This is a genomic window from Nanoarchaeota archaeon, assembly GCA_018897155.1.
GTDB lineage: Archaea > EX4484-52 > EX4484-52 > EX4484-52 > LFW-46 > LFW-46.
In genome coordinates, this window is sequence record JAHILE010000059.1 from 1 (window position 1) to 43,606 (window position 43,606).

At 41.1% G+C, this 43,606-nt stretch carries 42 protein-coding genes and 1 pseudogene; 11 read left to right on the forward strand and 32 right to left on the reverse strand.

From position 1 onward, the window contains the following. Positions 1–74 precede the first annotated feature (74 nt). Positions 75–1,112 carry an LAGLIDADG family homing endonuclease gene (locus KKB09_07710; GenBank protein ID MBU4301073.1) on the reverse strand — a complete coding sequence of 346 codons (1,038 nt, stop codon included), beginning with the start codon at positions 1,110–1,112 and terminating at the stop codon, positions 75–77. A gap of 91 nt (positions 1,113–1,203) precedes the next feature. Further along, positions 1,204–2,121: a hypothetical protein gene (locus tag KKB09_07715; protein ID MBU4301074.1), complete on the reverse strand. Its 918-nt coding sequence runs from the start codon at positions 2,119–2,121 to the stop codon at positions 1,204–1,206. Positions 2,122–2,154: 33 nt separating this feature from the next. On the opposite strand from KKB09_07715, the gene KKB09_07720 reads away from it, so the two are divergent. Next, positions 2,155–2,919 (forward strand): hypothetical protein, encoded by a 765-nt coding sequence (locus KKB09_07720; GenBank protein MBU4301075.1) that lies wholly within the window; start codon positions 2,155–2,157, stop codon positions 2,917–2,919. Here KKB09_07720 and KKB09_07725 read toward each other — a convergent pair. Further along, positions 2,916–3,485, reverse strand: coding sequence for a threonylcarbamoyl-AMP synthase (locus KKB09_07725; protein MBU4301076.1), 570 nt, complete (start codon positions 3,483–3,485; stop codon positions 2,916–2,918). The genes KKB09_07720 and KKB09_07725 overlap by 4 nt on opposite strands. 309 nt (positions 3,486–3,794) lie before the next feature. On the opposite strand from KKB09_07725, the gene KKB09_07730 reads away from it, so the two are divergent. Next, a complete protein-coding gene (locus KKB09_07730) occupies positions 3,795–4,409 on the forward strand; it encodes an SDR family oxidoreductase (protein ID MBU4301077.1) in 615 nt (204 codons plus the stop codon). Positions 4,410–4,520: 111 nt separating this feature from the next. Here KKB09_07730 and KKB09_07735 read toward each other — a convergent pair whose 3' ends face one another. The 10 genes and pseudogenes from KKB09_07735 to KKB09_07780 form a co-directional block, all read right to left on the reverse strand. Continuing rightward, on the reverse strand, positions 4,521–5,321 hold the full coding sequence (locus KKB09_07735; GenBank protein ID MBU4301078.1) for an NAD(P)H-dependent oxidoreductase: 801 nt from the start codon (positions 5,319–5,321) through the stop codon (positions 4,521–4,523). Between the two features lie 12 nt (positions 5,322–5,333). After that, a pseudogene (locus tag KKB09_07740) lies at positions 5,334–5,587 on the reverse strand (DUF2769 domain-containing protein). 215 nt (positions 5,588–5,802) lie between these two features. After that, positions 5,803–6,642, reverse strand: coding sequence for a Bro-N domain-containing protein (locus tag KKB09_07745; GenBank protein ID MBU4301079.1), 840 nt, complete (start codon positions 6,640–6,642; stop codon positions 5,803–5,805). 156 nt (positions 6,643–6,798) lie between these two features. After that, on the reverse strand, positions 6,799–6,987 hold the full coding sequence (locus tag KKB09_07750) for a hypothetical protein (protein ID MBU4301080.1): 189 nt from the start codon (positions 6,985–6,987) through the stop codon (positions 6,799–6,801). Between the two features lie 110 nt (positions 6,988–7,097). Next, positions 7,098–7,595, reverse strand: a complete 498-nt coding sequence (locus tag KKB09_07755; protein MBU4301081.1) for a DUF4411 family protein — start codon at positions 7,593–7,595, stop codon at positions 7,098–7,100. Continuing rightward, positions 7,592–8,752 carry an ImmA/IrrE family metallo-endopeptidase gene (locus KKB09_07760; GenBank protein ID MBU4301082.1) on the reverse strand — a complete coding sequence of 387 codons (1,161 nt, stop codon included), beginning with the start codon at positions 8,750–8,752 and terminating at the stop codon, positions 7,592–7,594. The genes KKB09_07755 and KKB09_07760 overlap by 4 nt, the downstream gene beginning before the upstream one ends. 201 nt (positions 8,753–8,953) lie before the next feature. Next, on the reverse strand, positions 8,954–10,252 hold the full coding sequence (locus KKB09_07765; GenBank protein MBU4301083.1) for a serine protease: 1,299 nt from the start codon (positions 10,250–10,252) through the stop codon (positions 8,954–8,956). 58 nt (positions 10,253–10,310) lie between these two features. After that, on the reverse strand, positions 10,311–11,420 hold the full coding sequence (locus tag KKB09_07770; GenBank protein MBU4301084.1) for a DNA topoisomerase IV subunit A: 1,110 nt from the start codon (positions 11,418–11,420) through the stop codon (positions 10,311–10,313). Positions 11,421–11,545: 125 nt separating this feature from the next. Continuing rightward, positions 11,546–13,204 (reverse strand): DNA topoisomerase VI subunit B, encoded by a 1,659-nt coding sequence (locus tag KKB09_07775; protein MBU4301085.1) that lies wholly within the window; start codon positions 13,202–13,204, stop codon positions 11,546–11,548. A 249-nt stretch (positions 13,205–13,453) separates the two neighbouring features. Next, positions 13,454–13,981 carry a KH domain-containing protein gene (locus KKB09_07780; GenBank protein MBU4301086.1) on the reverse strand — a complete coding sequence of 176 codons (528 nt, stop codon included), beginning with the start codon at positions 13,979–13,981 and terminating at the stop codon, positions 13,454–13,456. A 90-nt stretch (positions 13,982–14,071) separates the two neighbouring features. Here KKB09_07780 and KKB09_07785 point away from each other — a divergent pair, with 90 nt between their 5' ends. Both KKB09_07785 and KKB09_07790 read left to right on the forward strand, forming a co-directional pair. After that, a complete protein-coding gene (locus KKB09_07785) occupies positions 14,072–14,461 on the forward strand; it encodes a hypothetical protein (protein ID MBU4301087.1) in 390 nt (129 codons plus the stop codon). Positions 14,462–14,479: 18 nt separating this feature from the next. Then, the gene (locus KKB09_07790) at positions 14,480–14,680 is read left to right on the forward strand and encodes a PHP domain-containing protein (GenBank protein MBU4301088.1); all 201 of its coding nucleotides are present in this window, start codon (positions 14,480–14,482) and stop codon (positions 14,678–14,680) included. A 144-nt stretch (positions 14,681–14,824) separates the two neighbouring features. Here the strand turns inward: KKB09_07790 and KKB09_07795 are convergent, their stop codons facing one another. From KKB09_07795 to KKB09_07810, 4 genes are all read right to left on the reverse strand, one after another. Then, positions 14,825–15,241, reverse strand: a complete 417-nt coding sequence (locus KKB09_07795) for a 50S ribosomal protein L37ae (GenBank protein MBU4301089.1) — start codon at positions 15,239–15,241, stop codon at positions 14,825–14,827. Positions 15,242–15,264: 23 nt separating this feature from the next. Next, on the reverse strand, positions 15,265–15,789 hold the full coding sequence (locus KKB09_07800; protein ID MBU4301090.1) for a 50S ribosomal protein L16: 525 nt from the start codon (positions 15,787–15,789) through the stop codon (positions 15,265–15,267). 142 nt (positions 15,790–15,931) lie between these two features. After that, the gene (locus tag KKB09_07805) at positions 15,932–16,372 is read right to left on the reverse strand and encodes an NUDIX domain-containing protein (GenBank protein MBU4301091.1); all 441 of its coding nucleotides are present in this window, start codon (positions 16,370–16,372) and stop codon (positions 15,932–15,934) included. After that, positions 16,372–18,156 (reverse strand): hypothetical protein, encoded by a 1,785-nt coding sequence (locus KKB09_07810; protein ID MBU4301092.1) that lies wholly within the window; start codon positions 18,154–18,156, stop codon positions 16,372–16,374. The genes KKB09_07805 and KKB09_07810 overlap by 1 nt, the downstream gene beginning before the upstream one ends. A gap of 63 nt (positions 18,157–18,219) precedes the next feature. On the opposite strand from KKB09_07810, the gene KKB09_07815 reads away from it, so the two are divergent. After that, on the forward strand, positions 18,220–18,456 hold the full coding sequence (locus tag KKB09_07815) for a hypothetical protein (protein MBU4301093.1): 237 nt from the start codon (positions 18,220–18,222) through the stop codon (positions 18,454–18,456). A 24-nt stretch (positions 18,457–18,480) separates the two neighbouring features. Here KKB09_07815 and KKB09_07820 read toward each other — a convergent pair whose 3' ends face one another. From KKB09_07820 to KKB09_07830, 3 genes are all read right to left on the reverse strand, one after another. Then, the gene (locus tag KKB09_07820; protein ID MBU4301094.1) at positions 18,481–19,665 is read right to left on the reverse strand and encodes a tRNA (guanine(10)-N(2))-dimethyltransferase; all 1,185 of its coding nucleotides are present in this window, start codon (positions 19,663–19,665) and stop codon (positions 18,481–18,483) included. 67 nt (positions 19,666–19,732) lie between these two features. Beyond that, a complete protein-coding gene (locus tag KKB09_07825) occupies positions 19,733–20,584 on the reverse strand; it encodes a Bro-N domain-containing protein (GenBank protein ID MBU4301095.1) in 852 nt (283 codons plus the stop codon). Between the two features lie 111 nt (positions 20,585–20,695). Beyond that, positions 20,696–21,559, reverse strand: a complete 864-nt coding sequence (locus tag KKB09_07830) for a class I SAM-dependent methyltransferase (GenBank protein MBU4301096.1) — start codon at positions 21,557–21,559, stop codon at positions 20,696–20,698. Between the two features lie 165 nt (positions 21,560–21,724). Between KKB09_07830 and KKB09_07835 the strand changes: the two genes are divergently transcribed. Beyond that, complete coding sequence (locus tag KKB09_07835; protein MBU4301097.1) at positions 21,725–22,495, forward strand: DUF1749 domain-containing protein; 771 nt, start codon at positions 21,725–21,727, stop codon at positions 22,493–22,495. 38 nt (positions 22,496–22,533) lie between these two features. On the opposite strand, the gene KKB09_07840 is transcribed toward KKB09_07835, so the two are convergent. The 8 genes from KKB09_07840 to KKB09_07875 all read right to left on the reverse strand — a co-directional run bounded on the left by KKB09_07840 (position 22,534) and on the right by KKB09_07875 (position 34,709). Further along, the gene (locus tag KKB09_07840) at positions 22,534–24,954 is read right to left on the reverse strand and encodes an SMC family ATPase (GenBank protein MBU4301098.1); all 2,421 of its coding nucleotides are present in this window, start codon (positions 24,952–24,954) and stop codon (positions 22,534–22,536) included. A 13-nt stretch (positions 24,955–24,967) separates the two neighbouring features. Then, on the reverse strand, positions 24,968–26,290 hold the full coding sequence (locus KKB09_07845; GenBank protein ID MBU4301099.1) for a DNA repair exonuclease: 1,323 nt from the start codon (positions 26,288–26,290) through the stop codon (positions 24,968–24,970). A gap of 82 nt (positions 26,291–26,372) precedes the next feature. After that, a complete protein-coding gene (locus KKB09_07850) occupies positions 26,373–26,930 on the reverse strand; it encodes a hypothetical protein (GenBank protein ID MBU4301100.1) in 558 nt (185 codons plus the stop codon). 47 nt (positions 26,931–26,977) lie between these two features. Beyond that, positions 26,978–27,568, reverse strand: coding sequence for a hypothetical protein (locus KKB09_07855; GenBank protein ID MBU4301101.1), 591 nt, complete (start codon positions 27,566–27,568; stop codon positions 26,978–26,980). Between the two features lie 40 nt (positions 27,569–27,608). Then, entirely contained in the window at positions 27,609–29,153 is a 1,545-nt protein-coding gene (locus KKB09_07860; protein MBU4301102.1) for an ATP-binding protein, read from the reverse strand. 70 nt (positions 29,154–29,223) lie between these two features. Next, on the reverse strand, positions 29,224–30,081 hold the full coding sequence (locus tag KKB09_07865) for a Bro-N domain-containing protein (protein ID MBU4301103.1): 858 nt from the start codon (positions 30,079–30,081) through the stop codon (positions 29,224–29,226). Continuing rightward, positions 30,078–33,287, reverse strand: a complete 3,210-nt coding sequence (locus tag KKB09_07870) for an N-6 DNA methylase (protein ID MBU4301104.1) — start codon at positions 33,285–33,287, stop codon at positions 30,078–30,080. The genes KKB09_07865 and KKB09_07870 overlap by 4 nt, the downstream gene beginning before the upstream one ends. 309 nt (positions 33,288–33,596) lie before the next feature. Further along, positions 33,597–34,709, reverse strand: a complete 1,113-nt coding sequence (locus KKB09_07875) for a hypothetical protein (protein MBU4301105.1) — start codon at positions 34,707–34,709, stop codon at positions 33,597–33,599. A gap of 132 nt (positions 34,710–34,841) precedes the next feature. On the opposite strand from KKB09_07875, the gene KKB09_07880 reads away from it, so the two are divergent. Both KKB09_07880 and KKB09_07885 read left to right on the forward strand, forming a co-directional pair. Continuing rightward, positions 34,842–35,021, forward strand: coding sequence for a hypothetical protein (locus KKB09_07880; GenBank protein ID MBU4301106.1), 180 nt, complete (start codon positions 34,842–34,844; stop codon positions 35,019–35,021). 9 nt (positions 35,022–35,030) lie between these two features. Beyond that, positions 35,031–35,864, forward strand: a complete 834-nt coding sequence (locus tag KKB09_07885) for a UbiA family prenyltransferase (GenBank protein ID MBU4301107.1) — start codon at positions 35,031–35,033, stop codon at positions 35,862–35,864. Between the two features lie 24 nt (positions 35,865–35,888). Here the strand turns inward: KKB09_07885 and KKB09_07890 are convergent, their stop codons facing one another. From KKB09_07890 to KKB09_07900, 3 genes are all read right to left on the reverse strand, one after another. Then, entirely contained in the window at positions 35,889–36,296 is a 408-nt protein-coding gene (locus tag KKB09_07890; GenBank protein ID MBU4301108.1) for a DUF523 domain-containing protein, read from the reverse strand. 62 nt (positions 36,297–36,358) lie between these two features. Next, positions 36,359–36,835, reverse strand: coding sequence for a hypothetical protein (locus KKB09_07895; protein MBU4301109.1), 477 nt, complete (start codon positions 36,833–36,835; stop codon positions 36,359–36,361). Positions 36,836–36,840: 5 nt separating this feature from the next. Next, positions 36,841–38,550 (reverse strand): glutamate--tRNA ligase, encoded by a 1,710-nt coding sequence (locus KKB09_07900; protein ID MBU4301110.1) that lies wholly within the window; start codon positions 38,548–38,550, stop codon positions 36,841–36,843. Positions 38,551–38,601: 51 nt separating this feature from the next. Between KKB09_07900 and KKB09_07905 the strand changes: the two genes are divergently transcribed. After that, complete coding sequence (locus KKB09_07905) at positions 38,602–39,186, forward strand: site-2 protease family protein (protein ID MBU4301111.1); 585 nt, start codon at positions 38,602–38,604, stop codon at positions 39,184–39,186. Positions 39,187–39,207: 21 nt separating this feature from the next. On the opposite strand, the gene KKB09_07910 is transcribed toward KKB09_07905, so the two are convergent. Further along, a complete protein-coding gene (locus KKB09_07910) occupies positions 39,208–41,649 on the reverse strand; it encodes a beta-propeller domain-containing protein (protein ID MBU4301112.1) in 2,442 nt (813 codons plus the stop codon). A 120-nt stretch (positions 41,650–41,769) separates the two neighbouring features. Between KKB09_07910 and KKB09_07915 the strand changes: the two genes are divergently transcribed. Both KKB09_07915 and KKB09_07920 read left to right on the forward strand, forming a co-directional pair. Continuing rightward, on the forward strand, positions 41,770–42,333 hold the full coding sequence (locus KKB09_07915; GenBank protein MBU4301113.1) for a winged helix-turn-helix domain-containing protein: 564 nt from the start codon (positions 41,770–41,772) through the stop codon (positions 42,331–42,333). A 5-nt stretch (positions 42,334–42,338) separates the two neighbouring features. Further along, entirely contained in the window at positions 42,339–43,469 is a 1,131-nt protein-coding gene (locus KKB09_07920) for a glycosyltransferase family 4 protein (GenBank protein MBU4301114.1), read from the forward strand. Positions 43,470–43,606: the final 137 nt, after the last annotated feature.

Sequence of the window (43,606 nt, forward strand, 5' to 3'; positions counted from 1 at the left end):
AAGAATTCGTTTTTTTATACAGTTTTTCATAGGTTATCATGTTATCTCCCCTGAGATAACATGGTTTTTGGAGTTTATGTGGTTAATTGCGCAAGAGGTTTATTATTAATTAATTTCAAAAGAGACCCTTTCTCATTCACCGAGATTCTATAAAAATCATTGTTTTGCTTGCCCATAATTGCTTTACTTTCCAAACGGAACTTTGTTCGTATTCCTAAAAAATTCAACCTATCAAAAATTTGCTTCAAAATATTCTTGTCGTAAGTCCCTAATCGGAATCTAGCTCGATTTTGGTAAACTCCAAAATTGCCTTCGGCATCTGCATACCCGCCCAAAAATGCAAAAAAGCAGTTAGTGTCATTCAAAATCCATTCTTCAATATGATCTTGTTTAGGTAATAAAAAGGAAAATGACTTATCCAAGTTACAGTAATTTTGATAAACGCCATTCTTATAGTCAATCTTGTAATGACCGTGCACACCATAAATATTTTTAATAAGTTCACATTGCTCTTTCTTTGTTGTACCTGATTTGATGAATATTGTCGAATTATCATTTACCGCTCTAACATTTAAATCACCCAATCGAAAGCCAATCATATACGCCTTTACTTCATCAGTTCCTTGAAATTTCTTTTTTGGATAACTGATATGCGACTCTGATAAAGATCTTGTTTTAATCCCAAATTTTTTCAAAAAGTTAAAAATAGTGACTGGATCACAATCAAATTTCTTAGCGATTTTGGAGCAGGGCAGATTTTTTTCAACATATAATTTTGACAGCTCATGCTTATCAATTATTATTTTCTTTTTAGGCCGCGTATCTATGCCCACGTCCTTTAATTTATAATAAACACTACAAGAACTAATTCCCAGAATTTCGGCAGTCTTTTGAGCAGATAATTGTCGGTTAATATACAACTCTTCCAATTTCGATTTCGGAATTGTAATTTTCTCTTTTGGCTTCCTTAAAAGGATACCATATTCCTTTAATCTTCTTTTTATAACGCCTGAATCACAATTAAATATTTTTGCAATCCTATGTGTAGAGTACATTTTCTTCAAATACAAAGGTTCTAGAATATTTTTAGAAATATTGATTTTTTTAGTCATTAGATAAGTTAGATAATAAAATTATTTAAATACGTGTCCTAATTTTAAAACAATAAATATACTCTATCGGTGTTTTAAGATATTTTTCAAATCATCTTACCAAAGATATGGTTCTATACATCTCTTTTAATTTCTTTTCATCAAAGCCAATAAGCGGCTCAAGCGCGAAAACGCCTGTTTTTTTGTCAAAACGGCTTGTTTTTCGCGCAAGTGTCTCTGCAAGAGTGTCCGGAATAACGAGTGCGCGTGCCTTGTTTTTCCGCGCTTCCTTAAATGCCGATTTTTCGGATTTTATGAGCGCATACCTTATAATCGGGTCGTATTTTGAGAGCAATGCGACAGCGTCTTTTTCTTTCTTTGACAAACGCGATTTTACAAAAATTGCAAAAACTTTGCACCCTCGCTTCATCATTAAAAATGCGGAAACAATGCTTTTTTCGTAATCTTTCGAAAACAGCACTGCAACTTTCCCTTCAACTCCAAGCGGCAGGCCGCCAAGAGATGGCACAGTTTCTGAGAACAAATAAGTCTTATTATCACGGATTTCAACAGAAATTGTCTTGTCAGGCCTTGTAAGGTCGACTTTGTTACCGAACTTTCTGACAACATCTGCGCCGAGTTCGCGCTCAAGCTCCTGGCTGCCGAATGCATGGGTTCCAGTACGTTTCACGCGCATTGCAAATGTGTCTTTTGGCGAGAGAATTGCCGAAGCAATCTTTTGCACATGCAGAGTCATCTTTTTGCGGTCCGTTTCGATCTCCTCGACTTCTGAGAAAGACACAAGGCCGAATGTTCTTGAAAGAATTGCCGCGGCTTTTTTCACGTCCTTTTCTGGAACTTCAAAAAAAATACGGTCATGCGACTTTATTGCTTTGAATAGAATTTTTTGCGCTGAAAAGGCCTCAGAAATATTGGTAATAAGACGGTCTGTGAACCTGCGCCTCACTTCAAAAGACTTCAGCCAAAGCTCGCCGAAACGAAGCAAAAGCAATTTACTTCCAGAACCCATAGAATATATTAAACCGGAAAGCTAATATATTGTATGAAACGCAGAAAGTCATCTCGTTCCGCTATTGCTTCACTCGAAGCTTTTGAGGGTTCCCTAACCTCAAAATCATCTCGTTCCGCTATTGCTTCACTCGAAGCTTTTGAGGGTTCCCTAACCTCAAAATCATCTCGTTCCGTTTCGCTGCACTCGAAGCTTTTTTTCGGGCGCCGAAAAAAAGCGCAATGGTTTATTGTCGGTGCATTCCTGATTATAACCATGATCTCTGCGGTTATAATGGGAAAAAATGCAGTAAACTTAAGCGATGATTTAGACCCGCTACAAAGGCAAATATACAAAAACATAAAGGCGGACATAGACATTGCGCTCAATTCTGTATTATATGAAGAAAGGACTTCGGAAAACCTCCAAATGCGGCTGAAAGACTATTCAAATTTCATACGCGATTTTGGGAAAATACATACAATAAATATATCTACCTATTTGATTGTCGGCCTTCCTTCCGGAAACGACATTAATGTAACGGTTATCAATTTCCAAAAAACTGCAATGCAGCCAATAGAAATAACAATAAACGGAACGACAAAAAATATTTCGATGCTTCTAGACGGCACTGCAGAAACGGTTACATTCACATCCGTTCCGGATTATTTCACAGTAAGCTACACAATTGCAACGCCGGGCGAATCACTGCCTGAAAGCGAATCGATAAACATGACAAAAAGAGTATTTTCTGCGGTAAAATTGCGCGTGGAGTCCAGAGACAAAAGCCAAGTGTGGCAGAAAGTCGGATGGTCTTAGTTACCTCGTTCGATAAGAATATCTTTTCCGCTTCTGCAATCAACTAGCGTTGACGGAATTCCGAGAATCTCTCCGCCATCAATAATGAGATCAACTGCATCTTTTAGATCTTTCGGTATTTCAGATAGTGTTTTAGGTGCCTTTTCGCCGGACCGATTTGCAGAAGTTGTTATAAATGGAATGCGCGCACGTTCGACAAGCTTTGAAATCCGATGCGCTGGGATGCGAACACCAATTGTGTCAGAGCCGGATGTCGCAAGAGCAAGAAATTTAGAATCTTTCTTTTTCAACAAAATCGTGTACTTTCCTGGCAGGTATTTATCAACAATCTCGCGGGATACAACGCAATGCGCAAGTATCCAGTCTTTATCCGGAGCAATGACTGACAGCGGCTTTTTCATGTCGCGGCCTTTTGCGGCAAAAACACGCTCGATAAGCATAAAATTTTCCGCGTTGCAGCCGATTCCATAAACTGTGTCTGTCGGATAAATTATCACTTTTGTTTTGATGGCTTTGATATCCGCAAAATTTTTCATCCACACCATCTTTTGCGTGGCTCGTAACATACTAGTCCATTCCATTACAAGGCTTTAATAAATTTGCATTCAGCTTATTTTTCTTCGGCGCACGACGAAGATTTTGCAGCCATCACACATATGCAGATATTCTTTTGTACAAAATGGGTGCTGTTGCATAAGATTTATATATGCCAAAATTCTTGCTCAAATCTTAGCGTTGAACGCAAGAATTTTGAATGACTCGGTTTTAGCTTTGCAGATAACGCTAAGGTGTATGTGCTCTGCGAATTGTGCAACAGCACCTACAAAATGGCAAATAGTATAATAATAACAAACGCCAAATAGTATTTGATATTCATGAAACTCCTTATTTTCGGAGCAACCGGTAAATGCGGCCAGCACATTATAAGGCAGGCGCTAAAACACAAATACGAAGTCACTGCATTTGCAAGAAACCCGAAAGCAATAACACTGCGCCATGAGCGGCTAAAAATTGCAGCCGGAAATGTTTTCAGCCTGCCTTCGATAGAATCTGCTGTCAAAGGGCATCAAGTAGTCATTTGCGCGCTTGGGACTAACAGCAAATATCCGACAAGAATGCTCTCGGAAGGGACTGCAAATATCATCAAAGCGATGGAAAAATGCCGCGTAAAGCGGCTTGTATGCCTAACATCGCTTGGCGCGCTCGGCACTGACGGCAGCCACACCCTTAGAAAAATCATGATCCCTCTGTTTTACAGGCATGTTTTTACGGACAAAAAAAGGCAGCTTGAGGAAATAATGAATAGCGGCCTTGACTGGATTGTTGTGCGCGCAGTAAAAATGACTAACGGCCCGCGCACAAAGCATTATCATGCGGCGCTTGTGCGTCCGATAAAAAATAGTGTTTCGCGCGCAAATGTTGCCGCATTTGTTTTAAAACAGGTTGCGCACGATAAATTCCTGCGCGAGATGCCAATTGTGTCTGATTAATCAATTAAACCCAAACCACGGCTTTATCGAACAATTATTGATGCTTTCATGCCCAACTGCACCCCACAATAATATAGCCGCGTGTTTCGGCATGAATGCGCCATAAAAAAATCATTCTGAGACAGGAATAATTTTTCCTTTCAGTTTCGCTTCAGCGCCCTGATTCATCATCTCGACGACATTATTTACAACGCCTTGAACACTTGCTTTCAGCTTTTCGTCGCTCCTGAAAAAATCCGCATCGGTCTCTGAGTTATGCTCTGCGCCATGCGTCTTGTACGCAAACCCGAAAGGCGCGAATATGTATCCCATCTGCTGGAAATACAGAAAAATATCCAGCATTGTTTTAACTGCGCCGTCTTCATGGCCGTTGATTAAAACCCCAAAAACTTTCCCTGTGGCCGGCGCTTCTTTCTTCAAGAGAACCATATTCTGTATGCTCGTAAGCCTGTCCAGAAAGTCTTTAAGGCGCGCAGACATGCTGTTCCAGTTTATGGGGGATGCAATTATCACTGCTTTTGCGTCCAGAATCATTTCGTGGAGCGCAGGCATATCGTCCAGCTGGTTTCTGCACGGGTAAGTGCATGCAGAATCCCTTATACTGTAGCAGCACCAGCAGTGCTTTATTCGCAGTTCGTTCAGGTCGAATCTTCTGTAGCTCACATTTCTTTTTCTGAGCGCATTCTCTGCTATGCTTGCCATTATGTCTGTATTGTGCCCTCTGTGAGCGCTTCCGTTTATGACGAGGACGTCAAACTTTTTGCCATCATATTTCAATCTTTGCTCTCCGCCATATTCGCGAAACTCTTTTCCCGAACCGCTGCACTGCGGACATTCTTCAGGCGGTGCCGGACCATTGTGATTATATCCGCATACGCTGCATTTCCAATTACGCAAAGTTTTTGATTCCATAAATTATCCATTTCATTTTTTTCCTGCCTGCTCTGCGCCCGAGCCGCGCGTGCAATAATAAACCCATCTTAAATGCAGCTTATCCTGGACCGGGCATGCAGGACAGATACATCCGTTTTCCGCTTTGATATTTTGCTTTTCCCTTTTAGGCAAAAAGTAAGCATTTTATCGCCAGTCCCTGCATATGACGGGCATTTTGCGCAAATACACGTCTTGTCAACATCATTTACTATCTCATCGCGCCCTTCCGGCGAAATGTTTTTCATCGCCAGTATTGCTTCTTCAACTGTTTTTGGACCACTTTCTTGATTCATAAATAACACCTTTGAAATTGCGCGCCCAACACGCAACCATTTACGCGCGCGTTTGACCTGTTGATGATTGAGAAGCGAACGATATATACTACTGTTTAGAAAAGCGCGCGCATCGACGGATAACGATGTATGGCTTGTGCGTTCTCTTAGGAGTTTGAAACAGTTCGTTAATTAATTTTGCGTTTTAAACGTTTTACGTTTTCCGGCTGCTCCAGAAAATTCTCCGGTGTAGAAACGCTTCTTCCTGTTTCGATTTCTAATTTCTTTTTTGCATCTCCGGCAATTGTTCCGCCTTTGTTTGCAGCTTCTTTGTTTTCATCGAAACCTCGAGCGTCTTTTGCCCTTGCGATTTCGGTTGTTGCGCGCTCGCCAAGCATAGAGAAAATGAGTTCCAAATCATTCATGTGATCGCGCAGATTTTCTTTTTTCAAGCCCTTGAAATCTTTATATTCTGTCGGAGTTAATCCGAACGTTGCTTTTGAAATCTCGGCGGTCAAAATCGCGTATTCCCGGTCTGCTTTAACTCCGCGTTTTTCCCATTCATTTGTAAGTTCATCCCTTATGGCGATTCCGCGCACTCGTTTTTCAATCCAGTCTTCTGAATAGCCCTTTGCCGCGTATATTTCGCGCATCCGTTTCATTGCGATTTCGGGATTTTCTATTTCCTGGACGCGCTCGTAGCCGACCTTTGCGAGCCATTGCTTGAAGGGCTCTGCACGAAGTGATGGAATTGCTTGAATGAGGCGAAACGCGTTTTGAGTATTGACACAATCAGTAGTATAATATTTACCGTCGGAGGATTGCATTTTCAGTTGGTTACAAATTGTAACCAACTGAGGCTCCCGATGCTTTAAAACCTTCCAATAATTGTTCGGATTAGCACTTTCTGTCAAACTGGCTACAATATCCACAACCGAGAAAAACCACTCGTTTTTGTGCCATATCCTTCTAATTTGCTTTCCCTGAAACACCACCAAAGCATTTTCAGTTGCAAAGTGTCCTGTCATAGCAACTGAAAAGCTGAGAGCGTGAGCGAACAGATCATGCGCGTCCATACAATAACTAAGAAAAAGCGCGTTTATATTGCCAACTGCTTGAGATTGCCGATATCGCCGATACAATACACGAATTATTTTATGAATTTTGCGAAATATTGTCAAAAATCATTTTTCATCGATCATTTCAAACAAAATCGTGTTAAAAACAGTATCGATATCAAACATTAGCCCGCCTTCAAGTCCCTTTTTCGCGATATCCAACTCATCTTCGGTCAGGAGCCGCCCGAGCTTTTCACGCGCCTCAATCTGCATTGTTTCCTTCGTGATGCAGAACAGCACATCGTTTTTATTAATTGTCTCAGTTATCATCTCCATAAATGCCGCCTGTTTGTGTTGTGTGTGGCGCGCGGAGATTATAAATTTAACGGGTTGACGTTGCCGATATGAATATCAGTTTTAAAAATTTAGAACTTCCAGCCTTCAGTTCTGAATAATTCTACGATGTCTATAGATTCAATGGATTTTTGATTACAGACATACGGTATTCTTATTTTGTTTCCCCTGAGTTTTTCTTCAGTTACCACAACTCTTTTGATTTTAACAAGAGTTTGTTGAGTTTGTGAAGATAAATCGATTGCAAGGGCAATCACCCATGGATCTGCGGAATGTTTAGCATTAACATCAATTAGTGCAGGATATTCTTTTAAGAGTTCTTGCACTATTTGGATTTGTCTAGCAGTAGGCGCTTTAAATAACTTTTTTTGCTTTTTGACCCATTTGGCTAGTGCATCATCATAGTTTTGTATTTCGTTTAGAACTTCTTTCGGTGCGATAAGACAGTCATTTTGAATTAATTGACTAATATTCTTCCAAACACTTACATAAACGTCCATTGCGTTATGCTTGTTCAATTCTATGAGAGAAGAACTATCTATAATGTAAACGTTATTAGTATTAGTCATTTTTTCGCCTTTGAAAGTACCTTGTCAAAACTCTTTGATTTTATTGATAAATAATTTAATGCATCGGTATAGGTTATGTGCGATTTGTCATAATTATTAGCGACTAGAGAAACGAACTTATTTCCAACCTCAGAAAGGCATCTTACTTCAGAGGGCACTCCTCCACCAGTTCCTTTTTCAGGTTCTTTTTTGGGTTTGATTTCTTCTTTCTTGAACCTTGCTAGAATAGCATCATAATCTGTTCTTTCAATATATTTTAACTTAAGCATATTTAGAAGAAGCATCGCCTTACTGACTTTGTATTTATTAGATAGATATTTGAGCGTTTCTTTTTGAGTGAGATTAGATTTATATGTTTCAAAAGCGGTTTTTGCCAAATCTTTAGGTAGTAAGAAAGACGCTGCAAATTCATTGCACCATTTTTCGACATTGTCTTTGTAGGAATAAGTTGCATCAGGCAAATCTATGACTGACTCCCCGAGCAAAATATGTGCGAACTCATGCATCAAAGAGAATATCCTCGCTTCAATATTGTCCTTAGTGTTTACTACAATCACATTCGGAGATTCGTCCACAAATACGAATCCTCTTGCATCTTCAACAGGCATTGAAAATTGAAATACGAAAATATTCAAATCTTCAAATACATCCCGTAAATAGTGAAATAACTCGTAAGGCGTTTTGAATTTTCTTTGTTTTTCTTCGCTTAGATTAAAACGCTTCCTAAAGTTAAGGGCGATCTTCTCAGGATCTTCAGAAACATTTATTTTCGGCAATTTTGATTTTGTTTCATATTTGATATTTATTGATAGCTCTTTGCTCAAATCTTGCAATCTTCGTGCCTTTCTCATAACGAGAATGGTTTTTTTATCAAATTTGTCGACTTTATCAGGAAGCATTCGATAATCCTTCGGCTTTGGTTTTTCAGCAATTGGTTCGGATAATAAAAATGCTGCCAATGGCCGTTTGAAAATGGCTGAAAGTTCTTCCAATTGCCTTAACGTTGGTTTTTTCTCTCCGGATTCAAATTTTTCAATATTTTGTAGATTTGTTTTAAGCCGTTTAGCTAACTCCTCCCGATTCCACCCTGAACTCCCAATTAGCCATTTCAGAACAGCGGGCTCAACGTTCACAGCAATTGGCTCTTTGCGCGGCATTTAAATCACACCCTACGAATATTACCACTCTTAATAGGTTTTCTATGAATATTAACGTTTAGATTATCCTCTATCCATTAATGCAGGAAACGGCGTTGATTTTTCCATAAGACGTCCTCATTTATGAAAAATGGTGCGCGGAGATTATATATTTAACGGGTTGGGGTTGCCGATATGACTGTGTTTGTAAAACGTTATTATCTACGCATATATTCTACAGGTTCCATCCCTAAAAAGATAAGTGCCTAATGGACAGCCGCTAATGCACCTGTTTTTATAACAAATAGATGTACCCTCCCCACAATAACTATTTGGAGAACCGCAAGGTTGATGACAATAGCCATCGGAGCCAAGTATATATCCTGATGTTTGACATCGGGAATCAGTTCCAACTATTGTTTGAGACTCACAATAAAACGCATCGCATGCACTATAACATCGGTTGTCAGTTCCCAATATTTCTGTTCTATCGCAATAGTTTACGCAATATCCTTTTTGAGTAAGGTATGCATCCCCTTTACAGTAAACCACGGAATCAATATTTCTCAAGGAACTGATCTTTATAGCTATGCTTTTCTGAGAAGAAGTTCCTATATTTATCCAAGTATTTATCCCCACAAGATTGCCATCTTTATCAAAAAGCCCGCCGCCACTACTGCCAAAATAAGTATAAACGTCAGATTCTATTGAATTAAATGCAAACCCATCACTCATAAGCAAATCTTTTAATGCATTAATTTTTCCTTCAGCTACTAAAAATTCTACAACTCGCTCAGCATAAGAAGGATAACCTATTGCAGTAACCGAATCCCCTACATTTAAATCATCATTCACAGTTACGCTTTGATAATTTTCGGCATTAGTCGTATCTACCCCCAGTATTGCAATATCTAAATCATGAGGAGAAAAAGAAATTTTAGAAACCGGGTATATTTGGCCATCTTGAGTTCTAACGCTTGTTTTTTCAGTTAATCTTGAATAGCATTTCATATCATTGAATCCACAATCCAAAACGTGCCTATTTGTATATATAAATAATTTTGAATCGGTGTTTGAAAAAATAACTCCTGAACCACTACCGCCATTCTCAAAATAACTGCCATCTTCATTTTTCCCAGTTACTTCGTATTTTACCCAAACAATACTTTTCTTTACATCTTCAATATTTTTTGTATTTATGCAACTCGGCGCACCGTTTGAAGGACAATTAAATCTTTGATTGTTAGAACATGAAGTATAACACTGACCATTACACCAAGAACTTCCTATTTCTTCACATTGCTGCTGTGGAGTTTTTTGAATAGCGGGTTGTATATATTCCGATATTCCTGAAACAATATTTTGAGAATTTGTTGGTTCAGTTTCCTGCTGTGATGATTTATTTTGATCTGAAAATATTGAGGATCCAAAAGACCATCCAAAAACAATTACCGAAAGAATTATGAACGTCATTAAAAAAGTTGTCACAGAGCTATTTTCTACTTTTGTGTGCTTTTTCATACAAGAACCCTTTGAATATTTAGTTTGAGTTCTTATAAAAGTAAGTTCAGACGTGCTCCTACTCCAGCCATTCCTTCTTCGCAATCTTCTCGGGAAGGTAGACGTCCGTAACAAACGAAATACCTTTCTTGCTTAGAGCTTCTAGTTCCAGCTTTACGCCTTTCTCAAGCATGTATTTTAATTCGCGCTGCCACGACGGCTTCTGGAACCACGGATATCCGAGAATCTGATTCGCTCTCTTTTTGTCCTCATCATTCAGCTTGATTGTCACATCTTTTGGCAGGTTGTATTTCTCCTGGTCAAACGATGACAATCCGATGAATTTCGCAGTCGGAATCGCCATTCTCTTGCTTTCGTAAGCCAGATTTATGCTGCCCTGTTTTATGACCGAATAAATGTAAAGTCCCCAAGGGTCGTTATCTACGAACACATATATCGGGATTTTCAGCTCGTTCTCAAATCGCCACAATAATCTCCTTACTCCTCGCGGCGGAACTCCCTGCCCGTGTATCAATATGCAGTTATGCGTTTTCCAGAATTTGTCCTCGTTTAATCTGCGCCATACGGCGTCTTTTTCTACCATCAAAACAAATTTTGCTTCGCAGGCATCGAATTTAATCATGGATTTTTCGACAATTGAAGGAATGCTCCAGCCTCCTGAACCCAGCCTTCTGCAATCTATTGTATCGCCAGAATCGATAAGTGTAATGTTTCCAACTAAAGATCCTCTATTGCTTGCAAAAAGATGCAGTTCTTCTCTTAGCGTGTCTATTGTGACCTCAAGATCCTCTATTATCGGATCTGACTCTATCTGGTCGTCAAAAGTATTCTCCTGCGTGTTGCCGATGGTGTGCTTTGTCATATAAAATAGGTCTCTGATAGATGTTGTTTTGCCAGTTTTTATCAAATCCTTGCAAGCGGACGCAATAAGCATTGTCTGCATATATTTCTTTGCCTGCCCCAAATTAAGATAGCTTCGCTTCTGTACTGCAGTTCCAATTTTTATCAAATGATCTTTCTCGTCATAATGAACGTTTGAAAGCGTGCGCAATGGTATCTGAACTTCAGGATTTTTTCCATCTTCAATTTCTTTCAGCGACTTTCTTCCAACATTCTCCAGCTTCTCAATTACTGCCTTATCTATTAGTTCTTTTTCTGCTGTTGCCATTTTTAATCATTCCCCACAATCATTGGATTAAAATCCATTCGCAAGTTTTGCTTGCTCTTGGCTTTTGAGCTTTGCTCAAAAAGCTTGAAAATTCCATCGAATTTTCAAGATAATAATCACCTAATCTAAAGATCCTCTTCGGCGCCATCATCCCTTTGCGCGTATTCCTTTCTTCTCTTTACATCCTCAGTCTCATCCTCTTCGGCAGACACTTCCTTCTTTTCTGCTTCTTCATCAACAACGAGTCCTTTGTTGTCAAGCATCTTCTGCATAGAAACATTTATTTCTGCAATAGGCTTTTCTGTCAAATTTGCAAGAGCAGCTACCAAGTCTTCCGCATATCTTTGGAATATGCTTGCTTTCTCGCGGAGCATGTGCTCCCTATGCCTTGCAGAAAGGAACGCGCCAAGTTTTCTTGCAGCTTCCTGTATTGCGAGCTTTATTTCCTTAATAATTTCCGGATAGCTTGCGATTGCTTCTTTTCCTTCTGAAGTATACGGAACCCAAACCGATGCGAGGTGCACTGAAACTGCGACAGGACCTGAAGGCATTCCGCCTCCGCTCTGATTTAAACCATATCGTTTCCAGTCTGTCTGAATTACTGCTTTTGTTATCGCGCATGCCGATTGGTCGTAAAGCAAAGGCATTTTGTTCGCAAAGCGATATATTTGTATTGCTCCCTCTTTGTTTAGGTTTCCGCCGTATGCTATGCCGACTTCTATCTGGAATGGCCTTCCCGCATATACTGTTGGCGGCCTTGTAATGGCAGTAACAAATTCAGGTATAACTTCTTTTTTAAGCCCTTTCTCAACGGACTCAAATCCGATTGGCGAAAGGCAGTCTGTAGGCGGATTCTGAAGCTTTGCCTTCTGCATCGCATCAAGGAGCTTTTCAGCCTCATCGCGCGTGACTGTTGTCGGATTAATTTTTGCGTCAATTCCTGCAACATCACAGATTTCGCCAGCCTTTGTGCCGCCGACTCTTGAAAATTCGTTTGACAAAAAGCTGCGCAGGTTTCTTGCCTGCGTGAACTTAAGCATTCTGATAAGTATTCCAAGCTCGATTCCCTCTGGGTGCGGCTGTATCTCTTTTGCTTCCGGAGGCAATGTTTCAACAACTCTTGTAAACTCGAATTTCTCGTTGTCCGGATCAAGAAATATGATTGTCGCATACGGATTTATGATTGCGCTCTCAAGCAGGTATTCAAGAACCGATTGCTTTCCGCGCGTGTATTTTCCTTTTATGTCCATCTCAATTCTTGTGCCGTGACCATCGCCAGGAACTGACGTCTCTGAAACTATCTCGGGCTCGTTTTTCTGCGTATTTAAGTGAAGCTCAAAAATATGGGTGAACGTATCACTGGGCCTAGAATATATTTTTGTCGGCCTGCCGGTTGTAAGCTGGGCATAAAGCACTGCTGCAGAAATACCGATTCCCTGCTGGCCTCTGCTCTGCTTTAAGCGGTGGAACTTGGAGCCGTAAAGAAGTTTTCCGAAAATCTTCGGTATGTTCTTTTTCACAATGCCTGGCCCATTATCCTCTATAATAATTTTGAATTTATCGTTGGTGTCTCCCACGCGCTTTATCTCGACGTAAATTGTTGGAAGAATGCGCGCCTCCTCGCATGCGTCAAGAGCATTGTCAACAGCTTCTTTTATGCATGTCAAAAGCGATTTCTGAAGATTCTCATAACCTAGAAGATGCTTATTCTTCTCAAAGAATTCAGCAACAGATACTTCCTTTGCGCTCGCCATCTGTTGTGCAGTAAGCTCAGTTTGTGCCATAATGTATCATTTCCCCCTCAAACAATAATATTTACTTCAGTTATAGAAACTTTAAATATATGGTCGAAGACATATATTTATAGCCTGTCTTCTCCCATCTATTTCGAGAGCTATGCTCTTGAAATATACGAAAGCAAAAAAATATTTAAAGGTATATCATAACTGCTGAACAATATAGTTTGTGATATATAGTTCTTATGCATTATTATGCCCGAAGCTTTTTAAACCTGTTTTCGCCATTCATCGGCGCTAAAAAACTTTTTCTCGTTCCTTCTGTTTTCTTAAAAAAAGATAAGATGTTTTGTGCGTTTTTCCTGAAAGCAAAAGCTCAATTGCGTCACGCGCCTGCTTCACATTCTCTGGCGCGCCAAGTATTGCAACAGTTTTGCCGGATATTGAAATATGCGTCTCTGAAATTTCCTCGATATTTGCCCGTGCCTTGCCGTGCGTGCCAATCAGCCTTGAGCGGAACCGCTCAAGCGCCTTTTCACTAGTTCCTGCATAATCTATGAGGCTTATTATTTCAAGCACATGTTCTTCATCAGTTAGAATCATCGCGTGCTCTGGAGAAAAACCACGCGCTATCGCAGTCACTGCTTCTTTTGCGCGCAGAGCCATTGCAGTATCGCTTGCCGAAATTTCGATATCGCCTTCGGATGATATGCGCAGCTTGCAATTGAACGCTTTTTCAAGCGCCTTTTTTGTTGCCCCTTTGGTGCCGATAAGAACTGCTATGCGCTTTTCAGGGATTTTGATTTCGAGTGAAATATATTCCATACTAACATAATACATTTCGCGCGGAGTTTTAAAAATGGAAGGAAACGCGCGGATTTAAAGAATATAAGGCGCGCGAAACATAATTTAAGCATGGATTTGAAGAATATTAAGAGTTGGCAGATTGCTGCAATCTCCGTCGTGATCCCCTCAATCACATTTGCCCTCATGGGAGGACTGAACACAGATGTATCTGCAGAAAAATATCGATTTGTAGATATTATATTACTAAGTACACTCACTTTGTTAATTACAACCATACTTCTAAAAGTCAAACGAACGCAAAAAGTTGGCGCGACAATTTCAATAATTGAAGGACTTTCCATCTTGTATTATAGCACACTAGGACTTTCCCTATTGACTTTTGGCGCCCAAAACGTATCATTTTCAGACAATTCATTATTATTCATAACCCCCGCCATATATGGTCTCGCAATCCTATTACTATTCGCAGGCATCCACTATTTCTGGAAAAAGCAATAATTCTGATAATGTGATATTATGCGATTAAAACTCGACTTACATCTTCATTCCTGCCATTCCGGCGAAGCTTTCGGCACAATCGAAGAAATTATTCTTTGTGCGAAATCAGTTGGGCTTGACGGATTCGCGCTCACTGATCACAACACAATTTCTGGAAATAAAGAAGCTGCGCACATCGCTAACTTAAAAAAAGATTTAAAAAATACTAATAGAAATTAATCGCAACTGATCTTCTTCATAATCTCGGGATTATGCTTAAATAAAATCTTGCACGAACAATTCTTGCAGAAAATGTCGCCTACGACTTTCTCCACTTCGATTGTGCTTCTGCAATTATAGCATACATACATTGTCATAATGAACCTACTCCTCAACGGCTTTTGATTCTATTTCCTCTGATTCTGTCGTTTCTGTTTTTGCTTTTTTGGATTTTGCCGCTTTCTTTTTTACCGATTTTCCTTCCTCTTTAACTGCTTGTTTTTCCTCAACAGCGGAAACTAATTCAACAACCGATACGGCTTCTCGCACAAATGCTTCAACCTCGCCTTTCATTATTTTCGTTGCAGTAGTTGTTGGCTGGTATGCTCCGCCGGCAATAGTGACCTTGCACTTCTTGCATTTCCAGATTCCTGCGGACATTCTGTTAAGCGTTAATCTTAGACACTGCGGACAGGTGTGCTGGGCGCGAGAAGTTGCCTCAATTTTCGCAACCATATGCCTTACTCTGCTTCCGTATTTGTTTCCGAATCGTCCGGTTGTGCCTACTTTTTTTGTGTGCATGAAAATAACCATTCCATCTCTATCTATTTTGCAATCTCAACCCTGCATCGCATCGGCATCTTGTCGCAGACTCTTTTTCCTGCTTGTTTTGCTGTTTCAATGCCACTTGCATTCACTTCAATAACCATTATCCTGTGAGATTTTCTGATTCTTGCAGCAGAACCTGAAGGCTTTCCAAAAGCATGCGCCATTCCCTGATAGAATCGGTCTGCTTGAGCAATAGCTGCCTGCGCATGCTCTCTTAAAACCTGATGCGGATAAACAAGAACTTTCATGAAAAAATTTTTATCGTCAAGCTTTTTTCTAAGAAGCGAGTTTGCGGAAATGCGGCCGGATTCCAAAGAATTGTGCCTTACTTGCGCGTTTTCGCAGGAAATGATATAAATTTTTTTCTCAAATTTGCCTTTCATTGCAGCATTTCCCATCTCAAAAGTATGAAGCTTTGAACCAGGAACTCCTTTGATGTATGCTTTTCTATGAACCTTTACTGCCGTGCGCGTGTAAGGCCTTTTAAATTCCCGGTATATTCGTGCTCTTCGCAATGCCATAAAAATCATCTCACTTAGTTCGAAGCTTTTTCGAGCTTGTCTCGAAAAGCTTGCCGCAAGGCATGATTTGAGGACTTCGTCCTCAAAATCATCAATCCTATCCCTAATGCGTAACTAATATAACGAAGAAAGGCTTATAAATCTATCCTTTTTTTAACAACTGTGTATTTTGCCGCATTGCCTTAAAATTCTGGATGGCACACAACGTATACGGCTCAACAGGCAATCTTTCAAATTCGTCAAGCGAAACCCAGCCGAATTCCTGTCCTTCTGAATTTAGCGTTACATCGCGTGAATCTGTTTTGCATGCATAATCCATAAACACAAAATGCCTCTTTTTCCAGAATGCTGGATCGAATATAAATTCCTGGATGCCGATAAATTCGATGTCGAATATATCAAGACCGGTTTCTTCCTTTATTTCACGCTTCAGGGCATTAACCGCGCTCTCGCCAAGTTCTATATGCCCGCCCGGAATAACGTAGTTTCCGCCCCATTTGTGGGATTTCATCAAAAACAGCTTGCCGATAGTATTGAAAATAAGCGCGCCTACGATCGGCTCCGGAAACTGCTGCTCAGCCATTATCCACTCCTCCTGCTGTTTAATTTATCAATAATCTTTTTGTCAATAGCATAATCAACAATATGGAGCGCGCTTGCAAACTGGGTGTATTGCCCGATTTCGACTTTCTTTCCTGTTTTTTTTGTCGCATACCAAGCTATGAACTCGGATAGCGCCAGGCCTCCTGCAACATTACTTGGGAACGCCATAACATCATGCGCCCTCATTGCAAAAAGCGGAAACAAAAACCATCCTTCTTTTACTTCGGAAAAGCGCCTTTCATCAGATTCGCTTGAGTTTGACGAAAGAAAAGTTTTCATCTTTCGCCCATCGTTCTCAACAGTGCCATACCGGATATAACGCGCGTTTGGCTGATAATAGCAAAAACAGGGATTGTGCATGTCGTAAGGCGAGTCTTTTGCAAGGTCAATCTGCGGAACCTGAAGAGTCACATAAAGCCTGTTCGAGTTGCCTATGCCATCAGCAACTACGGTTGCGCATCCTTTTGCAAGCCGATAAAACGAGTTGAAAGTCTTTGCCTGAACCGCAGACAAACTGTCATAAAAACCAAGAACATCTTCAAACGCCGGAACTTTTTCTGCGAACTTTTTCTGCATGACGTCAGTAAGCTCCTTTATGCACTGAAGCTCATACTTGTCCTTGCATGACTCAAAACCATAAGCGGTAAGCCGCGTCCCATAAGAATATTCTATGTTTTCAATAAGCTTTGGCACGGTTTTCCCGGTTTTAGGATCGTACTTAACATCAGCAATCGGAAACAGATACACCCATCGCGAGTATTTTTCAAGATAATCGCGCGCACCTTCATCGTTTTCTATCCAGGATTGCGGGCGGTAATCTTTTGGGATGCGCCCATTCTCAACATCATTTAATGTTATCGAAACATTCGCGCAGTCAAGCGCCATTCTTGTGCTTTCCTGTTTCCCCCAGCTGCCGAACTGCATTATGTGGCCCTGAATGTTTGAAAAAGCATCGGAAACAGTCATGGCATTTATAGAAGTTCCGGAAAACGATCCGTAGCTGTCAAAAATTGCGCCCATCTTGAAAAGCGAGAAATCATGCAGCAAGGGCTCTTTTGCTGCGGCGCCTTTGTCATAGATATGGTATTTCCTGCCCTTGACACTCATGAAAAATGCATTTTCGCATTCCTGCAGGCATATCCGTATCACAAATCCTATGACTTCGATGTCTGAACATTTCAGGAGGTCTATCACCTCAATCTGACTGCGGAAGCGCTCGATAACTTCACCAGGGAGGTTCTTCAGATACGGAAATGTCGGGCAGATTGTGTTTTTTACGCGGCGATCATCGTCAATTCCGTGAAGGACAAGCGATTTTATAATGTCTCCTGCCATATGGCCCGAATCATTTCCTGCAAGGATTATCCAGCGGATATTAGGGTTGTAGACCGTATTTGCAATAACCAGTTCTACTCCCCGCGGGGTCATACACGGGCCTGAAATTCCTGCACCCATGCCGACTGCATGCGATTGTATTGTGTTGTTCTGTGATGGCACTATCACCGCAACCGGATTCTGCGCGTCTGCAACCTCGTAAGTGCCTGAATTCGGCGGGAATTTTTTGAGCATTTCGCGCGGAACCTGAAAATAAGTGATTTTTGTGGGCGTTCTTTCAAAAAACAGCCATTCATTCAGCGATTTTGAATAAATCTTGAATTTATTTGGAAGCTCTTTCATATTGACGCCGGGTTTGAGCCATTCCGGGGGCTCCAGATGCACATACTCGCGCGATGAGAAATCATCAATGTCTTCCTGGCGCTCCATGGATGATTATTGAAATGAAAAACTTAAAAATGGGTTTTTAAATATTCAAAAACGCTTAAGATTATGGCACTTAGTACTTCGAACTTAGAAGAAAAGCTGGGCTTGGCAATAACAAACATAATCGAAGTTTCTCCAAATCCACCTAGTACACGGGAAGGGCTTTTTCAAGAAATAAAGAGGCAATATCCTGCGCTCGCCGACGAAAAAATATTTGACGGCGCAATTACACCGGAATTATTTGAGAGAATCAAAAAGCCGGGCGTATATATTGATGAAGCTGGAAAATCTCACAGATACTAAGTATGCAAGCAATAATTAAAGAATTCAACGTAAACGGGATCTAATCTCAAGAAGATTCGCGTCCGTCCTCACTCCCGTAGGCGAAAAATGCGTTCTTGACGCGCGAAACCCTGCTTTGCGAAGCTTTTCTATAAAGGCGTCAATGCGTGGCGGATTCACGCGAAAAATAGACGCCAAAGTCCCGAGTTCGTACCACGGCGCGTCAATCAGAGATTCCTCACGGATTACACCCAACAGTTTCAGAAGCTGAGCATCGTTCATAGGCTTTGATTTCTCAAAAACTTTCGCGCAGAAATCAGAATCAAAAATCCTGCCATTCCAGAGCGGCCCTGCATAATTGGTTTTTTCGCCGCAATCCGCGCACTCTTTTCGGCAATTATCGGGCATGAATTCGCGCCTGCCGCATTTTTTGCAGAATATAAAGTATCCGATGCTTCGCATACTTATATCTGCTGCGGACTTTGACCTTTTCACCCTTCCGAAAACACGGAAATAATGCAGTTCTGAAAAAGAAAGAACCGGCGTGAATCCCTTATCATATTTTGCGCAATCGCGGACAATATTTGCAATCAATATCCTTATCCCGAGCTCATGCTGCATGTCGCAGCGCATTGATTTTGCGCCGTATTTGCGGTATGCTGCGCGCGGATATGTCCCTGAAAGCGGGGCTGTGTCGGTTGCAGTTATCGCAAGCATTCCGTGAAGCGATATGGCGCGCGCTGAAGAATCAAGAAACTGAATCGGCGTGCCAAAAGGGTCTATGTCAATGAAATCGATTTTGCTTTTGCGGCGCGCAAGAGTTATTACCGCATCTTCTTCTTCTATTGTTGCGTTTTTTATTTTGTTTTCCGCAACATTCTTTTTTATCAGTTTTATTGCAGCCGGGTTCAGGTCTGAAAATATAACTTCAAAGATTTGCGGCACTTCAAGCGCATACCTTATTCCCCTCACTCCTGTCGCTGAAAGGCAATCTGCGACAACAATGCCATTTTCGCCTTTTTGAGATTTAATTGATTCTTTTTTCGCGCCTTGTGATTGTGCGCGTGCCGACAACTCTTCCTGAAACACAGTTAGCGCAAGAACAGAAATATCTCGGTTGTGCTTCATCTTCGGATTGTAGAAGACCGCAGCCTTTTTTGATATCTCTTGGATTCTTCCGGTGTATGCAAGGATGCGCGCCTTGCCTTCAGTAATTTTTTCAATAACCATATAATGACTTTAGAAAAGAAGATTAAAAAACCAAATTACATCCAAGCTTATTGCTCCATATCCAAACCTATTGCTTCAACTTCTTTTCAAGCTTCTTTGCAGAATTTAATTCAATAAAGTTTTCATTAGAAACTATTTTAATTCCTAGGCTTTTTTCCGCATCATTCAAGGCTCTTCCTGCAACTGAACCGCCTTCGTTTGCAATAATTTGGTTCTGAATAAATCCTCTCGCGTCTTTTTTCCGCGTTGCCTCTGTTGTAAGCCGCTCGCCAAGCATTGAAAATATGAGTTCGAGGTCGTTCATATGATCGCGTAAATTTTCATTCTCCAAGCCTTTGGCTTTCTTGTATTCGCTTGGCGTAAGCCCAAAAGTAGCTTTTGAAATTTCTGCGGTTAGAATAGCGTATTCCCGGTCTGCTTTAACTCCGCGTTTTCCCCATTCATTTGTAAGTTCGTCTCTTATGGCGATTCCACGCACTCTTTTTTCTATCCAGTCATCAGAATATCCTTTTGCCGCGTATATTTCGCGCATACGCTTCATTGCGATTTCAGGATTTTCTATTTCCTGCACGCGCTCGTAGCCGACTTTTGCGAGCCATTGCTTGAATGGTTCGGCTCTTAAAGAAGGAATTGACTGAATGATTCTGAACGCACCTTGCGTATTTACGCAATCCGTTTCTCTTAATTTGCCATCCTCCGCCAACAATTTCAACTGTACACAAATTGTGTACAGTTCAACTCCGTGTTCTGATTCTCTTGATTTAAGCATATTCCAATAGTTTCTCGGATTTGCGCTGTCCGTAAGGGCTTGAATAATATCCACAACCGAGAAAAACCACTCGTTATCGTGCCACACCCGTCTGATTGCCTTTCCCTGAAACACCACCAAAGCATTTTCAGGTGCAGAATGTCCTGCCATAGCAACTGAAAAGCTGAGAGCTCGAGCGAACAGATCATGCGCGTCCATACAATAACTAAGAAAAAGCGCGTTTATATTGCTTGGCGCTGGAGGTTGCCGATATAATCAAAATTACGATTTCAATTTCAGAAGATACATCGGTGTAATTTTTGAATATTCGTTATCCTTTGCTTCAAAGGTTTTGACAATCTCAAAGGTTTTCATATATTCTTTCTCTTCCTCATCACCATATGCATAAACGAAAACCTTATCGATAAATTTCTTGCTCCAGAAATTCCAGACAATATCAAGGATTATATTCAGGTTTTCGCTTTCAAAAGCAAAGCCTTTTTCAGTTCTGTATTTTTCTATCACTTCTTTAGGCTTTGAAAACGTTCCCAGATGGTCTTTTGAATCATAGGACATTATCTGAACGTCTAAAACAAATTCAAGCGCGCTTTTACATGTTGGCTCTTTTTTGGAAAATTTCTTCAGCAATTCATCCGTGTTTTTAAACGGCTTTTCCCGCGGAACGCAAAACGCGCGCGTTATGAATATTCCGTCTGGCTTTAGAAGCCGCTTTACTTCCGATAGCAGTGCGTCTCTTTTGTTCCACGGAACATTTGGCAGAATAGCATCTCCGACTATGGCGTCAAAATATCCGCTTTGCAATGGGTTTTCGAGCCAATTGGCGCGCACTAAAATCTCGTTCGGATTCTTGATTTTCAGAAGAGAATTCATGGCTAAAATCATTTCAAGGTTTATGTCGATAATCGTTGTTTCATAGCCAAATTCATTCAGAGCATCCCGAAGCTCGGGCGTCGCGCCTAATACAAGCGCTTTCAGAGGTTTGCACTCATTGTTTAATTGTTTCAGCCATTCTCGATATTTCTCAACTTCGTCAGTAGAAATGCGGCTTGGCGAAGTAAAATAAACGTTCCACATTTCCGCAATTTGCTTCCATACAACGGACGTTGTTTCAAGACTTTCGACCATGAGATATCCTAATTACAATACATTCCAAGAATTTAAATGTTTATCATCAGTTAGATTTATGAACGGACTAAAGGGAGAGTTAATCAGATTTGATACCAAAGACGGCTTAGAACTTCAAGGACTCCTTTTTGAGCCAGAAACAAAAACAAAAATATATTAATTCATGTGCATGCATGGATAGGCAATTTCTATGAAAACAAATTTTTGGATTACATAGCCAAAGAATCGGTTTCAAACAATATTGCATTTTTGACATTCAATAATCGAGGAAACGGTATTATCACAGACATACTCAAAAGCGGTGCACAAAAAGGCGGCTATCTACGAATCGGCGGAAGTCTGGAAAAATTTGAAAAGTGCATTTATGATGTATCCGCAGCAATTGATTTCGCATCTAAACGAGGATATGATAGAATAATTCTTGAAGGCCACAGCCTCGGTTGCCAGAAAGTTGCATTTTATAAGTACGAAACAGGCGATAAAAAAGTTATTGGAGAGGTGCTCTTGGCGCCTGTTGATGACATCGGATACGTCAAAAGATTGCTTGGGGATAAATACAAACCATCATTGAAAATTGCCGAAGACATGGTTAAAAAAGGCATGTGCGATAAACCTGTTCCCGAAGAAATGGCATACTATCCGTTGATGCCTGCAAGACGATGGCTGGACGTATCAAGCCCAAAAACGCGGCATGGAAGCATATTTGATTATTCGGAAGAATTAAAGGAGATTAGGAATGCAAACTGTCCAGTATTGGCAATATTCGGCTCCAAAGACGATTATGAATCTGAGCCGGATAAAAAACTTGACATTCTAAAAAATAGTGTAAAAAATTGCGACACAAAACTGTTCCAAAACGCAAACCACTGGTTTTCAGGATATGAAAACGAATTAGGAACACTAATAGTGAACTGGGTCAAATCACACAATAAGTAATTGGATTTTTAACTTCTGCTCCAGCCCTAGTATAATCATCACCCAGCCAAAACCTTCGAAACGCTCCCCTCTTTCACAACCTTGAAAACCCGGTCGCTGAACGCCTCAAGCTCGCGCTCATGCGAAACAAGGATTATCTGCTTGCATGCGAGTTCAGCAAAAACATCGCGCAAGTGAGTCAATTGCTCCTTGCTGAAACCGTCAGTTGGCTCATCAAGTATTATCAGGCCCGATGAACTCATGGAGCTGCAGACTCGCTTGACAACGGTATTTAGCGCGAGCCGGTAAGCTAGCGCAACCGAAGTCTTCTCCCCGCCAGAAAGCGCGCGTATATCCTGCTCATAACCGTTCTGCACAACTAACGGCGTGAATGCGTCATTTATCGAAACGCTCAAATCAGTATCAACCATCAATATGCCGAACCATTTCTGGAAAAGCGAATTGAACTCCTCGTTTATGCTGCGAAGAACATGCTGCTCAATTGTTGCAAGCGCACCCGAGAAATATTCGTCAAGCCATGTGCGAATTTCGCAAAGATTGTCTTTTTCCTTTTTCTCGATTCCTTTTTTTGCAAGTCTCTCATCCACTGCCTTGAGGTCTGCTTCAAGCACACGCATTTCTGCTCCGGCTGAGCTAATTGCGCGAAGGATATTGCTGCGGCCGTCTTCCAGCAAGTTTGTTTCTTTTTCAAGTGCCGCTATATCCGACACTATTTTTTTCGAACTTTCAAACTCCTTTTGCTTTGATTCGTACTCGGCAGAAACCGTCAAGATATCCTCATTAAGTTCTGCTGCTTTTTTGCGCTCGGATTCTGCGCGCTTTGAAAGCGTTTCTGTTTCTCGCATCACCTCAAGAATCTTCATCTGATTCATTGCGTAACTTTTCAGCGATTCCGATATTTTTGAGAGCTCGGCTTCTTGGAAAGACAGCTTTTTCAGAATCTCGACATTTCTTGAATAGGTTTCCCTAAAGGAGATAATATCATCCAGCTTTGATTTTGCAGCTTCGAGATTTTTTGAAATCATGTCCCGCTCTTTTGACATGCTCTCAAATGCATCATTTGCACGCGAAAATTCAATCAAGAGCTCCCTTGTTTTCAACACATCACATTCCTTTGCCGCAGTCTCGCTAAGCATAACTTCGAGCTTCTCAAGCTCTTCCTGAACATCCCGGGATTTTTTAAGAAAATGTGCGGGATCTATCTTATGCTCGCATAATGGGCAAATCTCGTTTTGCAGGAGAGTTTCAAAAGTTTTTGCATCTTTTTTCATCACAGCAGTTTTTTCGCGCAATTCATCTGCCTGTTTTCTAAGCATCTGTATTTCACGCGAAATTATATCCCCTGTTTTCTCAGTCGGCTTTTTCTTCACTTCAAGCAACGCGATTTTTTTGTCGAGATTTTCAATTTCCTGCTCTGCGCTTTTCAAAGAACTCTCGAAAAGCTGTGCCTCTGAAATCGATTTTTCAAGCCCCCCGATTGCCTTGGATATTTCGGTCATTTTATCGCGGACGCTTTTCAGCTCTACAGAGATACCAAAATCTGTTTTTTCTGTCGGCTTCCTGCACAATTCAAGCTCTGATATCCGGGCTTTTTTCCCGCGAATCTGCAATTCGGCTTCAGAAGATGATTTTTCAAGCTCTAACGCGCTCTTTTTTTTGTCAATAAGCGCATCCTTAAGCCGCGGCAGTTCGCCGGAAATCTTGTCAAACACAGCCTTTATCGCGCGAAATTCATCCATTTTTTTCCTCTGTTCCGACAATGAATCGACAAATAATTTTTCTTTTTTTGAAAACTCTTCAAGCTCAATGCTTTTTTTCTGGAACAATGCGGATTTTTCTGATTTTTCCGAATTCAACGCATCAAAATCCTCGAGGCTTCCTGCAAGAAAAGTCTCGCGCTCTTTTATCTGCTTGGAAACAATTGCCGCGTTGTTTCGCGCGATGCGGTATTCTTCGATGCCGAATGCCCTGCGTAATGTTTCAAGTCGCGCATCCTCAGGCAATTCAAGTATCTCTTTCATTGATTCCTGCGGCGTAAAAACCGCATACCTATAGATGTATGAAGTCGCTTTGGGCGAGGGGTTCTCGTTGAATTTCAGCATTTTGAGGACCTCGCGCTTCATTTCCTCCGGGCTGAATTCGGTTTTTGAGCCGCCCGAAATTATGCTGCATTCTTTTTGAGACGCACCTGTTTTTTTTCGCTCAAGAGTTCTGCGAAACAAAAAATCTTTTCCTTCAATATCCATTGAAAGCGCTACAGAGCCCTCCTTTTCGCCGTTGCGCAAAAGAAATGTTGATTTCAGGTCGCCGAGGCCGAAAAGCGCGAATTCGATCGCATATAGTAGTGTAGACTTTCCGCTGCCTATGTCGCCCTCAAACAGAATGATGCCTTCGGGAAAATTTATTTTCTCTTTTTTGTAGCTGCGTATATTTTCGAGCTCGAGGGATTTTATTATCATTTGCCGAACACCATTATTTTATTCCGATTGCCGCAAAAGCGCTGCGCTTTATTTTGCCCTCATAATCCGATTTTGACTCGCCTGCGTTTTCTGCGCGAAGCAAAACGAGAAGCGCTGCTGAGAGCTTCTTGCCATCATCTTTTGACAGCGCAGGATTTTTCAGCGCCGCCTTTTTTTCAAAAAGGCCCAAAGACTCCTCGAAAACTTTTTCCTCTATTTCATGCTTGTCTTCGCCCTTAATTTTCAGCTGCTGGGTTTCGCGCGAAGAAAGCGAATTGTGGCTAAGATACGCCACATTTGCGCCGTTTTTCAAAATCATGCTTTTCAGCTCGCCGAAATTTATGTCTGATGGCTTTCCGCTTGAAAGCTCGCCATGGATTTTGAGAAGAACTACAGACGGCATCGCGCCTCCTGAAAAATCATTTTTCTCAATCATCTGCTTCAGTTCATCGCCTGCGGATTGAGATGTTTTTGCATCCGCACCATAAATCAGAGAAAAAATCCTGCAGACCTCAATTGGCTCAAAACGCGCGACTGCTTTTTTCGACGAATCTATTTCAACAAAATAAAACCCGCCTTTTTCATTTGATGCATTTTGAGGATTTGCGGAGCCCTCAAAAGCTTGCCACGAAGTGGCATGATTTTCCAGATCGCGGTAATCGCCCCCGAAAAGCGCGCCCGTAAAGACGAATTTTCCGTATTCCGGAAAGTCGCGCTCCATGCGCTTGTGCACATGCCCCCCTGCGTAATAATTGAAATTTTTCGGGAAATTCGACAGCGGAATTCCGTCTGACATCGCAAGAAAATCAGGCTTCATCTCATTCAGCGTGCTGTGAAAAAGAAATATTTTGACGTTGCCGTTTTCGCTGTTTTCAAGATGCTCACAGTCAAGATTCTCGTAGTATGATTTCTCTGCGCCGCGCTTTCTTGCAGACATTCCGGAAAATTTGACGCCGGTTTTTTCATCTGTAAAAAAGTCAAGCCGTATTTTTCCGCCTTCAGTTATGTTTGCGCTAACGACTTTTTTTATAAGCCCTGCGCTGCCAAGAACATCAATAATCGAGGTTTCTGTTGCGCTGTAGTCGTGCGAGCCGTAGACAACATAAATCGGAATTCCTGCGTCTTTTAGCTGTTTCATTTTTCGCACCGCCCGGTCAACAACAGCCATGTCGGGAAGCGCGATTTCAAACAAATCGCCTGCAATAAGTATGAAATCCGATTTCAATTCAATTGCTCGGTCAATCGCTTTCTCAAACGCTAAGACGTTTAATTCGCGCAGTGTCGGGTCCCTAAATGCTCCCAAATGAACGTCTGCGATGTGCGCGAATTTTACCATAAGGTATTATCCTTATGAAATTTTAATAATGAGTCATACTATAAGAAGAATGCCTTTACAGAATCTTTCGCAAACGCCCAGACTAAGCAAAAGGAACAGTTTTTATTAATTTTAAATTGTCGGGACTTCTAAAACCTCTTTTCAAAAGGATGTCTCTTTCTTTGAGCAAGCAACTTCGATTGTGGGCAATGGCATCTTTTAGATTCCCATTTTGCCAAGCTTCAGAACATTTTAAACCTACATCGTTAAAAGGGTCATTGTATTGTGGTATTTTTAATTCCGTCACCACTCTCCACTTAGGCTCAAATTTTTCTTTGTTAAGCTCTCCTTCAAAAAGAATTTGTTTATTCAAACTATGGAAAAATGTGCTTCTTTCAAAATCAGAATTGAACGCATAAAAAGGCTTGCGTAATGTACTGAGTTCATCGGCCATAATTTTCTTTAATTTTTCTAAAGAATCTACGTTTTTAGCGCAGTGAATTTGTATTGATTCTGTACTCATATAACCAAAAATAACCGGCACTATATTCGCATACCGTCTTGAGTCTTCATAACTCTTATTAAAGTTACCAATTGTTTCGATATCGATGATAGTCCCATTGAAATTACTAATCATCTTTTCTTTGTGTATCATCACCATGCATATGTCACCTATCTCTGCAATAAATGAGTGCTAAAGCGCCATGATTAATTCTTTGATTTTATCGCAACATTCGCCATTGCATAAAGCGATCTTTTTATTTGATATAAAAGTTCAATATTTTTATCAAGTAAATATGCATCTACATCGGCTAGAGTTATTTTTTTCAAATTGTGCTCCCGTGCCCAATTCACACAAGAAGTGACAGTGGATGGTAATTCTAATTTCTCTTTCTCCAATTGCGCTTTATCTTTAACTTCCCTAGCTGCATTTAATTGCTTTTCAGCCAACATCTCGACTTTTTCTATTTTAAGTCTGACTTCTGGAGGCATCTCATATTTTCTAATATTTTTTTGACTCCAGAAAAATTCAGATGCCCTATACATAGACATATTCGCTTCATCTGAAAACTCTTTTTGTATAAATGCAATTAACTCAGATGCAAGTTTTTCGGGTGTTGCAGATTTTATTTCTTCAGGAATTTCTGATTGTTTATCTTCTTCAAGAGAAATGTCATCGCCCGGTATCTCTTCTACCGATTCAAGCGCATCGGCTATTCGCTCTAAAGCTTTCACTATGCGATCTAATTTTTCATCAGATTTTTGATTTGACTGCTCCTTTAAGTCATTACTCACCATAAAATCACGAATTATTACATCAATTATCTAATAAACCTATTCACCCAATAAAAACCGTTTTCTCCTCTTTCTTTTTCTCTTTCACTTCCTTTTCATAATCCTCGAATCTTGGAATCGTTATCGGAATCGCGAATTTTGTGAAAACGCTTGAGACTATCGCTTCTCCTGTGTCAAGGCTTGCGATAGAACGCGAGTCCGTGCTTAAGTCCTGCGCAGCGCTTTCTATTATCGCATTGCGCTCTGCCAAAAGCTCGTTTCCAAGAATTATTTTTGTGTTCATGTTTGTCAGGACCTCGCGCGGGATTATGCTTGAAAGCTGCGTCACTGCAATCAAGCCCACTCGGAATTTTCTGCCCTCTCGCGCAATTGTCGAAAAAATATTTCCTCCGCTGTGCATTGCGTCGGCTCCCAAGACGCGCGGCGCTTCTTCAAGAATCACTGACACCAGGGGCTTTTGGTCAAGTACGCCTTCGTTTTTGTAGTACTTATACCTTTCGAAAACATCTGCTGCAATGATGCTTGCGATAAGTATCTCAGTATTATTCGACATGCTTGATGTATCAAGGATGACTTTTTTTCCTTCCTCAAGCTGGCGAACGATATCTTTTATTGTGGATTCGCCGCCTGTTGCCGAGAATATGGAGCTTCTGCTTTTCATTGCGCCTGATTCGTCGGCATAGATATTCAGAACAACGCCGAGTTTTCGCTTGATGACGCCGAGCGTGCCTTCATGTATTCCCTCATTCTGGAATGCTGCGACATCGGCGCGCATGACTTCGGATAGCCAGCTGACGCCGTATTTGCGGTGAAATATCTCAAGAGCATCCCTTTGCGCATCTGTAAATTCGAGAACTCCACGAAAATGCCACGGCTTTACAACCGAAAGATTAATTAGAAGGCTGCATGCGCCCCTAGCAGGCTTTGGAGAATAGGAAATGAGATTCTCGCGAGATTTTGGATGATCTTTTAAGCCAAATGAATTCCGTCCGTAATACTCATCATGCGGATCCAACACAAGCACGCCGGCGTACGTGCTTGAAAGCAGATTCCATAAAAGCACTTTCACAAGATTGCTTTTCCCGCGGCCGGTTGTTGCCGGAATCAGCATATGATGAGTCAACGCTTTTTCGCCGTCAAGAATAACTGGTATTTCAATGGTTTTATTCGCGCTTCTGACATAACCCAAAAATAAGGGCTTTTGCCACTCTTTTTTTAACATGAATTCGAGGTCTTTTGGCGCCACATTACGAATAGATGAGAAAAAAACAGGAAGAGCCTTTGGAATCCGCGCCACCCCGTTATCTACAGTAATCAGCGCTTTTGTGCTTGCAAGAACATAATTGCGCAGGTTATTCTCAAGAAATCCTGCGCTTTCGTGCGCAAGACCTTCAAGATTCAGTCCGCTTGCCATCTCAATTGTTGATGCCGGAATCTGGCTGCCATACTTTAAGTCATAGACCTGCAGAATCGTAAGTGAATTATCGCCATTCTCTGCAACCAGAAGGTCGCCGAGGCCTATTTTTTTGCCGCTCTTTTCCCGGACAAAAATTTCGCCATGCTGTCCGCTGATGATTTGGCCGACGATGTCAATTTCATTTAACATAAAAATAACCACTTTTTTAATTACCTCGAATTCGACGGGATTAAAATTCGGATCATTCTGAAATTCCACTATGATCATCTTTGATTTGTTTTCTCTTATCTTTCTCAGGCTCAGATAAATAATTTTCTCCCGACAATATTGGCCTGCCTAATTCCCGTTCTGTCTCTTTTCTTGCATTGCCGGCCACTCGCCCGCCTCTTTGGGCAGCTGCTTCAACTTTTATAAAGCCTTGCGCATCTTCATTCTTTGTAATTTCCGTAGAAACTCTTTCACCCAGCATTGAAAATATAAGCTCCAAATCGTTCATATGATCACGCAGATTTTCTTTTTTTAATCCTTTGAATTTTTTGTATTCGCTTGGCGTCATGCCAAATGTTGCTTTTGAAATTTCTGCTGTAAGTATTGCAAAATCGGTCTCATCTACCACGCCTCTCTTTTTCCATTCGTCAGTAAGTTCATCTCGTATGGCGATGCCCCTAACTCTTTTTTCTATCCAATCCTTTGAATAGCCTTTGGCTTTGTAGATTTCTTTCATACGCTTTTGGGCTAGTTCAGGGTTTTCGATTTCCTGCACGCGCTCGTAGCCAACCTGCGCAAGCCAGAGCTTGAACGGCTCGGCCTTTGGAGATGGAATTGACTGAATCAATCGAAAAGCATTTTGCGTATTAACGCAATCTGTCTCTCTTAGTTTTCCGTCTTCTGCCATCAATTTCAACTGTACGATTTTATCGTACGGTTCAAATCCTTCGCTATTCAGCTTTATTTTTAAGTCCGACCAATACCTTTTCGGTACCGTGCTGTCTGTCAAAACTTCAACAATATCCACAACAGAGAAAAACCATATTTCGTTATGCCATATTCTCCGGATTTTTTTGTCTTGAAAAACCGCAAGCGAATTTTCTGGATTCATTTCAAGCTCTCCTCAATAACCTTCTTTTCCTCCTCAGTTATTCCGTACAGCTTATAGACTAGTTCATCAATCTCGAAGTCCACCTGCTTAATCTGCTGTTCCAGCTGTTCTTTTTCGTGACCTGCAGCTTTCCCATCGTGATATTTTTTCTGGAGCGCGAGCATTTTATCAACAAGGGTTATCAGTTCCTTATTAGAGTCAGTTCTATTAGTTATTGGAAGTTCCTCTATCGCGCGATTATATATTTGCAGTTTATCTCCTAATTTGACCTTAAAATAATAGCTCATGAGTTTTGAGTTTAATAGGGCTAAAATAAATCGTAAATCATATTTTTTTGAAAGCTCAATTTCGTGTGGTTCAAACGTGAATTTGCTGGATAGTTGATTTTTAAGTAAACAACAGATTAAAGTATTCTCAACGTAAAAGAATGCCGAATCAATAGTTGCGGATAATCCGCCTTTTCCTAAAATTCGTTTCATTATTATCTTCGGGTTTTCAAATAATTCAGGGAACTTTGCGCTACAGTGTCTTTTTGGCTGATAATCCAGATATTTTCCACTCCAATAAATCGCATATCGCCCTATCTCTTTTGCCTCAATATATTTTTTGCATAGGTCACCATCATTAGATGTTCGTATGAACTCATCCTTTGTCTTACCACTGTTTCTTTCATACACTTCAACTCCTTTGCTTATGCACATGATTTTTTTAAATGAAAAAGAATTGCTTTCAATCTTGTCAATTATTGGTTTGCTTACCTGCGTTATCTCTAATCTGTACATATAGTCAGGATTTTTAAAGAATTGGTCGGTGTCTATTTTTTCCAGTCTTCTAATGGCATTATTAACTATTAACGATTTAAATGTCACTCCATTCATTTTTCCTTTTCTGCAAATCAGTATGGTGCTTTTGACCTCTGCGGCTTCAAAAATCTTTACTTCTGATAAATCAACTATTTCCGAAATATGACAGCTATCCAAAATTATTTTTCTCATTTTTGTTGCATAGGGTTGATTTAAAAATGGGTATGGAATGATAAGACCGAAATAACAATATTCTTTTAATAATTTAATAGATTTTTCTATAAAAAATAAATATATATCGAACGTCCTAAATGCGGATTTATATGTTTTAGAGAAAAAATCTCTATCTTTTTTAGGAAGATTCCTGCTTCTTATATATGGCGGATTTCCGATAATGATATCAAATCCCCCTGCATCGATTATGTCGCCAAAGTCAATGTTCCAGTGAAATTGGTTTGCGAGCTTTGGAGGCGCGCCGTTTCCGTTTCCGGCTCCGTTCCCATTTGCATTTTTTCCGTTTTTGCCGCTTTTCTTTGAATTCGACATGCTGAAAATATAATTTTGAAAGGCAGGGCTCACAACAGAATATATTGATTTTCTTATTGCCGCGATAATTTCTCGGAGGCGCACCGCGCCTTCGCCTTCTTCTTTTGCATAAAGAGACTGTAAACCTGCATACGCTTTTTTGAGATTATTTACTGCATTTCCGCTCTTTTTTGACAAAAGCTCTTCGCTTTCGGACAGGATATTGAATCGCTCGACATCGCTTTCGTTTCTCGAATATGCGAATTTCAGAGTCTCAAAAACGCCTTTCATGCGCTCGTCATACGGCGTAATCACGAGGTTTTGATTCAGCGGCTCGTCAACCCATCCTATAAGGCTGTTTCCGCCGATTATTTTATATTCTATATTTGGGAGGGTCTGAGTGTGCGCAAAATCCGGCAAGTCAATATTTTCTATCATACTCAGCCACAATCTGAGCTTTGCTATCTCGACAGCCGCTTCTTCAATATCTACGCCGTACAAATTATTATTGATTACTTGCTTTTTGATTGCAAAATAGCTCACCTCTTTTTCGAGCCTCTCAAGCAGTTTTTTCTTTGTAAAAACAAGTTCTTTCATGGCAGATGTCAAAAAATGTCCGCTTCCGCATGCGGGATCTAATACTTTAAGTTTATCTATTTCATCACATATAGCCCTTATGATTTTCGGGTTTGTGGATTCAATGTCTTCGATAAAATCGTCAAGCGTATTGTAAGGAGCTATATTCGCATCGCTCCATCCGAATTGTTTTAAAATGGCTTTGACTTTTTCAAGAATAACCGGCTGTATGGTGTTTTTTGAAATGTATGCGGTTATTTCTTCCGGCGTATAATACGCCCCGATGTCTTTTCGCTTATTCTCTCCGGCATTGCCGGTCAGGTAATTTATTGTTTTTTCAAATACATTTCCCAGTATGTCCGGATTAAGCGCCTGCTCATCGCCGTTGAGCGTAAACGAATACTTTTCAAGCAGATTTTTTATAATTTCCCTCAGAATATCATTTTCAACATCATATTCTTTTTCCCGGGAAACCGATTCGCGAAATAATCCGCCGTTAAGATATGGGATATTCCTGAAAAGCCCTATTGCCTGTACATTGGTTTTTCTCTTATTAGAAGCGGTATTGAAAACATCATAAAAAAGCACCTGAAGATATGCTTTATAAAATGTCGACGGCAGTTTCAAAGCATCGTAATCTTTGAACAATTTGCCAAGGAGATTGTTTTCCACAAGCCCTTTATCCTCAAGGAATTTTACAAAAATCAGGCGGCTCATCAGATTGACTGAAAAAAGCCGTTTCTCAGAGTCTAAAGAATCCTCTGCGGAAGATATTTCATTAAGAAGGCAATGAACTTGCCGATCGCTTCTTTTTTCTGCTCCGAAAACATACAGGATATAATCTTCGTAAAACTCCTTTGTGATTTTTTCCTTATGCATTTCAAGAAAGTTTATTTTTTCCTTTGCAATAAACAAGATAGTGTCTCTGCTAAAGCCGCAATAAAACTTTGGCGCAATGTCTTTAAGGCCTGCAATATGCTTTTGCCAAAAAAGCTCCTGAAAAAAGCCGCGCAAATCGATATCTAGTAGCTTCTTTAACTTATATTCTTCGGAATCATACTTCAATAAGACCCATCGAAACCCGTTTGTTGCAAGACCGTAATCGGCTCTAAATGACCTTTTTTCAAGCCAGCTTCCAACCTGCTCAATGCCGCTTCCTCGTGTTTTCAAATCTTTATTAAGCGGCTCCGCCTCAACCAATATTTTTTCGGCTCCAAAACGCAAAGTGTAATCCGCTTCTTTTCTATCTATGCCAGATTCTGAAGAAGTCCTGCGGTGCAAATCATCAATTGCAAATCCCAAAAACTTAAACAAAGGGCGTATTATGATTTCCTCAGTAAGATCTTCCGGCGCTTTATTTAGTTCCGTGTCCGCCCGCTCAAGCGTTTTATCGCCATTTATAAGCTGTCCGAGAACAAGCTTATTATTAATTTGCCGAGAAAGAGAATCATAAATGTCTTTTAGGGCTTCGTAAAATTCAGTTTCTTTTCCGTCAGGAAACGCAGTTATTTCTTTTTTGAATTTTGTTTGCGGCAGATAAATCCCTCAAGTAGTATTTTACTATTCGTTTTGGCTCATATAAGTATTCCATTAGCATTGCCGATAAAACAATTACAAAATAATCTCATTCAAAACATCATGCGCGTCAATTGCACCTGAAAGCTTTTGAATCGATGCAAGTGCGCCTTTTTTCTCAAGTACTGATGACAGCATCGCGCGGTAATTTCCCGCTTCTTTAACGCTTATGCGCGACATACTATCGGCATCAATGAGACCGTAAGGGTATCCGATAAAAGACGCGTCGCACGAATTTCCGGATATTTCAGAAAGCGCGGACATTACGCGCTCTTCATTATCTGCCGCGCTTTTATCCATATCAAAGCGAAAAGCCCTTGCAGAATCCTTGTGCAGCTTTGCGACAAAAATCTCGGCTGGATGAAGCGGATTTGCGTTTTCGCAAAGAGGATAATAAATCCACGGAGCATTCATTTTCAATGAATCTGCAATTGAATCAACTGCATAAACAAGCGGAATCCCTGTTGTTGTAAGAAGCGCGGAAGTCTTAGCAAGCGCGCACAAAGACACTTTTTTCGCATTTGCAGAATCAAACGCTTTTTTTGAATAATCGCCCTCTCCGGTAACTGACGCCTCAAGAGCTCCGTCGCGCAGAAGAATATCGCCCGAATCAAGCTCTTGTTCGATAACAACAGATGCGATTGACCATTCCAGATACCGCCTGATTGCGGCGCCGATTACCGAAATATTTGCCCTAAAATTCTTTCGCGCCGAGAGTGTTTCGTCAAACGAGTCGAACACGAGTTTTTTGGATGGAAAAAAGCGCCCAAAATCTTGCGATACCGGAATCAGCGAGCATTCGTATGCGATTCCCTGCGGGCTTTCCTTTGCAATGGCTATTGAAAACATCTCGATTTTCTGCGGAATATTTTTTGGAACAACCCGCTTGTTTTGCCCAAACATTGAAAAATATCCGCGAATCAAATGCACTGAAAAATTCGAAGAGCCGAGAAGCTCAAAGTTTCCGGCATCTACAAACGCCAGTTTGCATGAAGAATTTTCTTTTGGCAATACAATCTCCTTAAAATTTAACGCGCTGAAAGGCTTTGACACGTATTGCTTGTCTGTAAAATCAGGGCTTCCTAAAGTCTGTTTTGAAGACGTGTGCATAGAAAGCAAGTCCGCTGTCTGAGTAAGCGCGTTAAGCATACACGCATTTGGATTTGAAGAAATTAAAATCCGAGAAAACCCCTCAGTCTTTTGTTATTTTTCCAAAAATAGCCTCGAATGAACATTAATAAAGCTAACGCCATAATGATATGCGTAAGTTATGGTGTTATTATGGCAAAAAGAAAGGACGCTGCGGTTGACGCAAGAATGTTTGATAATGTTTATGTCTGCATGAGGTGCAACGCGACCCTCAGATCTGGAAAGCCTGTTGAAAAAAGCGGCGCAAAATGCCGAAAATGCGGCTCAGATGGCTTGAGGCTCAAAAGGAAACACATTAAATCAACGATGTAATTGATGCCTATGGCAAACTTAAAAGCAGGCATTGAAATAACCCGGATAGTTAACTGTTTTTTTGCCGGAATATCTGCGCTTGCGGCTTTTTATATTGAAAGCGCTTCTTTGGATTATTTCTTTTCAGCAGCCGCGCTATTGACGTTTATTTCTGTGATTCTTTTATGCGCAGCAGGAAACATATTCAACGACTATTTCGACATTGAAAGCGATTGTATAAACAAGCCAAACAGGCCAATACCTTCCGGAAGAATACAAAAAAACGAGGCGATGGCTCTTGGAATAATTCTTGCGTTTTTTGGAATAGCTTCGGCATTCCGCCTAAATACAAGCGCATTAATTCTTGCAGCAATAAACTTAGCAATGCTTTACACATACAGCAGGATTAAGGAAACAACGCCTTTTGGAAACTTTATTGTGGCATATCTTGCGGGCTCTGTATTTCTTTTCGGCGGATTAGCCGCAAATTCAATAAAAAGCATCTGGATTCTTGCGCTTCTTTCGGGGTTTGTGACTTTAGCACGCGAAATAACAAAAGACATTGAAGATATTAAAGGCGATAAATTCAGGAAAACCACGCTTGCAACGTATTATGGCGATAAAACTGCCGGCATTATTGCGGGAGTTATACTTATAGCATCTATATTTTTGAGCATATTGCCGCTGCAGATGAATCTTTTCAGCAAAAACTACCTCTACGTCATCTTTGTCGCAGACTGTATTTTCGCATATTGCGCATATCGCCTTGTGGCAGACCCGGCGAAATACGCAAGTGATAACGCGCGCCTTGAAAAAGTCGGCATGTGGGTGGCTTTGGCGGCATTCATTGCAGGGACGATTTAACTGCGCAAAAACAAAAGGTATCTGCTATACGCGCTCCTCAGAAATTACAGTTATTCCATTTTTCTTTAATAAAGATGCCAAAATCCCATCACATCTAACGATTTCGCCAGATAACATTTTAACCTGTCCTGAACCGCAAGAAGGACTTCTCTGTTTCAAAATTGCTTCTTTAATGCCGAGCAATTTCACCAATTTTAAAACCTCGTTTGCGCCATCAAAACAACTATTCGTGATATCTTTGCCCGATGAAGTAATGACTTTCTCCGCTCTAAGTTCTGCCGGCTCTCGGGGTGTCGGCAAACCGCCTAATTGCTCAGGACAAACTGGAATTAGAATTTCAGTTTTCAATAGTTTGATTACACGCTCATCGGCTCTGCTTTTACCATCATACTTGCAGTTTATTCCAAGCAAACATGCACTACATAATTTCATATGCGTAATTTAGAAATAATATTAATAAATTCTTCCTCTGCATATTAAATGTCGCGTAGCTCTTAAGTCCTCAGCACTGTTCGTACCTTGTCAATATTCTCTTCCATACGCTCAAGGCCGCCTATTGTGCTGTTAAGAAGCGCAGTTCCTCCGTCGCGGTTCTGGCGCAGATTCTCCATAGTCTTTCGCATTTCAGCGGATGCAAGCTTTATATCGCGCAAAGAAAGCCGGATTTCCTTATACTTATCAAGGCTGACAAATGCAGGTATTTTTTGCACTGCCTGCTGCTGTGCGGACTTTAGCGCAGCCTTTTGAGGCAATGCTTGCGCTTGCGGCGCAATTTTTGGCGGTTCAAGAATCTCGTCTGCAAGAAGCTTTTCAGGAGAATCAAAACTATTTTCAAAATCGCTGTCAAAATCAGGCGAATCCAGAGGTATTTTTTCTGCGGTTTTCTGCACCCCGGGCGCTGATTTTGGCGCAGAAGCCGTATTTTCGGCAGGCTTCTGTGTTTCCTTTTTAAAAATTGCACCGAACACCATTAAAATCACTTGTGTGTATAATATAGCAAAACATATATATTAGCTTTAGATTTGTCGATAGTATCGATGCGCGCAAATCCAAAGCGCTCCAATTGAATCACTGTGCCAACTTTTTCAGAAAGTATGTTTTTTTCAATAAATCCTTTTTTTGCAGTCCCGTCAGGCATCTTTATCTCTGCATTAATTGCCTGCGCATCATCTGCAGGAAGCCAGTGTATAAAACGCCGGTTCGCAGTTTCAAGCAGCTTTATTTTTTTTCCATCGATTCTTGCAGGAAGCATTGCGCCCATCAGCATAAAATCATCTCCCACCACATCGTTTTTTGAGAGATATATTTCGCGCGACATCCGCAGTATGCGATCGCCCATTTCAGGGTGCTGGGGATGTTTCCTGATTTTAACTTCCCGCTCAATATGTGCGTCAAATGCCAATTTTTGCGGATTTTCAACAAAAAAGTATCTTCCTGCTGTTGAATCAACCATCTTGCGGTTGATGCTTTCAAGAATATTCATGTCAAATGTGGTTTCGCTTTCTGAAATACCGAGCGCAAGCACATATTCACGTATTGCGAGAGGCTGAATTCCGCGCCGCCGGAAAGCCAGTATTGTGGCAAGCTGAGGGTCGTCAAATCCGGTGTATTTTCCCTCTCGCATGCCTTCATTTATTTTCGTCTTTGAAACAACAGTATCTTGGGTTGTGACAAATTTTCCATATATGCGCGTTTCGGGGTATTTCCAGCAAAAATGCGCATATAATTCTCTTTGGCGCAGCTCTGACACAGCAAGGTCTTTTCCGCGCACAATATGCGTTATCTTGAATTCATAATCGTCAATTGCCGAGGCAAAATCAAGCATTGGCCAGACTTTCACGGATTTGTCTGTTAGTGGATGCTCGGGCTCATCGATTATGCGGAATGCCACCCAGTCAATAACTGCCGGATTCTTTTCAGAGAGAGATGTCTTTATTCGGGCAACTGCGCCACCCTGCTTATATTTCCACTCAAGCATCATATTCCATCGCTTTTGGTTCTCTGCAATTGAAATGCTTCTGCACGGGCACTGCTTTCTTTTAACTCGCGCAGTTTCGCTCCATTCATCCTGCTTGCAGGTGCAGATATACGCGCCGTTTTTTTCAAACAATTGTTCGAAATAGTTATAGTATATTGGAATTCGGGCTGAAACGCGCTCTACACAACCGTATTTTATTCCAAGCCATTTCAAATCCTCTTCAATCCAGGCATATGCCTCTTTCATAGGCAGCTTGTTCTTGTTTTTCGGATCGCTGTCGTCAAATCGCAGAATAAGCGCGCCGCCATACATTTTCGAGTATTCGTCATTCAGTATTGCCATGCGAGAGTGACCTATATGGAGCGGGCCGTTCGGATTCGGCGCCATGCGCATAACGACTTTTCCGCTAATAGCGCCAGCAAGCGGCGGAAGCGCTTTTTTTTCTTCCTTTGCCTTTTTTTCGGGAACCGTTATTTTCAGTTTGGACAGCTCTGCATTCTGCGCGTCAATTGACATGGAACTTACTTCGAAGCATATTTTTTCGGCAAGCGCCGTTGTTTCGGGAATATTCTCCCTGGCAGATGGAATGCTTGCAAGAACCTTTCCTGCAACTGCTTTTGCATTCGCTTTCCCTCCAAACGAAACTGCGTTTAAGAGCGCGATTTTCCTAATCTCTAAAGAAATGCCACCCTGTTTTTTCTTCTGCATACACATCTATTGACAAATGCAAATATAAAAAACAAAAACAAAGGAAAATGCATGACAAAGATAACATTCAGCACTGAAGAAATCCGAGATATCGCGATATCTACAATAGCGCTTGGCATAATCTTTTCAATAGGCCCTGGTTTTTCTTTTGCAGAAGCCGGACTGATAACTGTAATAGTTGCCTTATCATTCATCCCGCATGAGCTCGCCCATAAGTTCGCTGCAGTGCATTATAAGTGCTTTGCGCAGTATGAAATGTGGAAAAACGGACTGATTATGGCTTTGTTGCTTGCAATTGTAACAAACGGCGGCTTTGTTTTCGCTGCGCCTGGTGCGGTAGTAATATACACTGTGTTCCAGAGCAGGCATGGTCTTCACCAGATTGTGCTCTCTCCAAGGCAAAATGGAATAATATCGATTGCAGGGCCGCTTACAAACATGTTCATCGCAGCGCTATTCTTTATTTTCGCGCCAACATTCTTCCTTACAAAAAGCATAGTCTATATCAACACATTCCTTGCAGCATTTAACCTGCTTCCGATACCGCCGCTTGACGGCTCAAAAGTGTTTTACTGGAACAAGTTTGTGTGGTTGGGAATGATGCTTTTTGCGGGCGGAATTTTGATTTCGACCTAAGCAAGCGGTTACACACGCAGTTCAATAAACTACGCCGCCATAATAGTTCTGCTCTTCAAAAGGCAACTCCACCTTGTTGATTTCATCCAACGTGTCCAGCGCGTTCATCTTTATCAGCTTTTGCGAAATTGTATAGAGCGCATTATCGATGTAGAGCGAACGGCGTATCTGGGTATTGTAGTCATAGTTATAATTATACATCGTTTCATTAAAAGTTGACGGCGCCTTATTATGGCTTATTTTTCCTTTAAGTGAAATTCCGTTTGCTAAATCTATATTAAATACATATGCTGATTGTTCATAAGTGCTTCGCCAGAAATCTCCAAATTCAGGCTTAGTATTTTCAACATTCACCTGATGATATTCTGAAACAGGAATAACAAGCAAATTCTTTTCCTTGCTGAAAAGGAATGCTTTGTGGTCGCGCAATGCTTCTGAATCTGTTCCGCGCTCACCTATTACGTATTTTGAGATCTCTTTTGGATTGGCAACATCAGATACGTCAAACAATGAAAGCTTCATTCCGGTTATTCGCCCTTCCTCTGTTGCATCCCTTCCGACTCCGATTATATGCGTCTCATCGTAAGGATGCAGATAATCCGATACGCCGGGTATTTTAAGGTATCCCAATACCTTCGGATCTTGTGGAACTGACAAATCAATCACAAATAATGGATCAATCTGCCTGAATGTCACCATATAGGCTTTATCGCCAAGGAATCGTACCGAATAAATACGCTCGCCAGATGCGATATCCTGGAGCTTTCCGACAATATTCAAATCCTCGTCAAGAACATATACGTGATTCAGCGGACCTGTCGGCTGAGGTGGCGGAGCCACTCTTTTTTCAGCAATTGTTTTTGTTGGATTCTCTTGCTCTATTCTTTGTTGCTCTTCCCAGGTTATGCCTTCAGAAGATTCTGAAATACCTTCAGATCCAATGTTCTGTGAAGTTGAAGAAACCGCATTTCCTGTTGCTCCAGATGCAGTTGCTTCAGCAATTGCGGTCTGTGCACGCACAATACCCCCACCCATTGGAACAAATCCGCCATTGCCGCTTGTTGTGGTCGCAATTCTAAAATATCCGTTGTGCTCATCCATTGAAAACTGATTTAGCGTGTTTCCGGGCACTTCGCCGCTTGTCTTGTATTCTATGTTTCCGTTATCTATAGCGATTTTTTGGATGATTGTCTTCTCGCGCTCCTTTGCAATCTGATTCACAAGCTCTTCCATTTTTACAGCCGTATTTTCTTCAAAAGCCTGCCGTTCTTCAAAACTCAATGATGCAGTATATTTACCAAGTATTTCTGTCACTGCCTGCATTTTTGTCTGCTTGCTGATTTCAAGCGCCATTGCAGCATTTATTTTTTCCCGAACATCTGACGGAACTTGTGGCGTTATTATTTCAACCAATCTATCGATATAGTCAAATTCGCTCATCCATTTTGTATATGTTATGTAGATGTTTTTCTCGGAAACATACATATTCTGGGCGTAATTAGTCAGAAGAATCTTGCTTTCAACATCAGTTGGATTGTCAAGATCAATTGAAGCAATTGTTGTAAATACGTTTCCGGGGATGTATTCAAAATAATACATATCCGGGAATGCTGTTGAAACGGCCTTACCGTTTGCATATATTCTTGGCACAGTTACGTTGTTCTTCGCATCATACAAATAATAAGTGGGCTGATTTGCTATGACGTAAACATAATTTCCAATCATTCGCGAATCATAATAATTGCCTTCAAGTGAAACTCCTGATAAAATAGACGGATTATTCCTGTCAGCAACATCATAGATTTTGATAGTGGTTTTTGACGAATACATTATCGGCGGCATGCGCGCAATACTTACATCCGCCAGTTTTGATGAGCCTGCGATCTCTTTTTCACGCGGCATCGGCTCTGCATAGTTTTCATAAACCTGCCCGAATATAACAAGCCGGTCGCCATTCAAAAATATTTCATTAACACTGCCATTAAAATCTATTTTTGATAGAACTTTCGCATTTTCTGCGGGCGATGCCTCAACAATAATTATGCTGTTTCCAGAAACCGTATAAATATATTTTCCGTCATTTTTTACAATGTCCGCCTCATCCACGCCTGCGACCTGTATGTTGGTTTGGGAATAATCCGGTGCTCCGCCAACTTCAGGGGCGCTATTATCCGATGCAGACTTACTCGCGCCAGTAACTGCCATTTGTTCGGTAACCATTGCAGAGCGTGCTATTAATCCGCCATAGCCGTATCCAGAAGTATCTGAATTCTCGGCAAGATATTTTTGAAGCTCTTCAAGAGATGCTATTTTTTTTAGGCCTGGAGATGCTTGCGGTTGATCAAGAGAGCTATAATGTATGGCAGAATATGCCACAATAATCAAGAACACAATGCCCAGACCCGCAAGAGCGCTGCCGAAAGCTTTTTTGCCGCAAAACCCCGCATTACAATTTTTTGACATAATTGACATAATCAACACAGACAATATTTGTCTGTGACGCATATTTATACCTATGTTTTTCATTCGGCAACGACCGAACAAAGAAGGAATGCTTAAAAGCATAGAACTACAAAAACGATTATGGAGCTAGACCGCAACACAATAAAAGCGCTTTCTGCAGAAACGCGGCTAAAAATACTGAAAACGCTTGCAAAACAGAAGAAGATGCCGTCGGAACTGTCAAGAGAAATCGGCGTTTCCCCGTCAACTGTAGTCGGGCACCTCCAAAATCTTGAATCCGCCGGCCTTGTGAAGCGTGTTGAAACCGGGCACAAGTGGGTGTACTACACGCCAACTGACAAAGGCAGGTATTTAGTTCAGCCGCGCGTCCCTCTTCAACTGGCGCTGACGCTTGCCGCAGGCATCATAACGGCTTCTTTCGGATTCTTAAGATTTTTTTCGGGTGGCGCGCTTTCTTCATCAATGCAAAAAGCAGCAACGTCCGAATCAGTCCAGACTACTGCATCTCAGGCCGTATTAGGTGCGCCAGAGGCTGCTTTAGACTCTGCCGGCACTGCATCGCAAAGCCTGCCTACGGACTGGATTGCAATAGCAATGATCGTGGCAGGCGTTGCCATTATAGCATACGGCATATACAACATAAATAATGAAAAAAGAATGAATTTAAAATCAAAACATGTATAATACATATGCGCGTTCTTATGCTTGGCTGGTTTGGAAGCAATGCGAATAGCGGTGGAATGGAAGTCCATATTCGCGAGATTTGTAAAAATATTACATCAGAAGAACTGGCACTAACGCTCATCATCCCAAAAGGATCGATACGCATTCCTCGCGCGAAAAATATTGAAATTGTTGAAATCCCGTGCACTATGCGCGCAAAATCAATCGAAGACATTATAAAAAATGTTTCTAAGTTCAATAAAAACATCGTGCAGGCATTTGAGGCGCGCGGATTTGCATTTGACATCATTCATTCGCATGACTGGCTGTGCGTTCCGGCGGCAAAGGCGCTTCGCAAAAAAAGCAAAAAGCCGTGGGTCCATACAATTCATTCGCTTGAGCATATACGCGCGGGCGAGGAAACAAATTCAAAAATTTCAAGAATAGAAAAATCCGGAATACTTGGCGCCGATAAAATAATAACGGTAAGCAATCTCATGAAAAAAGAGATGCTGAAAAAATACAAAACAGCTCCTGAAAAAATCGAAGTAATCAGAAATTACACAAGCATGACACTTGATAAACTTGACGAAAATAACCGCATTGCGCGCAAAAAAAGAGTTCTTTTTGTCGGACGCCTTGCGCTGCAAAAAGGCATTGAAACGCTCATATCGGCGTTTCCGCAAATCCTTAAAAAATACCCCGACACAAAACTCATAATTGCCGGCAGCGGAAATCTGAAAAACAGCCTTATCGCGCTTTCGAAAATAAACGGGATTGAAAAAAGCGTTTTATTCAAAGGGCATGTAACTGAAAAAGAGCTGAAAGCGCTTTACCGGAATGCGTCTGTTTTTGTCTCGCCTTCTGTTTTTGAGCCGTTCGGAATAACGCTTCTTGATTCTGCAGAATTTGGCGCACCAATCATTGCAACAAAAGACACCGGCGCACGTGAAATATTCAGCAGTGAAAGTGTTGCTATTGTCGAACCGCTTAAAAAAGGCGCGCTTGCAAAAAAAATAGCGGCGCTTCTTGACAGCGAAAATAAGAGAGCGATTATGGCTAAAAACGCAAAACATGATTTGCTGGCGTCTGACAGCTGGAAAGACATATCTGAAAAAACAAAAAAGGCCTACATGAAGGCCATCGCAAACCAGTAAACTACCGCGCCATAAATGGCGCGGCGTTTCATGCATGACTTACGCCGCAAACTGAATCAGCTTACTTTGTGCGCCGAAATTCGGCTTTGTAGATAATGTTTTATGCCAATGCTTCTGTTGCGACTGTTCAACATAAT

Coding starts and splice junctions, on each gene's coding strand:
- KKB09_07735 (MBU4301078.1), bottom strand. CDS start 5,321: ATGGAATCAAAAACTTTGCGTAATTGGAAATGCAGCGTATGCGGATAT.
- KKB09_07850 (MBU4301100.1), bottom strand. CDS start 26,930: ATGGTGATGATACACAAAGAAAAGATGATTAGTAATTTCAATGGGACT.
- KKB09_07760 (MBU4301082.1), bottom strand. CDS start 8,752: ATGCCGCGCAAAGAGCCAATTGCTGTGAACGTTGAGCCCGCTGTTCTG.
- KKB09_07905 (MBU4301111.1), top strand. CDS start 38,602: ATGACAAAGATAACATTCAGCACTGAAGAAATCCGAGATATCGCGATA.
- KKB09_07770 (MBU4301084.1), bottom strand. CDS start 11,420: ATGGCAACAGCAGAAAAAGAACTAATAGATAAGGCAGTAATTGAGAAG.
- KKB09_07765 (MBU4301083.1), bottom strand. CDS start 10,252: ATGAAAAAGCACACAAAAGTAGAAAATAGCTCTGTGACAACTTTTTTA.
- KKB09_07885 (MBU4301107.1), top strand. CDS start 35,031: ATGGCAAACTTAAAAGCAGGCATTGAAATAACCCGGATAGTTAACTGT.
- KKB09_07815 (MBU4301093.1), top strand. CDS start 18,220: ATGGCACTTAGTACTTCGAACTTAGAAGAAAAGCTGGGCTTGGCAATA.
- KKB09_07830 (MBU4301096.1), bottom strand. CDS start 21,559: ATGGTCGAAAGTCTTGAAACAACGTCCGTTGTATGGAAGCAAATTGCG.
- KKB09_07840 (MBU4301098.1), bottom strand. CDS start 24,954: ATGATAATAAAATCCCTCGAGCTCGAAAATATACGCAGCTACAAAAAA.
- KKB09_07900 (MBU4301110.1), bottom strand. CDS start 38,550: ATGCAGAAGAAAAAACAGGGTGGCATTTCTTTAGAGATTAGGAAAATC.
- KKB09_07725 (MBU4301076.1), bottom strand. CDS start 3,485: ATGTTACGAGCCACGCAAAAGATGGTGTGGATGAAAAATTTTGCGGAT.
- KKB09_07890 (MBU4301108.1), bottom strand. CDS start 36,296: ATGAAATTATGTAGTGCATGTTTGCTTGGAATAAACTGCAAGTATGAT.
- KKB09_07790 (MBU4301088.1), top strand. CDS start 14,480: ATGCGATTAAAACTCGACTTACATCTTCATTCCTGCCATTCCGGCGAA.
- KKB09_07845 (MBU4301099.1), bottom strand. CDS start 26,290: ATGGTAAAATTCGCGCACATCGCAGACGTTCATTTGGGAGCATTTAGG.
- KKB09_07910 (MBU4301112.1), bottom strand. CDS start 41,649: ATGTCAAAAAATTGTAATGCGGGGTTTTGCGGCAAAAAAGCTTTCGGC.
- KKB09_07875 (MBU4301105.1), bottom strand. CDS start 34,709: ATGCTTAACGCGCTTACTCAGACAGCGGACTTGCTTTCTATGCACACG.
- KKB09_07920 (MBU4301114.1), top strand. CDS start 42,339: ATGCGCGTTCTTATGCTTGGCTGGTTTGGAAGCAATGCGAATAGCGGT.
- KKB09_07780 (MBU4301086.1), bottom strand. CDS start 13,981: ATGGAATATATTTCACTCGAAATCAAAATCCCTGAAAAGCGCATAGCA.
- KKB09_07775 (MBU4301085.1), bottom strand. CDS start 13,204: ATGGCACAAACTGAGCTTACTGCACAACAGATGGCGAGCGCAAAGGAA.
- KKB09_07915 (MBU4301113.1), top strand. CDS start 41,770: ATGGAGCTAGACCGCAACACAATAAAAGCGCTTTCTGCAGAAACGCGG.
- KKB09_07745 (MBU4301079.1), bottom strand. CDS start 6,642: ATGACAGGACACTTTGCAACTGAAAATGCTTTGGTGGTGTTTCAGGGA.
- KKB09_07755 (MBU4301081.1), bottom strand. CDS start 7,595: ATGACTAATACTAATAACGTTTACATTATAGATAGTTCTTCTCTCATA.
- KKB09_07855 (MBU4301101.1), bottom strand. CDS start 27,568: ATGGTGAGTAATGACTTAAAGGAGCAGTCAAATCAAAAATCTGATGAA.
- KKB09_07805 (MBU4301091.1), bottom strand. CDS start 16,372: ATGGCTGAGCAGCAGTTTCCGGAGCCGATCGTAGGCGCGCTTATTTTC.
- KKB09_07795 (MBU4301089.1), bottom strand. CDS start 15,241: ATGCACACAAAAAAAGTAGGCACAACCGGACGATTCGGAAACAAATAC.
- KKB09_07730 (MBU4301077.1), top strand. CDS start 3,795: ATGAAACTCCTTATTTTCGGAGCAACCGGTAAATGCGGCCAGCACATT.
- KKB09_07720 (MBU4301075.1), top strand. CDS start 2,155: ATGAAACGCAGAAAGTCATCTCGTTCCGCTATTGCTTCACTCGAAGCT.
- KKB09_07820 (MBU4301094.1), bottom strand. CDS start 19,665: ATGGTTATTGAAAAAATTACTGAAGGCAAGGCGCGCATCCTTGCATAC.
- KKB09_07810 (MBU4301092.1), bottom strand. CDS start 18,156: ATGGAGCGCCAGGAAGACATTGATGATTTCTCATCGCGCGAGTATGTG.
- KKB09_07895 (MBU4301109.1), bottom strand. CDS start 36,835: ATGGTGTTCGGTGCAATTTTTAAAAAGGAAACACAGAAGCCTGCCGAA.
- KKB09_07715 (MBU4301074.1), bottom strand. CDS start 2,121: ATGGGTTCTGGAAGTAAATTGCTTTTGCTTCGTTTCGGCGAGCTTTGG.
- KKB09_07710 (MBU4301073.1), bottom strand. CDS start 1,112: ATGACTAAAAAAATCAATATTTCTAAAAATATTCTAGAACCTTTGTAT.
- KKB09_07865 (MBU4301103.1), bottom strand. CDS start 30,081: ATGAATCCAGAAAATTCGCTTGCGGTTTTTCAAGACAAAAAAATCCGG.
- KKB09_07880 (MBU4301106.1), top strand. CDS start 34,842: ATGGCAAAAAGAAAGGACGCTGCGGTTGACGCAAGAATGTTTGATAAT.
- KKB09_07785 (MBU4301087.1), top strand. CDS start 14,072: ATGGATTTGAAGAATATTAAGAGTTGGCAGATTGCTGCAATCTCCGTC.
- KKB09_07800 (MBU4301090.1), bottom strand. CDS start 15,789: ATGGCATTGCGAAGAGCACGAATATACCGGGAATTTAAAAGGCCTTAC.
- KKB09_07825 (MBU4301095.1), bottom strand. CDS start 20,584: ATGGCAGGACATTCTGCACCTGAAAATGCTTTGGTGGTGTTTCAGGGA.